The 57,671-nt window shown below is 48.0% G+C and carries 54 protein-coding genes (2 of these 54 cut by a window edge); 28 read left to right on the top strand and 26 right to left on the bottom strand.

Annotation, left to right across the window (positions count from 1 at the left end):
• A protein-coding gene (locus tag LJ740_RS16760; protein WP_229530277.1) for a hypothetical protein crosses the window boundary here: on the top strand, window positions 1-365 show its 3' portion. Its footprint begins 22 nt before the window's first position; 365 of the gene's 387 nt are visible here — the last part of the coding sequence; its start codon lies off the left edge, out of view; the stop codon is at window positions 363-365.
• A gap of 231 nt (window positions 366-596) precedes the next feature.
• Here LJ740_RS16760 and LJ740_RS16755 read toward each other — a convergent pair whose 3' ends face one another.
• The 5 genes from LJ740_RS16755 to LJ740_RS16735 form a co-directional block, all read right to left on the bottom strand.
• Window positions 597-878 carry a hypothetical protein gene (locus tag LJ740_RS16755; RefSeq protein ID WP_229530276.1) on the bottom strand — a complete coding sequence of 94 codons (282 nt, stop codon included), beginning with the start codon at window positions 876-878 and terminating at the stop codon, window positions 597-599.
• Between the two features lie 295 nt (window positions 879-1,173).
• Window positions 1,174-3,564 (bottom strand): efflux RND transporter permease subunit, encoded by a 2,391-nt coding sequence (locus tag LJ740_RS16750; protein ID WP_229530275.1) that lies wholly within the window; start codon window positions 3,562-3,564, stop codon window positions 1,174-1,176.
• 3 nt (window positions 3,565-3,567) lie between these two features.
• The gene (locus tag LJ740_RS16745) at window positions 3,568-4,428 is read right to left on the bottom strand and encodes an MlaA family lipoprotein (protein ID WP_229530274.1); all 861 of its coding nucleotides are present in this window, start codon (window positions 4,426-4,428) and stop codon (window positions 3,568-3,570) included.
• Window positions 4,429-4,476: 48 nt separating this feature from the next.
• Window positions 4,477-5,001: a CC0125/CC1285 family lipoprotein gene (locus tag LJ740_RS16740; protein WP_229530273.1), complete on the bottom strand. Its 525-nt coding sequence runs from the start codon at window positions 4,999-5,001 to the stop codon at window positions 4,477-4,479.
• A 290-nt stretch (window positions 5,002-5,291) separates the two neighbouring features.
• Window positions 5,292-7,286 (bottom strand): M3 family metallopeptidase, encoded by a 1,995-nt coding sequence (locus tag LJ740_RS16735; RefSeq protein ID WP_229530272.1) that lies wholly within the window; start codon window positions 7,284-7,286, stop codon window positions 5,292-5,294.
• Between the two features lie 105 nt (window positions 7,287-7,391).
• Here LJ740_RS16735 and LJ740_RS16730 point away from each other — a divergent pair, with 105 nt between their 5' ends.
• Complete coding sequence (locus LJ740_RS16730; protein ID WP_229530271.1) at window positions 7,392-8,429, top strand: phosphotransferase; 1,038 nt, start codon at window positions 7,392-7,394, stop codon at window positions 8,427-8,429.
• Here LJ740_RS16730 and LJ740_RS16725 read toward each other — a convergent pair.
• Window positions 8,426-8,668, bottom strand: a complete 243-nt coding sequence (locus LJ740_RS16725) for a hypothetical protein (RefSeq protein WP_229530270.1) — start codon at window positions 8,666-8,668, stop codon at window positions 8,426-8,428. The genes LJ740_RS16730 and LJ740_RS16725 overlap by 4 nt on opposite strands.
• A 129-nt stretch (window positions 8,669-8,797) precedes the next feature.
• A complete protein-coding gene (locus LJ740_RS16720; protein WP_229530269.1) occupies window positions 8,798-9,727 on the bottom strand; it encodes a M14 family metallopeptidase in 930 nt (309 codons plus the stop codon).
• 122 nt (window positions 9,728-9,849) lie between these two features.
• On the opposite strand from LJ740_RS16720, the gene LJ740_RS16715 reads away from it, so the two are divergent.
• From LJ740_RS16715 to LJ740_RS16705, 3 genes are all read left to right on the top strand, one after another.
• Complete coding sequence (locus LJ740_RS16715) at window positions 9,850-10,614, top strand: substrate-binding periplasmic protein (protein ID WP_229530268.1); 765 nt, start codon at window positions 9,850-9,852, stop codon at window positions 10,612-10,614.
• 60 nt (window positions 10,615-10,674) lie between these two features.
• On the top strand, window positions 10,675-11,139 hold the full coding sequence (locus LJ740_RS16710; protein ID WP_229530267.1) for a hotdog fold domain-containing protein: 465 nt from the start codon (window positions 10,675-10,677) through the stop codon (window positions 11,137-11,139).
• A gap of 63 nt (window positions 11,140-11,202) precedes the next feature.
• Window positions 11,203-12,180, top strand: coding sequence for a phytanoyl-CoA dioxygenase family protein (locus tag LJ740_RS16705; protein WP_229530266.1), 978 nt, complete (start codon window positions 11,203-11,205; stop codon window positions 12,178-12,180).
• On the opposite strand, the gene LJ740_RS16700 is transcribed toward LJ740_RS16705, so the two are convergent.
• Window positions 12,177-12,593: a VOC family protein gene (locus LJ740_RS16700; protein ID WP_229530265.1), complete on the bottom strand. Its 417-nt coding sequence runs from the start codon at window positions 12,591-12,593 to the stop codon at window positions 12,177-12,179. The genes LJ740_RS16705 and LJ740_RS16700 overlap by 4 nt on opposite strands.
• A 233-nt stretch (window positions 12,594-12,826) precedes the next feature.
• On the opposite strand from LJ740_RS16700, the gene soxR reads away from it, so the two are divergent.
• From soxR to LJ740_RS16630, 14 genes are all read left to right on the top strand, one after another.
• Complete coding sequence (gene soxR / locus LJ740_RS16695; RefSeq protein ID WP_229530264.1) at window positions 12,827-13,273, top strand: redox-sensitive transcriptional activator SoxR; 447 nt, start codon at window positions 12,827-12,829, stop codon at window positions 13,271-13,273.
• A gap of 126 nt (window positions 13,274-13,399) precedes the next feature.
• A complete protein-coding gene (locus LJ740_RS16690; RefSeq protein WP_229530263.1) occupies window positions 13,400-14,830 on the top strand; it encodes a tyrosinase family protein in 1,431 nt (476 codons plus the stop codon).
• Window positions 14,817-15,584: a copper chaperone gene (locus LJ740_RS16685; RefSeq protein ID WP_229530262.1), complete on the top strand. Its 768-nt coding sequence runs from the start codon at window positions 14,817-14,819 to the stop codon at window positions 15,582-15,584. Before LJ740_RS16690 ends, LJ740_RS16685 begins: the two co-directional genes overlap by 14 nt.
• 3 nt (window positions 15,585-15,587) lie before the next feature.
• Window positions 15,588-16,007 carry a hypothetical protein gene (locus LJ740_RS16680; RefSeq protein WP_229530261.1) on the top strand — a complete coding sequence of 140 codons (420 nt, stop codon included), beginning with the start codon at window positions 15,588-15,590 and terminating at the stop codon, window positions 16,005-16,007.
• Window positions 16,008-16,029: 22 nt separating this feature from the next.
• Window positions 16,030-17,001 (top strand): S41 family peptidase, encoded by a 972-nt coding sequence (locus LJ740_RS16675; RefSeq protein WP_229530260.1) that lies wholly within the window; start codon window positions 16,030-16,032, stop codon window positions 16,999-17,001.
• Window positions 17,002-17,147: 146 nt separating this feature from the next.
• Window positions 17,148-17,777 carry a hypothetical protein gene (locus tag LJ740_RS16670; protein ID WP_229530259.1) on the top strand — a complete coding sequence of 210 codons (630 nt, stop codon included), beginning with the start codon at window positions 17,148-17,150 and terminating at the stop codon, window positions 17,775-17,777.
• Window positions 17,778-18,017: 240 nt separating this feature from the next.
• Window positions 18,018-21,818, top strand: a complete 3,801-nt coding sequence (gene putA, locus LJ740_RS16665; RefSeq protein ID WP_229530258.1) for a bifunctional proline dehydrogenase/L-glutamate gamma-semialdehyde dehydrogenase PutA — start codon at window positions 18,018-18,020, stop codon at window positions 21,816-21,818.
• A gap of 174 nt (window positions 21,819-21,992) precedes the next feature.
• Window positions 21,993-22,889, top strand: a complete 897-nt coding sequence (locus LJ740_RS16660; protein ID WP_229530257.1) for a LysR family transcriptional regulator — start codon at window positions 21,993-21,995, stop codon at window positions 22,887-22,889.
• Between the two features lie 130 nt (window positions 22,890-23,019).
• Entirely contained in the window at window positions 23,020-23,946 is a 927-nt protein-coding gene (locus tag LJ740_RS16655; protein WP_229530256.1) for a MipA/OmpV family protein, read from the top strand.
• Window positions 23,947-23,956: 10 nt separating this feature from the next.
• Window positions 23,957-24,373, top strand: a complete 417-nt coding sequence (locus LJ740_RS16650; RefSeq protein ID WP_229530255.1) for a DUF3019 domain-containing protein — start codon at window positions 23,957-23,959, stop codon at window positions 24,371-24,373.
• Window positions 24,374-24,377: 4 nt separating this feature from the next.
• Entirely contained in the window at window positions 24,378-25,097 is a 720-nt protein-coding gene (locus LJ740_RS16645; protein ID WP_229530254.1) for a response regulator, read from the top strand.
• A complete protein-coding gene (locus LJ740_RS23345) occupies window positions 25,098-26,390 on the top strand; it encodes an ATP-binding protein (protein WP_229530253.1) in 1,293 nt (430 codons plus the stop codon).
• Window positions 26,391-26,548: 158 nt separating this feature from the next.
• Window positions 26,549-28,108 carry a serine hydrolase domain-containing protein gene (locus LJ740_RS16635; protein ID WP_229530252.1) on the top strand — a complete coding sequence of 520 codons (1,560 nt, stop codon included), beginning with the start codon at window positions 26,549-26,551 and terminating at the stop codon, window positions 28,106-28,108.
• Between the two features lie 307 nt (window positions 28,109-28,415).
• Window positions 28,416-29,246, top strand: a complete 831-nt coding sequence (locus LJ740_RS16630; protein ID WP_229530251.1) for a flagellin N-terminal helical domain-containing protein — start codon at window positions 28,416-28,418, stop codon at window positions 29,244-29,246.
• 197 nt (window positions 29,247-29,443) lie between these two features.
• Here the strand turns inward: LJ740_RS16630 and LJ740_RS16625 are convergent, their stop codons facing one another.
• The 8 genes from LJ740_RS16625 to LJ740_RS16590 all read right to left on the bottom strand — a co-directional run bounded on the left by LJ740_RS16625 (window position 29,444) and on the right by LJ740_RS16590 (window position 35,174).
• Window positions 29,444-29,980 carry a DUF3833 domain-containing protein gene (locus LJ740_RS16625; RefSeq protein ID WP_229530250.1) on the bottom strand — a complete coding sequence of 179 codons (537 nt, stop codon included), beginning with the start codon at window positions 29,978-29,980 and terminating at the stop codon, window positions 29,444-29,446.
• 23 nt (window positions 29,981-30,003) lie between these two features.
• Window positions 30,004-30,525: a chalcone isomerase family protein gene (locus LJ740_RS16620; RefSeq protein WP_229530249.1), complete on the bottom strand. Its 522-nt coding sequence runs from the start codon at window positions 30,523-30,525 to the stop codon at window positions 30,004-30,006.
• On the bottom strand, window positions 30,509-31,015 hold the full coding sequence (locus LJ740_RS16615) for a DUF2878 domain-containing protein (RefSeq protein ID WP_229530248.1): 507 nt from the start codon (window positions 31,013-31,015) through the stop codon (window positions 30,509-30,511). Before LJ740_RS16615 ends, LJ740_RS16620 begins: the two co-directional genes overlap by 17 nt.
• A 6-nt stretch (window positions 31,016-31,021) precedes the next feature.
• Window positions 31,022-32,245 carry a class I SAM-dependent methyltransferase gene (locus tag LJ740_RS16610; protein ID WP_377307113.1) on the bottom strand — a complete coding sequence of 408 codons (1,224 nt, stop codon included), beginning with the start codon at window positions 32,243-32,245 and terminating at the stop codon, window positions 31,022-31,024.
• Window positions 32,246-32,265: 20 nt separating this feature from the next.
• A complete protein-coding gene (locus tag LJ740_RS16605; protein WP_229530246.1) occupies window positions 32,266-33,009 on the bottom strand; it encodes an SDR family NAD(P)-dependent oxidoreductase in 744 nt (247 codons plus the stop codon).
• 77 nt (window positions 33,010-33,086) lie between these two features.
• Entirely contained in the window at window positions 33,087-34,037 is a 951-nt protein-coding gene (gene pip, locus LJ740_RS16600; RefSeq protein ID WP_229530245.1) for a prolyl aminopeptidase, read from the bottom strand.
• A 59-nt stretch (window positions 34,038-34,096) separates the two neighbouring features.
• A complete protein-coding gene (locus LJ740_RS16595) occupies window positions 34,097-34,744 on the bottom strand; it encodes a flavin reductase family protein (RefSeq protein ID WP_377307099.1) in 648 nt (215 codons plus the stop codon).
• A gap of 61 nt (window positions 34,745-34,805) precedes the next feature.
• On the bottom strand, window positions 34,806-35,174 hold the full coding sequence (locus LJ740_RS16590) for a hypothetical protein (protein ID WP_229530244.1): 369 nt from the start codon (window positions 35,172-35,174) through the stop codon (window positions 34,806-34,808).
• Window positions 35,175-35,366: 192 nt separating this feature from the next.
• Here LJ740_RS16590 and LJ740_RS16585 point away from each other — a divergent pair, with 192 nt between their 5' ends.
• The gene (locus LJ740_RS16585; protein ID WP_324255628.1) at window positions 35,367-35,738 is read left to right on the top strand and encodes a MerC domain-containing protein; all 372 of its coding nucleotides are present in this window, start codon (window positions 35,367-35,369) and stop codon (window positions 35,736-35,738) included.
• A 2-nt stretch (window positions 35,739-35,740) separates the two neighbouring features.
• Complete coding sequence (locus LJ740_RS16580; protein ID WP_229530242.1) at window positions 35,741-36,469, top strand: ZrgA family zinc uptake protein; 729 nt, start codon at window positions 35,741-35,743, stop codon at window positions 36,467-36,469.
• A 44-nt stretch (window positions 36,470-36,513) separates the two neighbouring features.
• On the opposite strand, the gene LJ740_RS16575 is transcribed toward LJ740_RS16580, so the two are convergent.
• Both LJ740_RS16575 and LJ740_RS16570 read right to left on the bottom strand, forming a co-directional pair.
• Window positions 36,514-37,605 carry a methyl-accepting chemotaxis protein gene (locus LJ740_RS16575; RefSeq protein WP_229530241.1) on the bottom strand — a complete coding sequence of 364 codons (1,092 nt, stop codon included), beginning with the start codon at window positions 37,603-37,605 and terminating at the stop codon, window positions 36,514-36,516.
• A gap of 120 nt (window positions 37,606-37,725) precedes the next feature.
• Window positions 37,726-40,926, bottom strand: coding sequence for a ligand-binding sensor domain-containing protein (locus tag LJ740_RS16570; protein ID WP_229530240.1), 3,201 nt, complete (start codon window positions 40,924-40,926; stop codon window positions 37,726-37,728).
• A gap of 135 nt (window positions 40,927-41,061) precedes the next feature.
• Between LJ740_RS16570 and yghU the strand changes: the two genes are divergently transcribed.
• Window positions 41,062-41,928, top strand: a complete 867-nt coding sequence (gene yghU / locus LJ740_RS16565) for a glutathione-dependent disulfide-bond oxidoreductase (protein ID WP_229530239.1) — start codon at window positions 41,062-41,064, stop codon at window positions 41,926-41,928.
• A 2-nt stretch (window positions 41,929-41,930) separates the two neighbouring features.
• Here the strand turns inward: yghU and LJ740_RS16560 are convergent, their stop codons facing one another.
• The 6 genes from LJ740_RS16560 to LJ740_RS16535 are packed head-to-tail and all read right to left on the bottom strand — an operon-like array spanning window position 41,931 to window position 47,579.
• Window positions 41,931-43,721 (bottom strand): tetratricopeptide repeat protein, encoded by a 1,791-nt coding sequence (locus tag LJ740_RS16560; protein WP_229530238.1) that lies wholly within the window; start codon window positions 43,719-43,721, stop codon window positions 41,931-41,933.
• Between the two features lie 6 nt (window positions 43,722-43,727).
• Window positions 43,728-44,423 (bottom strand): energy transducer TonB, encoded by a 696-nt coding sequence (locus LJ740_RS16555; RefSeq protein WP_229530237.1) that lies wholly within the window; start codon window positions 44,421-44,423, stop codon window positions 43,728-43,730.
• Window positions 44,423-44,833, bottom strand: a complete 411-nt coding sequence (locus LJ740_RS16550) for an ExbD/TolR family protein (protein ID WP_229530236.1) — start codon at window positions 44,831-44,833, stop codon at window positions 44,423-44,425. Before LJ740_RS16550 ends, LJ740_RS16555 begins: the two co-directional genes overlap by 1 nt.
• Window positions 44,834-44,847: 14 nt before the next feature.
• Complete coding sequence (locus LJ740_RS16545) at window positions 44,848-45,363, bottom strand: MotA/TolQ/ExbB proton channel family protein (protein ID WP_229530235.1); 516 nt, start codon at window positions 45,361-45,363, stop codon at window positions 44,848-44,850.
• 27 nt (window positions 45,364-45,390) lie between these two features.
• Entirely contained in the window at window positions 45,391-46,785 is a 1,395-nt protein-coding gene (locus LJ740_RS16540) for a MotA/TolQ/ExbB proton channel family protein (protein ID WP_229530234.1), read from the bottom strand.
• Window positions 46,785-47,579, bottom strand: a complete 795-nt coding sequence (locus LJ740_RS16535; RefSeq protein WP_229530233.1) for a DUF3450 domain-containing protein — start codon at window positions 47,577-47,579, stop codon at window positions 46,785-46,787. The genes LJ740_RS16540 and LJ740_RS16535 overlap by 1 nt, the downstream gene beginning before the upstream one ends.
• Before the next feature lie 279 nt (window positions 47,580-47,858).
• On the opposite strand from LJ740_RS16535, the gene LJ740_RS16530 reads away from it, so the two are divergent.
• The 5 genes from LJ740_RS16530 (at window position 47,859) to LJ740_RS16510 (ending at window position 56,015) form a co-directional block, all read left to right on the top strand.
• Complete coding sequence (locus LJ740_RS16530; protein ID WP_229530232.1) at window positions 47,859-51,608, top strand: ATP-binding protein; 3,750 nt, start codon at window positions 47,859-47,861, stop codon at window positions 51,606-51,608.
• The gene (locus LJ740_RS16525) at window positions 51,605-52,240 is read left to right on the top strand and encodes a hypothetical protein (protein WP_229530231.1); all 636 of its coding nucleotides are present in this window, start codon (window positions 51,605-51,607) and stop codon (window positions 52,238-52,240) included. The genes LJ740_RS16530 and LJ740_RS16525 overlap by 4 nt, the downstream gene beginning before the upstream one ends.
• Window positions 52,237-53,454, top strand: coding sequence for a phosphoenolpyruvate carboxylase (locus tag LJ740_RS16520; protein WP_229530230.1), 1,218 nt, complete (start codon window positions 52,237-52,239; stop codon window positions 53,452-53,454). Before LJ740_RS16525 ends, LJ740_RS16520 begins: the two co-directional genes overlap by 4 nt.
• Before the next feature lie 723 nt (window positions 53,455-54,177).
• Window positions 54,178-55,044 carry a hypothetical protein gene (locus LJ740_RS16515; protein WP_229530229.1) on the top strand — a complete coding sequence of 289 codons (867 nt, stop codon included), beginning with the start codon at window positions 54,178-54,180 and terminating at the stop codon, window positions 55,042-55,044.
• A 260-nt stretch (window positions 55,045-55,304) separates the two neighbouring features.
• A complete protein-coding gene (locus LJ740_RS16510; RefSeq protein WP_229530228.1) occupies window positions 55,305-56,015 on the top strand; it encodes a hypothetical protein in 711 nt (236 codons plus the stop codon).
• 195 nt (window positions 56,016-56,210) lie between these two features.
• Here the strand turns inward: LJ740_RS16510 and LJ740_RS16505 are convergent, their stop codons facing one another.
• Complete coding sequence (locus tag LJ740_RS16505) at window positions 56,211-56,480, bottom strand: type II toxin-antitoxin system RelE/ParE family toxin (RefSeq protein WP_229530227.1); 270 nt, start codon at window positions 56,478-56,480, stop codon at window positions 56,211-56,213.
• On the bottom strand, window positions 56,480-56,752 hold the full coding sequence (locus LJ740_RS16500) for a type II toxin-antitoxin system RelB/DinJ family antitoxin (protein ID WP_229530226.1): 273 nt from the start codon (window positions 56,750-56,752) through the stop codon (window positions 56,480-56,482). Before LJ740_RS16500 ends, LJ740_RS16505 begins: the two co-directional genes overlap by 1 nt.
• A 340-nt stretch (window positions 56,753-57,092) precedes the next feature.
• On the opposite strand from LJ740_RS16500, the gene LJ740_RS16495 reads away from it, so the two are divergent.
• Window positions 57,093-57,671, top strand: partial view of an alpha/beta hydrolase-fold protein gene (locus LJ740_RS16495; RefSeq protein WP_229530225.1) — the start only. 726 nt of this gene lie beyond the right edge of the window; the window shows 579 of its 1,305 coding nt (coding positions 1-579); its start codon is at window positions 57,093-57,095; its stop codon lies beyond the right edge, outside the window.

The raw sequence follows: 57,671 nt of genomic DNA, 5'->3' as shown, positions 1-57,671 counted from the left end.
CAAGCAGTTATGAAGTCAAAGAATGGGCATATACGATAGGCGCAATCGAACCATGCCAAGATTGGGATTTGAGCTTAGCTTGGGTAGGATTCGAAGACGATTTTATTGGCTATGCTTCAGATGCTAGTTGTCCAAATGCTGACTATTTTCTTCACATACTCTATTTCATGGTAGGTGATTCAGTTCGAAGTAAATTTAATTCCACACATGAGTCCTCTGTTAGAGAATTCATTAAATTAGGTTATGCTTCTAAAAACCATAAGGTTCGTTTGTGGGCACAAAGAGCGACAAATTTAATCAATCACCCAGAGGCTTTTGATTATGAAAGTTGGTGTGGTGGGCAATTGGCGAAAAGCGCAACCTAACAAAAAACTAAAGGCGCTCGCGCTGCTCGCTGGGACGCTAACACATGGGCTGCGTCACTTCGTTCCTAATTTTAGCCCATGTGTTATAACTAATCAAGACAGCCATCCTAAGGGTGGTGTGATCCAGTTTTCATGATTTTGTTTTTGGTTTTCTGAGAACCGAGCCGGACGGCTAAAAAATCAACTTTTTGAGTCGCGTATTGCTTTATGTTGGCATTAAGGGAGTGATTGTCAGCCAAATAATCGATTAGCGGTGTTTTTATCCCTGAGTCGTTTTAGTTTGTGTCGATGTCGATAGGCTTCAAGATAAGATTCACTGCCTGCAGCATGATGAAAACAGTCTTCAAATTGAGTGGTGAGTTCCTGCCATTGCTCAGGTTTGAGGTTAAGACGTTCCAATATCGCAGGCGTTGATTCTTCAATTGCGCCGCGTTTATTGGGTAAGATAGCTCTGCCCGTGATATCGACCAGTTCCATGTAGTCAGATAAATGAAAAGGTAAGGCATGGGGCATGTCCTCCACCGGACTCGCTAACGCTCTCTTTTTGCGGTGTCTATGTTCCTTACCGTACACATAATGAGAACTTATACGTTTACAACTTGTAGCTACAATTTAAGTGTTCCGGTATATCCGGCTAGAGAGACTACTGTAAAGGTAGCTGACCTAGGGTACGGCGATGACAAGCTTCCCAGGTCTTGGTCTGGTGAATCCAGCAAGTGTCAAGCTCACAAGCCCGGAGAACATTGTTCTTTGGGCTTTTTCTTATCCCGGAAAAAATTAATCACTTGATTGTTCAGCGACAGCCTGACTATTTCACAGTGACAAAGCGCTTCAGTAACACCGGTAGTAATGTCAGGTCGATAACAAAGGCCAGCAGCATGGCGACGGCGGTTAATAGCCCAAACAAGACGCTGGGGACAAAATCCGAAAAGCTCAACAGAGAAAATCCTGCTGCGATAACCACTGTGGTGCAAAACAGCGCAAAGCCGGTGCTGTGAAAGGTGTCTTTTAAAGCATCAGACGCCGAGTTTGCCTTTTGACCTTGCAGGTAGCGATGCACGAAATGGATGGTGTCGTCTACCGCGATCCCCATGGCAATGGCAGCAATAGTAATGGTCATGATATCCAGTGGAATGTTTAACCAGCCCATGACACCTAACACACCGGCGGTGGTTAAAATGTTAGGAATCACAGCAATCAGGGCAACCTTAATCGAACCAAACACCAGTAGCAATACCAGCGTCAGTGCCACAAAAACTAAACCCAGAGTCAGGATTTGTGACTGGTACAACTGCTTTAGAATATCCTGATATAAAACAAATAAGTTAGTAATGTAAAACTGCTGTTCATCAATGCCTTGCGCCTCAATATCTTGCTGCAACGAGGCCAGGAATTTTGTACGGGTGAAGTTTTCGGTTGTATCCTGAATGCGGGCACTGATCCGCAATTGCTGGTGTTCTTCAGAAAAGTAGCTCTGCACCAGTTTGTCTTTCAGGGAGTCATCCAGCAGCATATACAAAGCCGATAATTCGTATTCGGTCAGGGGTTTATTGTTGTTAATTTGTTTGGCTAATTGGGTAAAGTTCACCACCGATGAGGTGTTACCCATTGCGGGATATTGACGTAATACAGCCTGTATAACCTGCAAATTCTGGATATCCTTTGCGGTTAAAATCAGGTCCTTATTGGCATTCTCCGCTGGCTGGATCTGGTAAATTACATCCAGCGGAGTGGAACCGCCAAACTCTTTATCAATAAACGACAGTTCCTGGTGAACCCTGGTGGACTTGGCAAAATAATTGATAAAGCTGTTTTCGACGTTCAAACGCATAAAGCCACTGCCGGCAAACAGGGCTAACAGCAAGCCCGCCAGCAAAATGAGTTTGGGAAATCGCACTACGAAACCATAACAACCTTGCATCAGATTGCTGATAATCGTGTGTTCGGGTTGGCGTTTCGATACACCGAAGAGCATTAACAGGGCCGGAAACAGCAGCAAACTGACACAAATGGAAATACCCATCGCCACTATCATCATCCAGCCAAAACTGATCACCGGTTGAATTCCACTAAATATCAGCGAGCCAAAGCCGACAGAGGTGGTTAATCCGGCAAATAAACAGGGTTTGAACTTATTGCCAATGGTCTGACTGACCAGTTCACTGTGCTGTTCGGTTTTGTTGTCAGCGTTTAATTGCAAATATTCGACGCTCAGGTGGATCACGATAGCCAGGGTCAGGATTATTTGTAGTGCGATAAAATTAGCGGATATTACCGTGGTGCGTAAATCGAAAAAGCCGAACACGCCGATGGCCAACAGGACACTGATGCCACAGCACGCTACCGGCAGTGCAACCCAGCGCAGCTGGCGAAACAGAACTAACAACAAGGCGGCGATGGTGGCCGCGATAATACCACTAAATAACTGCAGATCCTGGCTGATGATTTCCACTAACTGTTGCCCTAATACATGAGAGCCACCAATGAAAAACTCTGCTTCGTGCTGATAGGAAGCCACTACATCGTACAGGCTTTGCAGTTCTGCCTGGCGTTGTTTATTCAGTTGTTGGGTTATGACATCTGCCTGCGCCTCTAATTGTGCGATTTGGGCATTTTCCTGGTCTGACAATGTCCGGGTTAACGCGTGTTTTTCAATGGCTAAAATTTCTGCGTCCAGTTTGGCCAGCGCCGGGTTATCCTGAAACACGATTTGAATAGCGGTGGCTGTTTGTGATTTGTTGACCAGCAAATCGGTGAACAAGGGATGATTATCAAAAATGGTGGCCATTTTTTCCGGGGCGTAACGCTGCTGTTGCCAGGTCCAGTCGTCGGGATTAATGTTGGCATTCAGCTCGGAAATTTGTGACAGCAGCGGCACATTCAAAATGGAGGTGGTGCTACTCACTCTGTCCATCTCAGCAAACTGCTGGCTGAGCTGGGTGATCAGATTAAAAGTGGGTTCGCTAAAAACCCCCTGCTCTTTAGGTTTTATGGCAACCAGAACAAATTCCACCGGGTTAAACCGGTTTGCCACTATTTTGGTCTGAATATAGTTTTTGTTGTTTTTCATCAGCAAGGTATTGGCTGACGCATCAATTTTGAATTGGGGCGCAAAATAGCCTGCTGCCAGCGCAGCCGCTAAAAACAGACTGATTATCAGCCAGGGTTTGGCAATGACAAAACGATTAAACTGGCGCATTGCTTAGTCCTTTTTGGGTTGTTTGGTGGCGTCATCACGCATCTGTGATTGCAGGTACAGCTCTCTGAAAAAGACATAAGGATCTTGCGCCTGTTCGGTGAGCTTCTGATAGGTTTCAGATTGCTGGCTAAAATCGTGGACGCCCTGCGTAATCAGCAAAAGCGTGGTTTCCGGATCGTCACTCACGTAGTGCAGGGGATTGGCCAAACCTTCAACTGCCACTGACACACCGTCGCGCACATCTGATGAGCCCAGCACAGGCAACACCAGATAACTTCCCGGTTCAGCACCATAAAAATCCAGGGTGTCGGCGAAGGTCTGTTTTTGCTGCGGCAGATCCAGCCAGTGGTTGGCGGGGTCAAACAAACCCAAAATACCCAGGGTGGAATTTACTGCAAAGCGGGCCAAAGTGGTTATGGCTGCTTCGCCGTCGCCTTGCAGACTGTGGTTGATCAGGTTTAGCGGCTCCCGGATATTACTGAAAAAGTTGCCCACTGAATTGCGCACGGGCTCGGGAAAAACTGCAACATAGCCATCAGCAACCGGGATCAGAACCCAACGGTACAGACTGTCGTTGAAGCTGAACATTGCACGGTTAAAGCCCTCAAACCGGTCTTCGTAATACAGGCAGGCCGGATCTGCCGATTCAGGCTCCCGGTATCCCACCACGGTGGGTTCTACTTCTGTGGTGCCCTGAGAGGTAGTCACCACAATGTTGTCGTCGTTTAGCTCACGCGGGGCAGGGTCCGGACAGTGCTGAGCCGTCGAAGGCTGGCTGGCACAGCCAGTCAACCCCGCCGTCAGGGTGAATAACAGCAGGACAATTGCCCTGAAATGGGTGGAACCTGAGAGTCCTTGTTTCATTGTTACCTGCCGTATTTACTGCGTGTTTAATTATTAGATCAAAACGCTTTAGATTGTCGAGCGAATGTTTTTTGCCAGTGCCTTGGCATCATAAACCCGGTTGGGGTCTGTGGGTTCACCTTTACCCATAGACACAGTCATTACGTTCACATGGTCTTTTGTGATCTCTTCCGATTCAATGATTGCGCCGGTGTAATGCGGGTGATGCACTGTGGTACAGCCCAGTAACCCACATCGCGTGCTGGTGGCGGTTGTGGTGGCACCCACATTGGTACCGGTTTGAACGCGTTTTTTATTGGTTTCCATATCTTGATTGTCGATGTAGAACCAGTCGTAACCCTGCTCCAGAGTCAGATCTGCGGCGTGCAGCAAGGTGTAATCTCTGATGGTTTCCTTGTCGGTAACGCGATTGCCGCGGAACGTGATCCGGTATTTGGTGTCAGTAAGCTTGGTGTGCGTGTAACCAAAGTCGCCTTTTTCGGGCGCCATCGTGTAGGGGGTTGGCTGCATTGAGGCACAAGAAGCCAGCAACAGAATGAGCGAACTAAAAAAGAGTGATTTAAATATCGTCATGGTTTTTCCTCCGGAAAAATAAGTATCACATCGGGAGACTGTTAAACTCCCGTTTCCGTTGATTGCAGATATCACACCAACTCAGGAAAAATCTTACAACTCCCAATAATTCAACGGTTTAACGGGATTTTTATTCCTTCGTTGAGTGTCTTGTAGACGTGGTTTTTGAAATATTTAACCTGGCTTGTGAAATTTTTTCACAGCAGTTATAGAGACTCAGCTAGGGAAAACGCGAAGAGATCGGTGTTCGACAAACAAAGCGGGTGAGCAGGGCGCTCACCCGGAATTATTTATAAGGATTGCAGCTTCTTGATGTAAGCATCGGGGCTGAATTCGCGGCCCAGGAAATCCGCCACGAAATCTGCAGCAGGTTTGCTTCCGGCTGCGCCTAACACCATGTTGCGATAGTCGGCAGCGACTTTTTTGTTGCGCATCCCTTCTTTTTCAAAGCGGGAGAACAAATCCGTGGCAATGGCCAGAGACCATTGATAAGTATAGTAGTTGGAGCTATACCCATTCAGATGACCAAAATTGGCGTAAAAATGCGTGCCTTCTACATACGGGTAGGCGGCAAATTTATTCTGAATATCTAACATCAGCGGATCTAACTCAAAAGAATCAGGCTCACGGTTATAGTAATTCAGCGACAAGTTAGCATAAAAGATTTGCGTGGCTGTGCCGGTTGCCAGACCAAAATCACGGGCGCGATTCATTTTCGCCACCAGTTCTTTAGGAATAGTTTCGCCTTTTTCGTTAGAAGCAAAGGTTTTCAGCGTATCGTAATCCCAAATCCACTCTTCCAGCATCTGTGATGGCGCTTCAACAAAGTCGCGTTCCATGCTCATACCTGTGATGGCGTACCAATTTTGCGTGCCGGAAAACATGTTGTGGATCAGGTGGCCAAATTCATGCAGAAAGGTTTCTACCTGGCCGTGCTCCATTAAGCCCCGCGGGAAGTTTTGCGCCAGGCCTGACAGGGGGATTTGCTTGTCTTTGATACCCGGGCGCAACGTCCAGTGGGCTGCGTGTTTGTATTTGTCGGCGCGAGGATGGTTATCCATGTAGAATCGTCCCAGCAATTTGCCATTTTCCATAATCTGGTAGGTTTCGACATCCTCATGCCAGGTGGCGGTTTCCCAGGGTTGAATATCCACACCAAACAAATCTTCAGTCAGACCGAAAATGCCGTCCCGTACTTTCTCATAATGAAAGTATTCCCGTACTTCTTTGGAGTCCAGGGCGTAATCTTCCTGACGGATCAGGTTCTGCAGATAACTGGCCTGCCAGACCTGAACCTCTTTAGCGTCGGGGTTAATCTTTTGCAGGCGCTTAAGTAACATCGCCAGTTCTTTTTCTACCGGCTCCTGCAGTGCGCCACCAACCCGGTTTAAAAAGGCCTGGGCATTCTCGGGGGTAGCAATCATTTTGTCGTCCATGGATTGCTCTGCGTGATTTTTAAAGCCCAGGATATTGGCCAGTTCGTGGCGTTTCTCAATGAGCTTTTTCAGCACCGCTTCATTTTGCGGATAACCTCTGGAACGGGCGGCCACTCTGAGTTTATGGCGCAATTCGTCGCTGGTGGAGTAAGTCATTACCGGGCTTAAATCCGGATAATCGGTGGAGATTTTGATGATGCCGTTTTCGTCGGCAGGATGGTTGTCGATGTAATCTTGCGGTAAGCCATCCAGTTGCTCTACTGTGGCTTCGACATAGCGCACATCACTGCGGATATTTTTGTTAAATTCGTTGCCGATTTCGGTAATTTCCTGCTGCAGGGCACGGATTTTATTGCGGGTGGCTTCGTCTTTATCCACCCCGGCACGCCTGAAATCGGAAAGTGCGGATTCCACCATAAAGCGCTCAGTGTTATCCAGTTTGCTTAAATCGATGGCCGCTACGCGGTCATAGTAGCCTTTGGATAATCCGGTTTGCGTGAAGAAGTCAGATTGCTTTTCGCTACAGGCATTGGCCGCATCGCGAATAGACTCCTCAGGGTGTACTGCGCGAATATGCCAAACGTGTCTCACCGGCATCATATTGTCGATGATCTGGTCGTAGGCACCCACCACGTTTTTCAGTGTCGCCGGGCCGCTGCTGTTTTCTAATGCCTGAAAACTGGTTTGGGCCTGAGCCAAAATGTCGTCACAGAGTTTAGTGATCTGTTCACTAGTGAGATTGGGATCGATGCCTTCAGTGAGCATTTTGTTTTGACTATGATGTTCAGCGTGGGCGGCAAAGCCCAGCAGTGAGCCGGCCACAGCCAATGATAAGAGTGCAGATTTCATTAAGGTGTTCCTTATTATCGTTGTAATCGAAAATTTAAGCACAATGGCTAAGGGCTGTCTAATTACACAGGTGCGGTTGTAACATTCTGAGACAAAAAGAGTACAATGAGCGCCACATCATCAGTCACAGTTACCATGGCAACATCAGATTTCCCCAACTCAAAGCCGCAGGTCGCGTCGCCTGCAAACCATCCGGTGGTCATTCAGGGAGTGGCATATCAATATTCAGAAACACTGCAGCCTTTGTGGAGTGGTTTTGGTGAGATCGCTCGTTATCGCAACTGTGACGGGCACAGCATTATCGTGAAAAGAGTTGCGCCACCTACAGTGATGCAACACCCGCGAGGCTGGAACAGCAGCCTGAGCGAGCAGCGAAAACTGCAGTCCTACCGGATTGAACAGCACTTCTATCAGCATTACGCCGCCTTGTGTGATGCACACTGCCGGGTGCCGCAATGGCGCCCGGCGGACCCTGAAACCGCGAGTGCAGCGACCATGATATTAGAAGATCTCGACGCTGCCGGGTATCCCCGCCGACACACTCAGGATGATGGTTCAGTACTGTATGCTTGTTTGCGCTGGCTGGCGTATTTTCATGCACGCTTTATGCAACATACCAGTAGCGATCTTTGGCCTGTCGGCGGCTACTGGCACCTGGGCACCCGGCCTGATGAGTTAGCTAACATGCAGGCAGGCTTGCTAAAAAGTCGTGCAAATGAAATTGATGCAAAGCTCAACAATGCCCGATTTACAACCCTGATCCATGGCGATGCCAAGCTGGCTAACTTTTGTTTTGGTGAACCCACTCGGGTGGCCGCACTGGATTTTCAGTACGTGGGAGGTGGTGTTGGGGTGAAAGATTTGGCACTGCTTTTGGCCAGCAGTCTGGACAACGAAGCACTGCAGCGACAGTCTAAAGAGTATGAAGATTTTTACTTTGAACAGCTGAAAGCAGCGTTAAATCACTATCAACAGTCAATTGATTTTACTGCTTTGGAGGCGGAATGGCGTCGCTTGTTGGCATTTGCCTGGGCTGACTATCAGCGATTTTTAATGGGCTGGAAACCGGACCATAGTCGCATAACCCGGTATATGTGCGCCAAATCCGAACAGGCTATGGCGCACTTAGAAAGGCTGGATTAGTCTTCTTTATTCTGAGCGATAAAGTCTTTTACCGCTTGTAGTGTAGGAAAAGAAGCATAACCAGAGGCGTCTAACTCTTCGTTAACGCAACCCAAAATGGTTTTGTCAGTTACTTCTTCACCTTCGTAATACTCGACGCAATAATCGAGTGTGTCTTGCAAAAAGCCAGCATCCGGCATCTCTTGAGCATTAACGCCAGCAGACAGAGTTGCAAGTAAGAACAACCATTTGAATTTCATTTCGTATCTCAGTTAACAGGTGTTTCAGACCATCTGAAACACTTTTAATGTGCGCAAAAAATTAACTGTTTATGGTCAAAATGAAAAACGAATATTTTTTATGCTGACGATAAAATTATCTGTTTGCCGCTAAAATGTATGATTCGCCAGTACGTAATCCAGGGCACCATTGACCGCAGCAGCCTGGGCTTCAATACAATTTTGCGGGTCGGTTTTCGGGCTGTCGGGATACACTTCGGTAATGGTGACATACGGCGCGTCTGTCATACCGGTGCTTAATCCGGCTTTCTTACATTGGTACTCAATTACCCCAAACTGAGTGATTTTCGCGCCAATAATGCAGCCATTTTTATCGGCAGGTGCGATATGGGTTACCTTAGCCACATTGTCGATAACGGCTTTTTGAAATGCGTTTTCCGGACGTTCTGTATCACCCACCAGGTAAAATCCATCAGGAATATCCCAGTTGTCATGTGTCACGCCATCTCTGGCTGCCAGTGCCGGGCGAAATTCAGAGTTGTCGGTATCTGTGGTTTCGTGTAAATCCACGTGAACCAAAGGTTTAATATTGTTTTTATTCAGGTAGTCCATGATGGCCTGAGTTTCTTCGGAAGGTGCGCCGGGGGTAAAAGAGCGATTGGGATCCACCGCGGCCGGGTTCCAGCGGTTGATGGTTTCATAACCCCAGGGACTGATACAGGGCGCGACAATCAGATTAAAACTGTCTGTGTAATTTTGAGCACAATGTTCCAGAAAATACAAAGCCCCGTGGACCCCGCTGGTTTCATAACCGTGGACTCCGCCGGTAACCAAAGCTGTCGGTTTGGATGCTTGCCACGACGCAGATGTCAGTACAAACAGCGGGTAGCGCGCCAGGTCGTAGCTCAACGCACCATATTGCTCCACATGCCATTGAGACGACAAAGACCTTATTTTATCCAGCACTTCTTGCTGGTAGCTGCGCTTTATATTTTGTAATGCCAGCCATTGTGCTTTTTCAGACTTTCCCCACGGGATTCCGGGGGTGCCGACAGGGTAAGTACTTGCTTTATTTGTCATATATGATTTCTACTCCATTATCCTTGTGCCAGGACAAGATTTAAGAGAGCAGTTTAAAGCAATTTTTGCGCAGTTTCTTCTCTGAATATTGCCCTTTAAGCAGAATCTATTACGCTTTACTAATGACCCGTATGATCCCGATAATACTCTGTCTGTCGTTACATTGGATTGCGCAATCCTTGCAGGCTGCGCAAGCGGAAAACTATTTGGTTTACGGTATCCCCAATTACCCGCCTTTTTCAGTTTATGAGGAGCAAGGCTTTAGTGGCCGCGACGTTGAACTGGTGCTGCATCTGGCAGATAAACTCAATTTGCAAATCCGTTTTTCACCTTGTGAGTGGATACGTTGTCTGGAGTTGGCCAGAGCCGGACGGGTGGATATTCTGACTTCGGTTAGCCATGCTCAGGAACGCGAGGCCTTTTTACACTTCATTCAACCCGCTTATAGCCGGAGTAACATCGCTTTTTGGGTTCGTTCCGGCGAAGCTGAACGCATTCGCACCTTTGCTGATCTGGACAATAAAATTGTCGGCAAAGAAAAAGGCGCCCGGCTATTTGCGCAAGTGGATAACGCGCTGAATATTCAGCGTTATGAATCTGCGCAATTTAATATACTGTTCAAAATGTTGGTGTCAGGCCGGCTGGATACCGTGATGGGGGGCGACCAGGCCATTGCTATCGCTGTCGAGCGCAGCGGTTATGCCGAACTGCTGGAGCCTGCGGTATATAAAGTTCAGGTGCCATCAGCGTTCCTGGCGATGGCCCGCCAATCTGCGAAAGCCACTGTATTCCTGATACCGTTTCAGGATGAAATGCAGCGCATGTATAACAGTGGGGAGCTCAACTATTACCTGGACTGGCAGGAACCCAAAAAGGACGATAACTAAGACTTCATTTAACTGGTCGGACGTGTTAATGTCGCAGCAATTAATCTGGAGATATTAGCCATGTCTGATAATTATTTAATGCGTTTGTATAAGCGTTTGCAAAAGTATCCCATGGGAAACCGGTTGTTTTCTTTTGTTGCCTGCCGCAAAGCGCCCTACTTTGCCACGATCAAACCGCTGATCACTCAACTGGCTCCCGGTGAATGTCATTGCTTTATTAAGAAGCGCCGTTCGGTGGAAAACCACATAAAAACCGTGCACGTTATCGCAATTTGTAATGGTCTGGAAATGGCGATGGGCTTCATGGCTGAAGCTTCAATACCCAAACACCTGCGCTGGATACCCAAAGGCATGACAGTAGACTATACTGCCAAAGCGGGTTCTGATATTCGCTGCGAAGCCGTTTTGCCCAACAACCACTGGCAGGTGGGAGATTTACCGGTAGCGGTAACGGCCTACGATGAAAATGATGTAGTGGTAGTCAAAGGCACAATTAACCTGTGGGTGTCAGAAAAGAAGAAGTAATGCCTGTTAAAGCCTCTGTTTAAATGGAGTTTAGTTGTGGATTTGGCGCATGGAAAAACTGAGATGATAGACGAACAGAAAGCGGTAGCTTTTCTGCAACGACAAATAGAGGTTTACTTCAACAAATCTAATGGTGATCTTCGGGACTGTTTATACTCACGTGCGCTTTCTGATGCTGTTGGCTTGGGAATGCAGGTTTATATGAACATGCTACATTCCTGTAACGCAAATGCGGAAAAGCTCTGGCGAGAACTCAAACAACAGAAAAGCTTTTCAGCAAACCGGTATTGTTCATTACTTGGCAGTTGGTTAGCGTCGTCAGAAAACCTGCAAAAGAACTCACACCAATCGCTTCCCGGACCTTTGTCTTCTTCTGATTTAGAACATTGGCAAGAGTATGGCTATGTCATTGTCAAAAATATTATAGCTCGGGAAACTGCGCTGGATATTGCAAATAGTCTCGCGCAACGCAAAGGATTCGCTTTAGACGATAGTGAATCCTGGCACAATCTTCCTAAGGGGCCCATCTGGCAAAGACAATTTGATTTGCCTGAGCTGGAAATCGCTCGACAATCGAAAATCGCCTTAAACGCATTCCAACAGGTTTGGCAATGTCAGGATCTGGTGATTACCCGAGACCAATACAGTATTAATTTTCCGGAAAGCCACAAACACTGCTTTCAAGGACCGAAGCTGCATCTGGATGTCGACTTTAACTTCCCTATGCACTTTAAAACACAGGGGATCGTTTATCTCAACGACGTAGCTGCAGATCAAGGTGCGTTTACTGTATGCCCCGGGTTTCATCTTAACTATCAAAATTGGATCAACAGTTTGCCTTCTGGCACAGATCCAAATGAGGTGGACTTTTACCAATTTCCCCATAAGTCGATTGCGGCCGAAGCGGGGGACTTGATTATCTGGCACCATTGGTTACCCCATGGTGCATCACCAAATCACCATCAATCTCCGAGAGTGGCACAATACCTGGATATGTATTCGTTGACCCCACGGTATGTTGCTCCCGGAAATGCGTTCTAACTATAATCATTGCGCTGCGCCATCAGGTCGCTGTGATATTCTACAAACTCAATCTCGAAGCCGTCCGGGTCCCTGAAATACAGGTTGCTGCGATGCTCTGTAGGGTTACCTGGATTGCTGACTTCAAATCCTGCCTCAACCAGCCTTTTACGCACGGCATCGATATTACTGACGACAAAAGCAAAATGTGACAATCCGGGCTGCGCCCCCTGATGCTTCCGAATCTGACCTTCCCCGTGGTCAGATAAGGCAAGGTATTGTTTATCATCGCCAAAATGCAACCAGTTGCGGGGTTTGCCATACCAGTCATCTGAACCGCCGCCTCGTACCTTCCACTCCGGAAAGGCTGCGCGGTAAAAGTTTAAGCTTTGCTGCATGTCGGTCACTACCATATTTAAATGCTCTAAATACATTGTCCTTCTCCTTTCTGATGAAAATTATTTGCGCGCTGACACCTGGTGAAATGTAGGATTCTGCCAGGCCAACAGCAATGACTGGATTAAAACGCTTGCGGCAAGTCGCCAGACGGGCTTTTTACTGTTCATTTTTAGGTTCCTCGTGTTAAGTTGGGTGTCATGCTAAAACCTCAAGTTAAGTTGAGGTAAAGGTTTTTTTTAATTTTTTTAACTTTTCTGAGGACAAGCCAATGGCGGAAGTTTTGTTAGTGCCAGGAAAAGTGGCCAAGCGCTGTGGCGTTGCGGTATCTGCTTTGCACTTTTACGAACAAAAAGGACTGATCCACAGTTCCCGCAATGCCGGCAATCAACGTCGCTATCACAAAGATGTAATGCGTCGAATCGCGTTAATTAAAGCAGCGCAAAATCTGGGAATTAGTCTGGAAGAAATAAAACAAACCCTGGCAACCTTACCGGATATGCGTACGCCCACGCAGGAAGACTGGCAACAGCTGGCTCAACAGTGGCGGGAGAGATTGGATCAACGCATCAGAGCCATGACAGCCCTTCGGGATTCACTCACCGGTTGTATCGGTTGCGGCTGTTTATCCATGAAAAACTGCCCTATGTACAACAAAGACGATGAACTGGCCGCTGCGGGACCAGGGGCCGTGCTGCTGAATCGAAGAATGACGTGATCAGGGGGCTGAGTACCTTAAATGCCTTCAGTCTGAAAAAGGAAATTAATCTTGCTTTTTGGGTAATTTAAACTACCTTTGTGTTTTTGCTGATTCACATTTTGGCATATTCAAAAGGAGAAAAGGATGAAAGTCAGAAAGAATGTGTATGAGTTATCTGCATCGGATATGACGCTGCATTGGTATTCCAAAGCCGTAGAGGTGATGAAGCAGCGCAGTATTAACGATCCAACCAGTTGGTGGTATTGGGGGGCTGTCCACGGCTATGTAATAAACACCAGTACCAAACAATTTTGGGAAGTGGCTACAGACTACCCACCTAAACAATCCACTATCGACAGCGGCTTTTGGAATAATTGCCAGCACGGCACCTGGTTTTTCTTACCCTGGCACCGCATGTATCTGTACTACTTTGAAGCTACGGTGGCAAAAGCGGTAGTGGAAGCCGGTGGTCCTGTCGGATGGACGCTTCCCTTCTGGAATTATTGTGAAGCGTTCAGGCCCGGGATCAGCATAGCTGAACAACAACAGGCGATGACCATACCTCCTGCGTTTGGTGACAGCCAGGGCAAAAACGCCGATTATCCGGGGTTGTGGCTGGAGGGTCGGGTAAACTATGTATTGCAAAAAAGGTACGTAAACCCCTGGCCAGCCCTTGATGAAACCGTATTTACCAATACTTCTGAAGATGTAAATTTTGGCGGAGGTATTACCGGGTTTGCCGTCTCAGGCGGTAAAAAAGGCCAGTTGGAGCAGTTACCACACGACGTTGTGCACGGTTATATCAACGGGGCAATGGGCAATACCAAAACAGCAGCGCTGGATCCCATATTTTGGTTACATCATGCCAATATCGACAGAATGTGGCAGGTGTGGGTGGAGTCGGCGGGGCACAGCAACCCGGCAAGTTCAGATTGGCTGAACTTTGAATTTGATTTTCATGATGAAAATGGTGAGGTGCAGACTTTAAAAGTCAAAGATGTGCGCACCACAGAGCAGCTCAATTACACCTACAGCCCTGGCTACCCGGAGATGGATGCCGAGAGTCCAAACCCACCGGGCCGGGCTGCTGAAAATGTGATGGATGTGGTTGGAGCCAGCAACATCAACACCGATCTGAGTCATGATTTATCTGCTCTGGCATTGAATATGGTGCCACAGGGGCGACGCAAATCCAGGGTTTCCATGGCGGCAAGAGCCTCTGTTAATCAAAGTAAAACACCAAAACGAGTACTGCATGTCAACAACGTCACCGGAACCGGTAACCCCTGCCCGGTTGATATCTTTATCAGTGGTGACGGAAGTGCCGCGCTGGATGATGAACACTTTGTGGGCAGTCTCGGGTTGTTTGGTCTTGAAGACGCATCAACACCCGGTTTGGATCATGATGGTAGCGGCTTGAGTTTCGCCTTTGATGTGACTCAGGTCATCGAGCGGCTCAGCAAGCAAAAGGGCTGGAGTGAAGACAAGATATCGTTTCAGTTTAAACCACAACTGCCGCGTCAGGGTGAGAAAGTGAAAGTCGGGCGGGTGAGTCTGCACAGTGAACTACGCTAAAACACAAAGGCAAGTACCGGGAGCCGGCTTAAGTGGTGTATATACCCTTAAGCCCCACTGGTATTTGCTCGCTGTGTCTATATTGTGTTGGTTGTATTACTTCTATGTCTGGTTGCAGCCCATGGATAGTCATCACCATCATCACCATGCTCATCAGGTCAGTTTTACTGAACAGCAAATTACCTGGTTGATGATGGTGTATGCCATGATGTTGCCCATGCTTAGCGGTGCTGTTAACTTTATCAGGGAAATGCTGCCGCGATATGTGCATCCTTATGCCTGGCTGGCGGTTTTTATCGGCTATTCCGCGCTTTGGTGGTTGGTTGGAGCACTATTGATTGCGGTTGGTGTCCTGCTGTCATCGGCGGTGTGGATTGCAGAATACTGGCCAGCCTGGATAAAAGAAACCACTCCTTTTTCGGGTTTGATCTGGCTGGGGGCGGCACTGTATTGTCAGTCGGGAATGCGTAAGTCGGCGGTATATGCCTGTACCGCAGGACAACCACTGGCGATAGACTTTTGGGGTGCAATGCGGGGATCGGTTAAATTTGGCTGGTATAAAGCGCAGCGCTGTTTCGCAAGTTGTGGGGTTATTATGCTGGCTATGATGCTGACCGGACATAGTTTGGGGTTAATGCTGGCAGTTACCTGTTTATTGTTGTATGAACGCATTAAACTGCCCAAACGCACCTCTCTGGTAAGCGCAATGTGCTATACTCTGGCCCTGTTCTATACCGGAATGTGGCTCATTTAAGTAATGTCAGATACTGTTAAAGACACCTGGATTGCCAGTTCGTCTCAGCCACTCATTCTTCGGGGGAAAGACACTCTTTTCCCTGTCAGCTTACAATTACAGCAACCGCTTGCAGCAGCAATTCCAAAATACGTGTGTTTGCAAGGATTACACAATGTTGAACAACTCGGTGTGCTGGACATTCATATCAGTCCGTTGGACTCGGTTTTGTCCGAGCAAAGCTATCTGGCGACAGCCGCCTTTTATGGCATGGATACCCAATCTGATACAGGACAAGAATTGCATGTGAAACTGGCTCAGCAGGAGCAGCAGACTTTGCAAACACATCTCAAAAATAAACAATTCATCACCCTGGTAGTTGCCCTGCAACCCAGGCTAAGTTTGCCTGAGCCAGTCACCATAGAACGAATCGTTTTGTTGTAAAATATCAAGGAGTAAACCGGAGGTGCATATTAGAGTTCCAATTTTTCTCGCCTTGTCGGTGCTTTTCCTGGCTCAAACAGTGGTTGCATTGGCTCGCGCACAATCAACAACACCTCCACAAGACTATGTTAATGAAATCATGGGCTTACTGCGCCAACATGCGATAACCAGAGAGCGTGTAGATTGGTCGGAACTCAGGCAGAAAGTCGATAGTTTGGCCAAAGACGCGCATACCATTGAAGCAACCTATCCCGCAATTAAGCGGGCTTTCGAGCTTTTAGATACAAACCATACCTCCTTGCGAACGGCAAAAGGACAGTTGGTTGCTTATCATAGTGATTTGCAATGTGGCGAACACATCGACAGAACAATCCCAAAGTTGGAAAAGGTGGGCTATATCAGAGTAAATGGCTTTACTTCCCCTGATCCATGGGAAAAGGAACTATTTGCCTTCGCTTTGCAAAGGAAGATATCCGAGCAAGATAGTGCTGATCTGCATGGATGGATTATTGATTTAAGGTGGAATACTGGAGGCAATATGTGGCCAATGATCGCGGGAATAGGCCCACTGCTTGGCAATGGAGATTACGGATACTTTATCAACAAACATGAAAGTCGTTGGGGTTATCTGGATGGCGCATCGGTTTTAAATGGCAAGCCCATAGTAACGGTGGCATCGCCATATAAATTAGCTTATGCCACGCCCAAAATTGCCGTTTTGAGCAGCAATAATACAGCCAGTTCCGGAGAAGCTACTCTCATTTCCTTTAAACAACGTGATAATGTCAGAGTTTTTGGCAAAAATTCCTGTGGTCAGGCAACTGCAAACAGAACATTTAGACTCAGCAACGGCAGTCAGTTGCATTTAACTGTCTCTGAAATGGCAGACAAGGATAAAAACACCTACAGCCATGGCGTAAACGTGGATGAGGAAGTCCCGCAGGACAAAATTATTGCAGTGGCAGTACAGTGGCTTAAACAATCAGGTGAATAGTTCAAGGGAGACAGAGGTGAGCAAACGTGTAAACCCGTAGTGTCAGGTTCTGCTCCTGTATTCCCGATCCAGTGATCCCCTGATACATTGCAGTTCGCTACTACCGGGTATATGCTCATATTGAACAACAATAACTGAACTATTTGATGCCTGTATTTAAACCTCTGCACTTTACTCAGACTTTGCCTTTTTCCCGCACCATGCGTATTGAGGTGGAAGGGAACCGCGATGTGCACATGCACTACAAGAGTTTGTTTAAAAGTCAGTCGCAAACTTTTCCGTTGGATCTAATCAATCCCCGACCAGGGCTTAATAAGAGCATTAATCTGGCGGCGGGTATCGCCGCGCTCTTTCTGTTGTTGATTATTGGCTTTTGTTTGCTGGGTTATGCCCAAAACCCGGCGCGTTTCAGTCAACCGCTAATGGTACTGACTATTCTGTTTTTACCGCCGGCGCTGGTGGCTCTGTGGTTTTTTAATGCCAGCTTTACGCCTTCTGTGGTGTTTTTCCGGGTGGATGACGGCGATGAAATGTTTAAGATCCCGCAATACCCGCACAATAAGTCCCAACTGGAACAGTTTGCCAAAGACCTGAGCGAGCGCATCGAATCTATTCGTTATCCGGGCAACTTATCCCACGCAGAACAAGTGGAGCTGTATCAAAAACATCTGGATTTCTTGCTCAATGAGCAGGTGTTAAGTCAGGCCGAGTATGATGCCGCTTTGCAACGACTGGAAAAGCGAGGCGGTAGCGGTAATGTCTTTAAATTAATCTGAGCAGCATTAAAATTCGGCTTCATTAATCCAAAACAGGTGACTTGCGTAGCATTATATTTACGCTGATGTTTAAATGGGTATTCAAAAACTATTTTGGGTTTTAGCCAGTTGCCGCTATGCTCCCCCCGCTTTGCAATCCCGCCCTAAAATAGGGATTGAAAAGCAGTTGGATTCAGGAGAATTTCGGTAACGCCTTTCTCCCGCGTCACGGTTAAATGCAACGCAATTTTTGGGGGTATAATGTTAGTCAAAGACGATCTCACGACAAGCTGTCAGCTCAGACAAACCATCAGAGATTTTTACCGTATCGATGAAGAGCAGGTCATCGAACATATATTACCATTGGCCGAAGTAGGTGTGACTGCGCGAAGTCGCGCCTGGGAACGCGCCCGTCAGATGGTATTAAATATTCGTAAAGCAGAAGATGGTAAAGGCGGTGTCGATGCGTTGCTGAATGAATACTCCCTGTCTTCTGAAGAAGGTGTGGTACTGATGTGTCTGGCCGAAGCGCTGCTGCGTGTACCAGACCGCAAAACCCAGGACTCGCTTATCCGTGACAAGCTGTCTAAAGGGGAATGGAGTCAGCATCTGGGCAACAGTGATTCACTATTCGTGAATGCCTCCAGTTGGGGATTGTTAGTCACCGGCAAAATGGTGAACTACTCTGACAAAACGAAAACCCAGCAATTTGGCGTATTAAAGCGCACTATTGGCCGTTTAGGTGAGCCGGTTATTCGCTCTTCTGTACATTACGCCATGAAAATCATGGGTAAGCAGTTTGTCATGGGCACCAATATTGATGAAGCCATTGAGCGCGCCAAAGATACCGAAACCAAAGGCTATGTGTATTCCTACGATATGCTGGGTGAAGGTGCCCGCACCATGGCCGATGCTCAACGTTACTATGATGCTTATCTCAAGGCCATACACGCGTTAGGTAAAGCCGCGCAGGGTAAAGGCCCGGTGAAAAGTGCTGGTATCTCGGTAAAATTATCCGCTATTCATCCCCGCTATGAGTTTACCCACAGCGAGCGGGTTAAATCTGAACTGGTACCGCGCCTGAAAGCCCTGGCGCTGGCAGCGAAAGAATACGATATCGGTTTTACTGTGGATGCCGAAGAAGCCGACCGTCTGGATATTTCACTGGATATTATAGAAACCGTATTTTCCGCCCCGGAACTGGGTGACTGGCAGGGTTTTGGTCTGGCTGTTCAGGCTTATCAAAAACGCGCGATATTCGTCATCGAATGGCTGGAAGCACTGGCCCGCCGCGTAGGCCGCAAGATGATGGTGCGCCTGGTCAAAGGGGCTTACTGGGATACCGAAATTAAAACTACCCAGGTAGATGGACTGGACGATTTTCCGGTGTTTACCCGTAAAGCCACGACAGACGTGTGTTACAAGGCCTGTGCTATCAAATTGATGGCCGCCAGAGATGTGATTTTCCCGCAGTTTGCTACGCATAACGCCTATACCGTGGCGACGATTTTAGAACTAGCTAAAGAAAACAATCAGGGCTATGAATTCCAGCGCCTGCACGGCATGGGCGAGTCTTTGTACGACCAGGTAGTGTTGAACGACAAGGTACAGTGTCGGGTATATGCGCCGGTAGGGCAGCACGAAGATCTGCTGGCCTATCTGGTACGTCGCTTATTGGAAAACGGTGCTAATTCCTCGTTCGTTAATGCCATTGTTGATGACACCAAACCGGTGGAAGAATTACTGCCGGACCCGGTGGAAAAATTGCAGGACCTGCGCAACAAGCGAAACATGAATATCACCATGCCTATCGCCATTTATGGTGAAGAACGCGAGAACTCCAAAGGCATGGATCTCACCGACATCAATCATCTGATGCCGCTGAAAGAAAACCTGGATGCCTGGGTAAAAGACAACATCAAGAGCGCCAACGCGGCACAGGCGGAATTAGTGGCAGTGCTGAACCCGGTAAATCACAGTGAGTTGGTGGGTCACCTTAAATATCACAGCGCAGAGGATATGAAAGACATTGTCAGCCGCGCTGAAATGGCGTTTGCCGACTGGTCTGAAACGCCGGTGACTGAGCGGGCGAATTTACTGCGCAGAACCGCTGATATTTTAGAACGTCACCGCGACGAATTGATCGCTATCTGTATTAAAGAGGCCGGTAAACTGACTCAGGACAGTATCGACGAAGTGCGCGAAGCCGTTGACTTCTGTCGTTATTACGCGGCCCGTGCCGAAGAACTGGCAAAAGATGAGCGTATGGAGCCTCGTGGCCCCATCCTGTGTATCAGTCCCTGGAACTTCCCGTTAGCCATCTTCCTGGGCCAGGTGGCCGCAGCGATTGTGACCGGCAATACGGTGGTAGCAAAACCGGCTGAGCAAACCAGTCTGATTGCGCTGCGAACCATCGAACTGATGAAGATAGTGGGCATGCCGGATGATGTGGTGCAGTTGCTGATTGCCCAGGGTAAAGAAGTGGGTGAAAACGTGGTAAATGACGAACGCATTCAGGCGGTCATGTTTACCGGTTCGACCGCCACTGGCACCCTGATCTCAAAAATTCTGGCGGAGCGCGGTGGTCAACAGGTACCGCTAATTGCCGAAACCGGTGGCCAAAACTGTATGGTGGTAGATTCCACTGCCTTGCCAGAGCGGGTGTGCGACGATGTTATTAAGTCGGGTTTTCAAAGCGCCGGTCAGCGCTGTTCAGCGTTGCGGGTGTTGTTCTTACAGGAAGACATTGCCGATACCGTACTGAAAATGATCACCGGTGCCATGAAAGAGCTGACGGTAGGTGATCCTCAGTATCTGTGCACCGATGTTGGGCCTGTCATTGATGCCAAAGCCTTAAAAGCCCTGAACGATCATGTGGAATACATGAAAGATAAAGGCCAGCTGTTGTATGAATGTCCGTTGCCGGAAATGGCACATGGCAACAATTTGTTTGCACCGCGTCTGTATCAGATAGACAACCTGTCAGTACTGAAAAAAGAAGTATTTGGGCCGGTTGTGCACGTGATCCGCTTTAAAGAGTCACAACTGGATGAGGTGATTGAGCAAATCAATACCACCGGCTTTGGTTTAACTATGGGAATTCACACCCGTATTGAAGATCGCGCTGAAGATTTGGCGGCCCGGGTACGTGCCGGAAACATTTATGTTAACCGCAACATGATTGGTGCCATCGTTGGCGTACAACCATTCGGTGGACGCGGCCTGTCTGGTACTGGTCCTAAAGCGGGTGGCCCTAACTATCTGACGCGTCTGGTAAGAGAAAAGCACACGCCTGACGAAGAGGATATGAACTACGAAACCAAGGCCAATATTGACATGGTGGAACTGGGCGCAGCCCAGGAACACGTTGACAACATTATGGAACTGGCCCTGAAAGCGGAACGTATCTGGCGTACCACAGCTCTGAATGACCGTATTTCGGTGATGCGTCAGTTGCTGGCCAAAATCGCCACGGTAGATATCGTCGAGGAGCTGGCTGACGACCTGGCGAAATCCCTGTCGGATTCCCGCTCGCAGTTAACCCGCATCGAGAAAATGCTGAAAAAGCCCAAGGTTTTACCTGGCCCAACAGGCGAATCCAACCTGTTATATCTGGAGCCTCGTGGTTGCGTGGTGTGTTACGCCGATAAAGACACGGTATTCAGCTTCTGGTTGATGTCTATCGTGTCAGCACTGGCGGTAGGTAATACGGTAATCACGGCAGTATCAGACTTGTTTTTTGAAGAGGCCAAAGCCATTCAGGACAAACTGATACAGTGCGGTGGTGCCGAAGGCGTGTTGCAGGTGGTTAAACACGATAAGCTGAATGCGCTGTTGCATCATGCAGATATCGCAGGTGCTGTGGTTGACAGTAACAGTGCCCGAATGGGGTATTTCAGCAAGCAGCTGGCAGAGCGTGAAGGCGCGATTTTACCGGTGATCAGTGCCGAGTATAACGATACCCTGATCCAACGTCTGGTGACTGAAAAAACCATCAGTATCGATACCACGGCATCGGGTGGTAACACCTCACTGATGACCTTAGCCGAAGATGACGAGTAAAATCGTCAGGTTTTAATCACTTTGATTCAAAAGGCCCGTCAGGGCCTTTTTGCTGTTCCCCAAAGAGCCAGGGCAAAGTGTCGCACTGTTAGTTTGAGATGCTTTAAATTTGTCCGGGGATTATGTGAATAAAAGTGGTATATTTTCTCTAAACCATTAATCCTGTTCATGTTTATGTTAGAGCGCAGCGACCTGATGCTGATCGACGCCATTGATCGCCTGGGGACAGTAACCAAAGCGGCCGACGAGTTGTATTTGTCGCAGTCGGCCATCAGTCACGCCATCAAAAGACTGGAAACCACCATGGGAGTGAAATTCTGGAAAAAGTCCGGACGCAACCTGGTGCTGACACCGGCAGGCAAACGCCTGCTGACTCATGCCCGGCGGTTACTGCCACAGTTTGAGCACATTGAGCAGGAAATCAGTGGTTTTAAATCCGGTGTGCAGGGTAAGTTGCGCATTGGCATGGAGTGTTACCCCTGTTTTCAATGGCTGTTAAAAATCGTGGCCCCGTTTTTAAAGGCTTATCCGCAGGTGGATGTGGATGTCTTAAAAGAATTCCAGTTTGCGGGCCTGGCGGGGTTATTCAATTATGATATTGATATTTTGGTGACCCCTGACCCGGTGTTTCGCCCTGGCCTGGAATTCATTCCGGTGTTTGCTTATGAGCAGGTACTGGTGGTGAACTCGCAACATGCACTGTTGCAAAAGCCGTTTGCCGAACCGCGGGATTTATTACAGGAAACCTTGCTCAGCTATCCCATTGAAGACAGCCGCCTGGATATTTATACGCAGTTTCTGTTGCCGGTGGGTGGCAGCGTGCGCAAACACAAAAAAATAGAGAATACCGAGATTATTTTACAGATGGTGGCGGCCAACCGTGGCGTAACCGTATTACCTCGCTGGTTGATAGAGGAACATCGCGAACAGTTCGACATCAGTGCTTTACCTTTGGGCAATACCGGTATTCACAAACAAATCTATCTGGGCGTGCGGGAAGATAGCGACCCGCCAAAATTTCAGCGGGACTTCGTGTCGCTTGCGCTGGAAGGCAAGTTACTGCAGCCCTGATTTTTAGCGATGCCGGTTAACCGGTATGGCCATCAGATACACACTGATACATTCAGACACCAGCCGTTACGACCCGGCCGGACAAATTTACGTAAGATTGACCCACTTTAAAATAACTTGTGAATAACACATGGACTACAAACACACATTTAATCTATTGATATTGGGGCTGCTATTGCTGCTGCCTGCCTCGTTACTCCAGGCTGACGAAGTCAGCGAAAGCGGTGATAGTGAACTGGAAAGCTTTTTCGCTATCAGTTTGATTGGCGGAGTCAGTGAAACCAATCAACTGGATCAGAACTTTAACCGGGTTAATACCACCGAGAGTTTTTTAGCGGTTAACCTGGAAATGCAGCTGCGCTGGAAAGGCTTTTTTTACGAAAACCCAGGTAACAGCCAGGAAAATGTTGACGGCCTGTTTTCCGGCGATGCCATTGGTTACAACTTTTACAACACCCGCAACTGGGCAGTGGATCTCTACGCGGTACATGCACATGGCGGCGGTGAATTCGTCTTTGATGGCATCGAGCAGTTGTACGATGAAGAGGGTGAGCCGGCGGGCATAAATGTACACAGGTTAACACTGCCACGCGACAGCAATTATCGCCTGGGTGTGCGAGCTACGGGTTATTTCTCCGATTATCTGATGCAGTTTATTGCTACGCCTGTCAGTTTCGAGGATGAAATTGGTGGCTTTGGATTGTCTGCATCAATACGCCGCACCTGGCTGTATAAAAACTGGAATTTCTATGGCACGGTGGGGCTGAATTATCAAAGCAGCGACATTATTGATTATTACTGGGGGTTATCAGATAGCGAGTCGGCGCAAATCGAAGACCACATGCGCAGAACGGATACGCCATATAAACCCTACGAAGCTGACGGCGGTGTGATGGCTGTAGGACAAGTCGGCTTTGAATACCCGCTTACTGAACACCTGGTGTTTGGTGGTTTTATTACCAGTGTTTTGCGACCCGACGCAGTCACAGACAGTCCCCTCAGTTCTGAAGGGCGCTTAGTCTCTACTGCTGGTTTGTCTGTGACTTATGTGTTTTAAGGAGCAGAGCATGAACCAGAAATTCCTTAAAACCGATAATTTCAGTTACCTTGTTGGCTTATGTCTGAGTCTGTTTCTGGGCTTATTGCCATGGCAAAGTCAGGCACAACAGGAGGCACTGTACACACTGACATTAAGCCCTGAAAAGTGTGTGGCATTGCGGCAGGGGCAAACCTGCTATGTGGACATTAGCTTAAACTGGAAAGCGCAGGAAAAAGCCAACTATTGCCTGTTTGCTGCCAGCCAGGAGACACCGTTACAGTGCTGGCAGGAAGCCGCCGAAGGTGAGCTCAACATGGAGTTTTCCAGTAGCGAAAACACCTGGTTTTACCTGAAACGTCAACAGGCAGTGCTGGCGCAGGTGGAATTGAAAATGGCCTGGGTGTATAAAAGCAAACGATCTTCAGTGACCTGGCGAGTGTTTTAATCCTGTGAGCGCAAGTGTACAAAATACCATTTTACTGGTGGAAGACGATGAAGAACTGGCCCACTGGACTCAGGAATACCTGAGTAACAAGGGGTTCAATGTGCAGGTGACGGCCTCCGGTGTGGATGCCGTTGCCAGAATAAACAGCAGTCCACCGGACCTGGTATTGCTCGATGGAATGTTGCCGGATCTGGATGGGTTGGATGTGTGCCGACAGGTACGCCCTACGTTTGCTAATCCCATCATTATGCTAACCGCCAGAGATGAGGAAATTGACGAGGTCCTCGGTCTGGAGGTGGGAGCCGATGATTACATTACCAAACCGGTGCGGGCCAGAGCTTTGCTGGCGCGTATACGGGGTCATCTCAGGCGCAATCAAAGCCAGGTACAGCACAATCAGCAAGCCGGGCCTGTTTCACAAATCCGGTTAAATGAACTGCTGATTGATAAGCAAAACCTCTCGGTGACATTGCGCGGGCAGGCGGTTTCCATTACCTCTGCGGAATTTGATGTTCTCTGGTTACTGGCTGAAAAGGCCGGTGAGGTGGTATCACGACAGGAGCTGGTGAATCAGTTGCGGGGTTTTGATTATGATGGATTCGATCGATCTATTGACCTGCGCGTTTCCCGCATCAGAAAAAAGCTGGGGGATGATCCCAATGAGCCTTATCTGATCAAAACCATTTGGGGCAAAGGTTACCTGTTTGCCAGGGAAAGCTGGTAAGTGCGCTGGCTCAGTATCTCATTGGTGACCATGGTGTTGGTGGCCACCATTGGCCTGGGGTGGGTTTTCGATTTGGCCTATCAGCATTATGCGGACACGGACGCCGATGAGTCACAGGAGGAAATTCAACAGGCTGAGACCCTGACCCGGCAATTGGCACACACCCTGTCCCGCACCGGGGATATCGCCGGATTTATTGCGCACTGGCAATCCGATGAGGGTTATCAGTTGCGCCATGTTTCGCTGCAGGAATTGGTGTTACCCGAATCTCTTGAGCATTATCTGCAAACCGGAAACTCTCTGAACCTGGAATCTGATACGGATATCAGCATTCACTACCTTATCCCGCACTCTGACCAGGTTTTAATATTGCAATTACCTGTTGTGGAGAACCCGGTTAGTCACCTGTCAGGCCGGTATTGGTTTACTTCGGTTTTTTATCTGTTGCTGATTGCCCTGTTTCTGCTTTGGGCAAAGCCGCTGGTGGATCGGCTGCTGCAATTGCGTAAAACTGCCCGGGCCTTTGGCAAAGGTGAACTGAGCCAGCGAATCGACGTAGGTAAGGTGTCTTATATCAGTGATCTGGAAATCGAGTTCAATCACATGGCACAACGCATCGAAGACCTGGTATCGGATGTAAAACTCCTGAGCTCAGCGGTATCACATGATTTGCGAACACCGCTGGCGCGCATTCGCATGGGGCTGGACACCTTGAGCGAAGAATCCGATCCGCTGAAGCGTCAGCAATATGAAGAGCGCATTAACGAACACATTGACGATATGGTGGAGTTGATTGAAACTTTGCTGGGCTACGCCAGGCTCGATCAGGCCATGCTACATCTGGAAAAGCGGGAAGTCGATCTGGCAGCGTTGCTGGAAAAATCATTGGCTAAAAAAGCGCAACCCCGCAAATCTCTGACACTACAGATTGCAGAAACTACCGGTTCAATGGGAGTTGATGGCGACCCTACCTATCTGAAAATGCTGTTGACGAACCTGTTGCAAAATGCCGCTCAACACGCCACTGAACAGGTTTTGGTGCAGCTGGCGCGTGACACCAGCCAGGTTACCTTGCGTATCAGTGACGACGGGCCGGGGATACCACCAGAGCTGCGCAGCGATATCTTTAAACCCTTTGTACGTAGTCGCCACAACACCCATAAAGGTCACGGTGTAGGTTTAGCCATTTGTAAAAGAGTGGTGGACTGGCATCAGGGCAGTATTGAGGTACAGCAAAGCGAATCCCTTCAGGGGGCCGAGTTTGTGGTGAAATTACCCGCGAACCGTCAGTAAACTAAGTGCCACTCACGGCACAACCGAACCGACTCTGCTAGTTGTATCTCATCGATACATTTTGAAAAAGTCCGGTACAAGCCCATACAGCATTCCGGGTTCGGCGCTTTTACACTGTGTGCAGTTAAAAGATTTAACACTACACAGGAAGCAATATAATGTTAAAACGTATTTCTCTTATTTCATTGGCGGTGCTGGGTTTAGCCGCTTGTGGTGGCTCTTCAGGCTCCAATGTAACACCTGTTACACCGACACCCTCACCTACGCCTGATCCCGACCCGGTTTTTGCAGCGGTAACCAGTGCCGCTCAAGCCGAGATGCAAAGCAATGAATCTGCAGCGGTTTCTGTTGCCATCTACAAAGACGGTGAAGTGGTTTATGCCGAAGCTTTTGGTAACAATCAATGGAACAATGGCCAGCCGGTGTCCAAAGACACATTGTTCCAGCTGGGATCTACCACCAAGATGTTTACCAGTCTGGCGACGATGCAAATGGTGGAGCAGGGGGTTTTTACCACGCAGGATACCTTGACCAGCACTCTGCCTGGTATTCAGTATGCCCCTGAGCAAACGCTGGGTTGGAACGATATCAACATCGCTCATCTGATGAGCCACATGGGCGGATTTTCTGATGATTATCAGGCCATGACAGACAACAGCGAATTACTGAGCTACATGCTTGAGCAATATGCTGAGGCCAATCCGCAAATGGTGGAACCGGGGCAGTTTTTTAATTACAACAATCCGGGCTACTCCTACCTGGGTGCCATTCTGGAGTATGTTAGTCAGCAGGATTTTCGCGATCTGATGGCACAATCTGTTTTTGAGCCTCTGGGCATGAACCGCACCACCATGCACAAATCAGAGGTGATCAGTGATGGCAATTTTGCGTTGGGGGTTTATCAAAACAACGCCGGCAATGCCCAGGGGTACAGCAGCCTGAATCAGTTGCAGGACTGGCTGCCGGTAATTCCTGCAGGCGTTTACAGCTGGTCTACACCCAGCGAGTTGTTAAAAATGGCTGAATTTTTGATGTCGGGGAACAGCGATGTGTTGGCCGATGAATACCGACAGGAAATGACGAAAGCGCAGGTACCCATGGAGCAAGCCGGGCTACCACTCAGTTATGGCTACGGCATTTTTGTAGACCAGGGATTTGCTTACAACAATCGCTGGTATCCCGCCACCGTCTGGCAACATGGCGGTAATACTAGGGGTTACACCTCAATGTTTTGGATGTTGCCGGAAGAGAATATCGCAGTGTCCATCATGAGTAGTGGTGACAGTGATTATTATATCGAAACCATGATCGCCGCGCTTAAGAGTGTTATGACACTTCCGGAATCACAGCCCATGCCCTACGGAGAGGTGGATGCCAGTACTTTTGATCGTCATGTAGGTACCTATGATGCCGGAGTCGTCACTATTAAGATCAGTAACAACAACGGCGTTTTACGGGTCAACGTACCTGAAATGGATGCTGAAGGCATTAATTACAGCCCAATATTGCAGGCAATTGGTGAAAATACCTTTTTGGCTAATGCCGATGGCGAAATGATGGATCTCACTTTCTTTCCCGCAACGCCAGACGGAGAATCTGTTTATATCCGCAATCGCAGTTTTGTGGCGATACGGGTGGGTAGCGAGCTATCCGAACGCCCGGCGCAAGCTCGCCAGTTAAAAACCAGCTCACCGGCCAGTAAAATCATCTTGGACTAGGGGCATTCAATAATACCCGGTCGGACTCAGGTTCGACCGGATTGCTAAAATTTTTCTGTGATATTCAATTTAACTGAAAACTACAACCTTCTGTTTTATCTACATTTCTCAAAAAAGTACAAAAAACCTTCAAGGAAATTTTTGCCGGTACGATAACCCTAAGTGAGAGAGCCAGTGACAATCACTTAATAAAACCAATAAACGGGTGATTGTTGAATATTAACGATTTGACTGTACGACGACAGTCACCGGTAAAGCCCAAATACCTCACAAGCTGATCCGGATCGAGAGTGTAGGAGAGAGACAAATGTCTTTATTTGTAAATACTAACGTATCTTCATTGAACGCCCAGCGTCAATTATTCGATTCAGGCAACGCCCTTTCAACTTCGTTTGAGCGTTTGTCTTCCGGTTTCCGTATCAATCGCGCTGCAGACGATGCCGCCGGTTTACAGATCACCGACCGTTTTACCTCACAAATTCAGGGCCTTGACCAGTCAGTGCGTAACGCCAATGATGCGATTTCAATGGTGCAAACGGCGGAAGGTGCTTTGCAGGAAACCACCACGGCATTGCAACGTATTCGTACTTTGGCTATTCAGTCTCAAAACGGTATCAATTCATCTGCTGACAGAACCGCTTTACAACAGGAAGTTACCGCATTAGTTGCAGAATTATCAAGAATTGGTACAGATACCCAATTTGCCGGTAATGCCATCTTAAGCGGTAGTTTCTCCGCAGCGTTCCAGGTGGGTGCCAATGCTGGTCAAACGATTTCTGTTAACTTGTCGTCTTCAAACGGTGCCAGCTTTGGTGCATCAGGCTTAGGTGTCGGCACAGTTGATATCTCAACAGCTACGGGTGCTTCAGGTGCATTGACTGCGATTGATACTGCCATTTCATCCATTGGTGCTCAACGGGCTGAGCTGGGTGCTTTGCAAAACCGTTTCCAGTCTACAATCCGTAACCTGAGCAACGTATCAGAGAACCTGTCCGGTGCCCGTTCACGTATCAAAGATACGGACTTCGCCACTGAAACAGCGAACCTGACGCGTAATCAGATTATCCAGCAGGCCAGTACCACGGTACTTGCACAGGCTAATCAGCGTCCGCAATCAGCGCTGTCACTGTTGGGTTAATCATCCTGGGTGGGGTAAAGGCCCCACCAATAATTCTATTTTTAATCAGTGTGTCGGACAAACATCCGGCCCGTGGGAAATGTTAACCGCCAGGAGGTAGTGTGAGAACCCTTTAAGGCAGGAGAACATTTCCGAGAGTTTCGCTCACTCTCTCCTAACGTCGGAGCGTTTAGCCGGAATAGTGTATTCCGGCTTTTTTAGTTTCGCTTTTCGATGATCAGGGTGATTTCCCCCACCTCTATGCCAAACTTGTTGATGCTGGTACGATTGAGCAACCGGTCTTCGCTGATCAAATAGAGCCAGTCATCCAGGTGTACGTTTAAGGTGTCGCCGTCGTAGGGGATAGTCAGCTCGTATTGCCAGCGAAAAACGGCTCCACGGGTTTGCCCTTGCGCCACACCCACCACATCACCGGCCGTACCTGTATAGCGCCCATTGCCTAGATCGTTCAGGGTCCAGATGCGGGTTTGTTGTTCGCCATCATCAAAGTAAAACACTTCGTCAAGGGTACCGGTATTACCTTGCCAGGAGGCTTTAATGTCGGCGCTGAAGCGACGGGTCATCTTGCCGGACATATCCTGCACCATTCCGTAGACTTTCAAATCGCCATTGAAAAACGTCTTCAGATCCAGTCGGGGTTCCGTAGCGGCATAGTCGCTAACGTCAACTGCACTGCAGGCAGATAAAATCAATGACAAACCGAGTATGAAATACCTGAATAGTTTATTTTGCATAGGAGACTCCTGTTTTGGGAGGATTAGTTTTGGCCAATGAGTTGTTTTCTGACATCCGGCGCGCTGGTGTTGGGGGATAACCAGATAGCCAGAAATGCCCGGGCAAACTGTTGATCACTCAGTGTCCCCAGTTGTTCATCATTGAAATAAAAGTAGCTGATTTGTGCTTCGTCTATGTACAGGGTTAACGATTGTTGACGTTTGACATCCGGCCAGAGCTGTTGCAGTTCTGCAGTCCAGGCAAGGACTTTTTGTTCATCATAAAAGCCCAGTTTCTGCCACTGTTTTACGGTTTCTTCGATCAGTTGTTGTTTTGAAAAGTCCCTGAGATAGGTGAGCTTCAAAGCCACCGGAAACTGATCCGACTGATAGATACCATTAGCAGAATACAATCGGGCTTCGTAAATATCCCAAAACAGCACACTTAATTTTCCCTCACCCACCAGTTGCATTGAAGGCCAGGGCGGGGACTGCGGTGACGCCGCCAGATGGCCGCTGATTAAAAACATTCCGGCAGCTAACAACAGACTACGCCAGGTTTTCATGCCCTGTGCCTCTTTCGACCAGTTTGTAAAAAACCGGCAGCAGGGTCCCCCACGCCAGTACCAGTATCAGGACCGTAATCCAAAGACCCTGGGCCAGTTCAACAGCGCCAAAGCGTGATCCTGATAAATAACTGAGCGTACCGCCGATGGCACCCAGTGGCACCTGCCAATACAGGGGTTTGTTTGCCAGCCATGCCATGCTGTAGCGCAGTGTCAGAACAAAGCCTATCCAGAGGCAGATCAACCAGAAGGGAAATTGGTTTTCGTCAAAGACATAAATGCCTGCCTGCATCAGGGTGAAGTCCAAAGCGATCCCCGCCAGAATCGCTTTATAGGTATGTGATAAATCGGTTTTGCGGTTGGGGCTGAGAATAAAATGCAACAGTAACAGGCAGGCACACACCCAGTTGTTCTGGAATATGACCGCGGCTATCCACAACAACTGGAACAGCACAAAGTTGGCAATGTTAAACTGTTTTGCCGAAAGCATTGGCAACTACCCTGAAAACTGAGGTTTGCGGCTTACCAGATGCACTGTGCTGATGGCTCTTTGCAAAAAGCCTCCTTCGCAATAACACAGGTAATAGGTCCAGAGTCGCTTAAACTGCTGATCAAACCCTTCCTGGGCCAGTTGTGGCCAGGCGGCAAGGAACTTCTCCCGCCAGTCGGCAAGGGTCCTCGCATAGTGCAGCCCGATATCGTGCAATTCGTGGATCACCATGTCGGTGTTGTTGGTTAAACACTGGCTCATACGTTGCACTGAGGGCAGACACCCCCCGGGAAAAATGTAAGTCTGAATAAAATCCACTTCTTTGCGATAGTGTTCGTAGCGTTGGTCGGCGATGGTGATGGCCTGAATTAACAGCAACCCCTCTGGCTTTAACAGATCGCTGCACTGTTTGAAAAAGCCATCCAGGTATTCGTGACCCACAGCTTCAATCATCTCAATACTCACCAGTTTGTCGAACTGCCCGGATAACTTGCGGTAGTCCTGTTTCAGCAGGGTAATTTTGTCCTGTAAACCGGCTTTTGCAATGCGTTGCTGCGCGTAGTCGTGCTGCGCATCAGAAATGGTGGTAGTGGTCACATTCACAGCGTAATGCTTTGCCATATATACCGCCAGTCCGCCCCAACCGGTGCCGATTTCCAGTACGGATTCGCCAGGTTGCAATTGCAGCCGCTGACAGATGGTTTCCATTTTGTGGATTTGAGCACTTTCCAGATCTGTCATAGTTTCCGGGTAGATGGCACTGGAATACTGCATTTGGCTATCTAAAAAGCGTTTATAGAGATGATTACCCAGATCGTAATGGGCAAGAATATTCTTTTTTGCCTGGGTCTCATTATTGCGATTTTTGAACTTCTTCAGGAAGTAACCAAGCCGTACCAGCGCACCGAATTTCTTTTCCACTGCATCCAGGGCGTTTTGGTTGGCCACAAAAAATTCAATGACCCGGGTCAGGTCAGGAGAGTTCCACTTTCCGGCGACATAATCTTCGGCAATACCAATGCTGCCTTTGAACATCAGTGTCTTGAATATCTGGCGGTCATAAACCTGTACTTCAGCTTTGAGCTGTGCGTCTTTATCGCCAAACTGAAAAACTTCTTCACCCAGCTTCATGGTTAGCAGCCCGGCTGTGGCTCTGGCCAGTAGTTTAAAGACCATGTTCTGGAAAAAATCACTACTGCGAGTGGCGGTCAGACGTGTTTTTGTTTGAATTTGTTGCACAGGATTCTCCGTTAAGGCTGAGACTGAGTACTGGTCTGCATTTTTTGCGCTATCGCTCGCCAGATTGGAGCGGGTAATGCAGCCAGTAGTTTTAAAATCATAGTAAAGAAATAGGGAAAATGGATTTCACTCCGCCGTTTTGCCAACCCTGCTATGATGGCGTTAGAGGCATATTCAGTGCTGACCTGCATCGGCATGTCAAAGTCATTTTTGTCGGTCAGCGGGGTTTTCACAAAACCCGGGCTGATCAAACTCACCGCAATATTGTGAGGCTTGAGTTCGATGGCAAGGGTTTTGGCCAGGTAGCTTACCCCGGCTTTAGCTGAACCATAGGCAGTGGCTCTGGGAAAGGGTAAATAAGCGGCGCTGGAGCTGACGATGCCGAGTTGGCCACCCGATTTGATTTTGGGTAACAGGGCTTCAAGGCAATAACCAATGGCAACCAGGTTAACTTTGATGATGCGCTCAAACAGCGCTGCGTCGAATTGCATCGGGTTATCAATGTATTCGCAGTTACCGGCGTTTAACAACAGCAGATCCAGTTGTCCTGTTATCTCGCTTGCTGCCTGATGCACCTGTTGAGTGTCAGTGACATCAAAAACCAGTGGCACAATATTATCCTGTGCTTTGTGCAATGCCTGCAGTTTGTCGCTATTGCGGCCACAGGCATAAACTTGCCAACCTTGTCTGGCGTAGTCACCAGCCAGTTGTTCACCAATGCCTGAAGAAGCCCCTGTAATCAGTACCTGTTTCATATCCGAACAATAGAATTGCGAATTTGATAAGGTTTACGCTGCAGGGGTTCAAATGGGTCACTTTCGCCTGAAAATTTTTAACGTGCTTTTAACTGTTCTGTGATGGCGACCAGTTTGTCCACCATGCCAGGTTCTGTGGGGATATGGGCGCCACCCTCCACTATGTGCAGCTGGCTATCTGGCATACTTTGATGGATATCCCAGGCGCTGCGCAGGGGGCAAATCACATCGTAGCGCCCATGTACTATGTGAGTAGGGATATGACTAATTTTGTCTGCGTTTTGCAACACATAGTTATCATCTTCCAGAAAGAATTTGTGGTGGGCAAAATGACATTCAGTGCGGGCCAGCGACAGCATCTTATCGCTGGCGGTAATATCACGACTGGACTCAGAACCGGGTATCAAAGTCATGGTATTTGCACCGTAACTTGCCCAGGTCAATGCAGCTGCACGGGCAATCTGAGGGTCCTGATGGGTAAGCAATTGGTAGTAGGCGGCAACAATTTCAGCATCATCATTACCGTTCACCGGGGCTTTAAATTCCGCCCACTTATCGGGAAATAGTTGCGCTGTGCCGGTACCACCATAAACCCAGTCCAAATCTGTTTGGCGACCTAGAAATACCCCTCTGAGTACCAGTGACGACACGGAATCTGGGTATTTTATCGCGTAACACAGAGCCAATAAGCTACCCCAACTGCCACCCATTACCAGCCATTTGTCGATCGCCAGATGTTTGCGTAGCTTTTCCAGATCTTCGACAATTTGCCTGGTATCGTTCTCTTTGAGTTCCGCATAGGGCTTACTGCGCCCAGCGCCGCGTTGGTCAGGCAACACTATCCGGTAGTGGGAAGCATCAAAAAAGTGACGGTAAATGGGCAGTATGCCGAGTCCTGGACCACCGTGCAGAAACAGCGCTGCCTGGCCCTCGGGATTACCGACCTGTTCATAGTGGATTTCATGTAAATCGGAGACCTGAAGTTTACCTTCACTGTATGGCTCAATAGCAGGAAAAAGGGTTTTCAAAATGACTATCTCGTGAAATCAAAAAACAAGATAGTAACCTATTTTTACCTGTTGCTTATCTAATCTTTGCTAAAGGTGAGTTCTTCCGGCCAGCTATCGGGCTTGGCATAGGTTAGTCGGGTTAGCTTTTTTGTGGTGTGGTAACGATCCAACCCGGAAATGGCGACACTACCTAACTTCTCAATATCGATACTGCCATCGGGCTCTATGGCCATTTCGTCGGTTTGAACTAACACCACTTTACCGATAATCAGTTCGGTTTGGTTGATTTCCAGCAACTGGATTTCCTCTACCTGTAATCCTATTTTCAGGCAACTCTGTGCCACAAATGGGGCACTGAAGCCGCTTACATAGCTGGGAGTCAGCCCGGTTTCCGCGAATTCACTAACTTCGGCATCATAACGGGCTGAGCACTGGTGAGCGGCATGTACCATCTGTTCAGAAACCTGATTGAGGGTGTAAAATCCTGAATGCTTAATATTGTTCACCGTGTCTCTGCGCACTGTTTGGGGCCGGGTGATCATGCCCATCAATGCCGGATCGGCGCCAATGTGAAACACCGAACTCACAATGGCTAAGTTTTCCACACCGTCTGAGTTTACTGTGCCCACCAGGTTGGCGCTTTTAAAGCCTGATAAGGAGTTGATGAACATAGCGCGGTAGCGTTGCTGCATGGACTGTATGTCCGCATGGTGCCAGGTTTTCAAGATTTTGCCCTTTGGTTGGATAGGGATAGTGGCATTGTAAACGCGCGGACTCGCGCTAAGATCAGTCTAAAAGAAAATTCATCGCAGTGCTGCAGTCTGCAAAGATTTCCGCCTGCCAGTCTGAGCCGGTCAGGCCTTCGATATAAATTCTGGAAAATCGGATGATGTTTTCGTCTTCTACGACAATCGCGATTTTCAAAGGCCCCTGAATAAATGACTCGTTTTTATCCAGCAGGGCGATTCTTCTGATTTCTTCTTCACTGAAGGAAGCACTCTGCACATCCAGGTAATTGTACAAATGACCAATACAGTTTAGGTCGGTCCATTGCTCATAGATCTCTTTGTCCAGTGCAACCAGGTCTTCAGTCCCGATATGGCCATTAAACACAACGTTGATGACCTGATTTTCCAGAGACAATTGATAGGGCATGTACGCTCTGCATTATTTTTTCGTCAAACTATACACAAAGAGTAGTATGAATTGATCGCCTTGTAATCAATTAAATTTAACGATTAGTTAACAATGTCATTCAGGAAAGCCCGGAAAAAACTGGAAATTTAGGTTGCGAATTCTCTGAAATGTTATATTATCACCCACCCAGATTAATCAGGTTGAACATCCGTGCGCGATATTATTGGTACAGTTTTGTCAAGTTTATGCATTGTACATTGTGTGTTAAGCGCAGTGTTATTAGTGCTTGGTGGAACCGGTGTCATTTCTGCCACCTGGCATACGTCTGAGATCCATTTGGTCTTTTTCCTGCCGGTATTGTTGTTCGCAACCCTGAGTTTCCCGCACGCCCGTCGTCAACATGGCGATAAGCAACCGCTGCTTTTAGGTGTGATTGGGTTAGTGTTATTAACCATTTCCTTGATGCTGGAAATGATCTGGCACCTGCACGTTTTAGAAACCATCTTGACGGTTATCGGCGGTGGCATTTTGATCTATGCCCATCAGATGAATCGTCGCCTGTCGGCACTGCAACCCTCCTGATAATGACAACAAAAGCGAGTCGTACTATGCGTACCGCACTGATTTGCACTCTATTTGCGTTGAATACAATGGCAGCCCATGGTCAGTCTGCTCATACCCATGGCGAAGTTGAACTTCAGATTGTTGGTGAAAACCATCAGGTATCTGTTTCACTCAGTAGTCCATTAGCTAATATCGTGGGGTTTGAATACCGCCCGGAAATGCCGGAAGATAAATGGCTGCTCAATAGTGCTGTTGCAGACCTGAAAGGAGCTGAGTGGATGGTGTTAAGCGGTACAGAGTGTGCGTTAACCTCTACAGAAGTGCGATACTCATGGCAGGATAGTGAGGCTGAGCATGGCCATCCGCCAAAGCACGAGCACCACGATAAGCACGAGCACCATGATAAGCACGAGCACCATGATAAGCACGAGCACCATGATAAGCACGAGCACCATGATAAGCACGAGCACCATGATAAGCATGAGCATCATGATAAGCACGAACATCACGATAAGCACGAGCATCATGATAAGCACGAGCATCATGATGAGCATGAACACCCTGAAGACGAACATGCGGAAATCACCGTTAACTACTTATATCAATGTGCGTCCCAGTCACCTGAATCTGTGCAGGTAACGCTTCAGACGCTGTTTCCGGGGATTGAGCAGGTACGTTTACAATGGATTACTGAGGCCGGCCAGGGGGCAGCCGTCATTAATTCTGCACAACAGGTTATTGAATTTTAGTGACGTTGGGACCCGAAGGTCCCGATTTTGTCACTGTGACAAGGCTAATCTTTCCAGTCGCGGCCCAGTTGATCCAGGATGGACAATACTTTCTCGCTGGCACTTTCCATTTTGATTAAATATTTGATGGCGGCATCCTGATTGCCATTTTGCGCTTCTTTCATGGCTGCGACACCACTGCGATGCACTTCCGCGTGAGGCGCGTCGAGGTCGCTGAAAGCTTTGTTGCGACTAAATATTTCTCTGCCAGATCCCTGATACCATTGGCCTAGACGGCAACTGCTGTGATCGGAAAAGTCATTGATGTCCTTGCTACTTTGTCCCTGCAACACGGCATAAACATCAGCCTTCCAGACAATGTGATCCAGTTTTACCGTCTGAATAAAAGTGCGATGTGTGGTATCGGAAATCGCCTCTTTCATTGAGCTGCAGCAATCCACAATAGCGGAGTAATGCTCATTAAGCTGACCGACCCCGTCGGACAGGCTTTCGTTGTTGCCTTTAAGCTCATCAACGGCACTGACGGCGTATTTGGTGGAACTGATAATATTTGTGACCAGGTCGGCTACTTCACTGGCGGACTTGTTTGTTTCCGTCGCCAGGCTTCGGACCTCATCGGCAACCACGCTGAACCCTCGCCCAGCGTCACCGGCTCGCGCGGCTTCGATGGCGGCGTTGAGGGCCAGTAAGTTGGTTTGATCAGAAATACTGGTGATAGTGGAGACAAATTTGTTGATGCTGTCGGCTTTTTCCGACAACCCGTTGATACTGCTGGTCATGCCGCCCATCTTGTTCCCCATCTCTTCCATAGAGGCAACAATGCTGGCTAATGAGCTGGAGGAAGTATCGAATAATTCGGCTACCTGACGCACCGACTGCGATTCTTCGTCAATGCGCTGAAAAGAGCTGAGTACCGTTTCGCGAACGCCTTCTACCTGGCGCAGCGAGCCTGACATACATTTAACTAACTCCGTTTCATAGTCATTGCTGATTTCTTTTTTGGCGTACAGTTCTTCTTTCAGGGCGCGGTTTTCTTTTTCCAGATGAGCTAACGAATCTTCCAGCTCTCGTAACTGAGAGCGCAGGCTCGCGCTTTCATCAAGCGCACTTTGGTGGGTTGTGGCAAGTACAAACATAGGTGCTCTAAACTTTATTGCTTTAATAGTCTATCCAATCTAACGGATTGCGGAGCGAATGCAATGCAATTAGGTCATTTTCATCCGGTTTCATACCAAAGTTGGATGGTGATGTGGGCCTCAGGCGTCGGTGGCGGGTAACTCAATGAAAAATTGCGAGCCTTGCCCTTCTTTTGATTCAAACCAAACCCGTCCCCGGTGTTGCTCCACCAGCTTTTTCACAATGTACAGCCCCAGTCCGGTAGATTTTTCATTGTGTGTACCGCTGCGGCCACTGTTGGTAAAGGCGGAAAACAATTGTGTGCTGATATCCTCGGGTATCCCTATGCCCTGGTCTGCAACGGTGATCCTGACCTTACCGCTTGCGCTAGTCACCGTCACCGATACTCGCTGTTGTTCCGAAGAAAACTTGATGGCGTTGCTCAGTAAGTTTTCAATAATTCTGGCAAACTTAGCCTGGTGTATATCGCAGAAGATCACGTCTTTCTGGAATTCAAAAAGCAACGGGATTTTTTTAGCCAATGCTTTGGGCTGGTGGGCTTCTACCAGTCTTGCCAATATTTTAACCACGTTATTGGTTTTCAGGGTGACTTCGTTACTTTCGTTGCTGAGTTTGCCGTAGTCCCGCAACTCTTCCACCAACTCAGAACAGCTTTTTCCGGCGTTAATGGCCTGATCAAGATAGTTGTGTAGCTCCGATGTTGGGCTCACCTGTTTGGTTAGTTTAATTAAATCCAGATAACCCAGACCGATTGAGATCTTATTGTTAATGTCATGGGCAAGAATCGACATAATGCGATCTTTGTCATTGTTCACCTGAATTAGTTCCTGGGTTTTTTGGTAAATCTGCTGATCCAGTTTTTTCTTCTGCCGCACCAGATGATGTGTGCGTATCACAAACAAATACCAGATGCCGGTTAACAGCCCCAGCAATACGGCCAGGTAAAACCACCAGGTCTCGTACCAGGCGGGTAAGCTCAGCAACTCGATTGCAATCTGGTTAGACATCCAGGTACCGGCGCTGTTGGTGCTTTCCACTTCCAGGCGATATTTGCCCGGAGACAAATTCGTGTAAGTTGCCCGGCGATTATCGGCATTGCCGTATTGCCATTGTTCATTAAATCCGGATAGCCGCCATCGGTACAATATCTTTTGCGGCCCGGTATAGTCCAGCGCCGAAAACTCAAATGAAATCCCTTTTGTATCGGGTGCTAAAGGAACCGGCTGATTCAGATCAAGCTGAACAGGCTGACCGTTAATTTCCGCTGAACTGATCACCAGCGGCGGGTTGTACCACCAGTTGCCAAATTTTTCTGGGGCAACCAGCAACAACCCTTCATTGCCACCGAACAGAATAATCCCATCCTGAGTAACAACCTGAGAGCCCAACCAGATGGTGCCAATATCCCATTTGTTATTGTGGCTTAAATCAATGGATTGCTGATTTTCAATGTCGTACACGCCTTTGTAATGCCATATGCGACCCAGGTGATCAGATAGAATATTGGCAGTGTAGGTTTGTTCGATTTGCAACTGTTGATTTACAGAAACAAAGGTAGCGGTTTTGCCGTCCCAACTGTCCAGTTTGTCCAGGCCACTCTCTGTTGCAACCCAAAGTTGGTTGTTTCTGTCTACGTGCAAACTGTTTATGGCATTGTCTGACAACTCGCCCGGCAGTTCTGTCGAGCTGTTGATTTCGGTGACATGCTGCGTGTCGGAGTCAATGTGAAATAGTCCATCGTCTGTACCTACCCAGAGACTGGCGGGAGGTTGCCATGCCAGGGCATAGGTGATTCTTCCCCGAATGGGTTCGTAATGGGCATAATCATCTAACAGCCTGAAAGACTGGTCGCTTAGGTCAATATAGGCCACGCCTTTGGTGGAACCCAGCCAAACCCGTTGCTTGTTATCCGCCACCATGGTGGTAATGGTGTTAAATCCCTGCTGCGCGGCTACCGGGTAGGCCTGAAAAACTTGCTGTTGCGGGTTGTAACTGAATAGCCCTTTGCGTCGGGTTCCTACCCAAATTTCACCGTTTTGGGTATGCAACAACGACAAAATATCATTTTCCGGCAACGTTGCCGACGCATTGCCGGATTCATCAAAATGTTGAATTGTGCCGAGCTGGTTGTCGATTCGGGTTAACCCGGCCTGACTATAGCCGAGCCAGATATCACCCTTGTCGGTTTCCGCAATAGCCCGAATTCTTGCGTTTTTGATGCTGTCCGGGCGATAGGGGCTGTGCCTTAGTGTTCTGATGCTGTCATTGTGGGGCGCAAACAGGTTTAATCCGGCACCCCAGGTACCAATCCACATCAGTCCGGCATTGTCCCTGAATATCGCGCCAATATTATTCTGATTGATACTGCTGTTTATACTGCGGTCGTGCCTGATTTGTTTGACGATCTGCAACGAGTCGATATCAATGATACTAATACCGCCGTCCAGGGTGCCAATCCAGGCCTGTCCTGGTTCTGATTCAACAATGGAGACCACCCAGGGATGCCCCAGTTTGTCCGGACCACTGTCTAACCAGCTTAGTTCCAGCGTTTTAGGATCGAATTTAGCCAATCCCTGTTGTAAGGTGCCAACCAGCATCAGACCTGAGTGGGACTGAGTCAGGGTGTGTATCTGAATACCATCAAATGCCGCAAAACTGCGACCAGACAATACATTTCCATTGAAACTTTGAGAGGGTAAATTAATGCGGCATAGCCCGTTCTGAGTGCCCAACCATAATCCCTGGCTGGTATCCATAAACAGACTGCGCGGTCCTTTGTCCTGATACACAGTTTCGCAGCCGTTAATGGCTGTTATAGCGACGGTTTCTTTGCTGTAAGGATTGAGATAATTCAGCCCCTGATTCGTGGCAACCCAGACCCGCTGACTGGCTTCTCCCACGATGGCCCGGATAGAATTACCGTTGCGGCTATCACTGTCCTGACTCAGGTCGAAATGCTCGAAACGGTTAGTGGCGGGGTTGAGTACAGAAATGCCGTCACTGAAGGTGCCAAACCAGATTTTTCCGTCAGGTGCGTTCCAGATGGTTCTGATGTAATTACCGGCCAACGAATTGCGGTCGCCGGGTGTGTGTCTGAAGGGGGTAAACTGATAGCCGTCGTAACGCACTGCGCCTTGTTGGGTGCCTATCCAGATGAAACCCTGGCTATCCTGGACCAGTGAAGTAACGATGCCATCGGGGATGTCGCGGTGATCTGCCACCGATTCAAAATACAAATCACCCTGTGCAAAAATGCTGGCAGCAATCGCGTGTTTTCCCATTGCCAACAGGGCGATTATCAGAATCACAAGGGTGCGCATCCTAAGCTATTTCCTCCAATTTGATTCGCTCTTCTATACTTTATTCTTTTTTATTGGAAATTTCTTGATTTTAAAACCTGTCATTCATATAAAGTTTTATACTGAACAGTATTTTATCATCCCGGAGAACATTTTATGACCAACACCTATCAACCGCCACAGATTTGGCAATGGCAACCAGGCAACGGTGGCGCCTTTGCCAATATCAATCGCCCTGTGTCTGGAGCTACCCATGAAAAAGACCTGCCACAAGGCAAACACCCTTTGCAATTGTATTCGTTGGCGACTCCAAATGGCGCCAAAGTCACCATCATGCTGGAAGAACTACTGGCCCTGGGACACGCCGGAGCCGAATATGATGCCTGGCTGATTAATATTGGTGAGGGCGATCAGTTTAGCAGTGGCTTTGTCGACATTAACCCTAACTCAAAAATTCCGGCGTTACTGGACCTGTCCTCTGACCATCCTCTTCGGGTGTTTGAATCGGGTGCCATTTTATTACATCTGGCGGAAAAGTTTGGCGAGTTTTTGCCTTCGGGGGCAGCCCGTACAGAAACCCTGAATTGGTTGTTCTGGCAGATGGGTAGCGCACCCAGCGTCGGTGGTGGCTTTGGTCACTTTTACAATTATGCCCCGGAAAAATTTGAATATCCTATCAATCGCTTTTCCATGGAAACTAAGCGTTTACTGGATGTACTGGACAAGCAACTGGCCAACAACACCTATGTCGCCGGTGAAACCTACAGTATTGCTGATATCGCCATCTGGCCCTGGATGGGCAATCTGGTACTGGGCCGCTTGTACAACGCTGCTGAGTTTCTGCAGGTGCAGGAATACCAACATGTTATGCGCTGGGCGCATTTGCTGGATGAACGACCTGCAGTGCAACGTGGCCGAATGGTAAATCGCTCCTGGGGGGAACTGCACGAGCAATTGCATGAGCGCCACGACGCCGACGACTTTCAACACAAAACGCAGGATAAGCTGGAAACATCCTCCTGATCTCAGGGGAAATGCAACAATAGTTGCAATTCCACATCCAGCAAGTCAGTGCCACTGGTGTCGGATAAAAATACCATTCTGGCGCGGCCATTGAGCTGGTGTTGTTCTGCAATGGCCTGCTGGATAAATTGCGCCCATTGTTGATTGATATCCACCGCCGGGCCATTGTATTTCCAGCTAAGGGCCTGATGCTCTGGTTCAGGCACAATGCGGTTAACACCGCGATTTGCAGGCGCGCCAGAAAAGGGAAAAGCAATGGTTAAGGTCAGAGAGGATTCGGTGGGAATATCATCCAGTAACAGGTGCATATTACCGGCAATGCCACCGCCGGATTTCATCAGGCTTTTGATCAGGGCAAAGGTGCGTCTTTTAATGGTTTGAGGTAGCTCTTGCGGGGTCGTAGTGACCCGGGTGCCATAAAATCGCGTGGCCGGTAATGTTTTTATTTCCAGCGGCGGCGCGTCATTTTTTGAAGTCGGTTTTGTTTTGTCAGTTTCCGCACTTGCTCGTGGTTTATCAGTGCGGGAGGATTCCGGCAGTTTAATACGGGTTTCCTCCGGCAAACAAAGTCCTTTTAATTCTGACATTTCTGCTTCGTTGGCGGGGGAGGCTTCAATAAACGCCAACCACTCTCTGGCTTTGGCTTTTTCACCACTGACTAATGAGGCGTTAATAAAGGCCCGGCGGGCTTCATCCGCTTGCCCCAGTTTGTGATAAGCAATCCCCAACAACAGGTTGGCTTTGCCAGTAAAACGATCTGGCAACACTTGCTGGCAAGTGAAGGTCAGGGTGTCCAACAGGTTTTGCCATTGTTCTGCTTTGTGCTGCAAGTCAGCTAACAATAGCCCTTGCTGGATATCTGAAGAGAGCCGCAGGCTGTTGTTCAGACTGGTCATCGCGGCGTCAGTTTCCCTGGCCTGATACCAGAGTTCAAATAATCTGTACCAATGACGGACCGTTGCGTTAACTGTGCTGCTTTGTAAAGCGTTATCCAAAATTCGGGCGGCTTTATCCGGCATAGTTTGCCGTTGATAAAGCTCCACCAATAACAACCAGTCTTGCTCATCCACAAAGCGACTTTGATTGCTGGCTAATGACCACAAATCCAGTGCAGCATTGAATTTTTGCGTCTTGATATACAAACCTGTGAGTTGCCGGATCAGTGTCATATCCTCAGGATGGCGCAAAAGCAATGCCTTGATAGCGTCTATCGCCATTGCAAAGGCACTGGCCTGATAGGCCAATTCTGCAACCTGTTGCAATTGCTCATCCGGCAGCGCTGCACTGTTTTCAGTGATCTGGGTGAGAATTGCCACTACCTCGTGGAAACGCTGTAAGCCCAGCGCAGCTCTGGCCACTAATAGTCGTTCCTCATTATCCATGGATGAGTGGGAGAACAAAGGGCCAACCTGAGCAAAGCGCTTTAATTGCAGTAGTACATAGGCCAATTCTTTGGTCATTACTCGGGCCACCGGTTCTGCCAGCACATTGGTGCTCAGCGCTTTTTGATAGGCCTGCGCGGCTTTTTCAAATTGCCCGTTTTGTGCGTACTGACGCGCCAGATGTTGACCATTAACCGCAATTTCCCAAGGATCGGTAGCTGTTGCCAGACGCGCCTCCAGGCTACTGAGTGCCTGACTTTCCGCCGCTCCCAGGTTGTGGTCACTGTTGTTAAACAGTTTGCTTTTGTACTGCCTTGCCTCAGTTTGTGTTGCGAACACAGTCAGCAGTAACGCCAAACCAAAGGCTTTTACTGGTGTCACAGAGATTAAACTGGCAGGCCGACGGTACAAGCTCAATTACTCCGGGTAGGGTGAGTTTTGGGGATAATGCTGCCATTGCAGCGCTATTTTTTGGGTCAGCACTACGTCCTGACCGTCTTTTACAATGTCACTGACATCGTAGCGCCATAATTTAATGGCCCGAATCACTTCGGCTTCAAACACGCCTTTGGGATGAGCGTCCAGTACCCGAATGTGGCGGGTCTGGCCCTGTGGTGACACATTAAACGCCACCAACACCCAGCCATTGAGTTGGTGTCGCCAAGCCAGTTCCGGGATATTGGGGCGACGCGTGGCAAAGGGGGTAATTTCGATAAAGCCTTCCCGCGTATCCTCACCAAACTGCGATAAAAGTTCTCCGGCAGTCTGGATAGCTTCTGAGGCCGAGCCAAGGCCGAACTTCAAGCCAGGAGTAACAGGGCCTGGCAGAAAGTCCTCAGATATTGGCAGCGATGAATCTGTGGCCGGACTGAGATTTAATGCTGTCTCGGCCATTTGTGGCTCGGTGTTTTGTTGCGGGGGAGGCGGTGGTTCACTGTCGGGCGGTTGCTCCTGTTCCTGAATTTGAAACAGCGCCACCATACCGGAAAACTGGATATCCGGTAGTGCCGGCAAAGGTTGATTCACCAAACGCTGCATAAATAAGAACAGCGCCATAGTAACCACCAGAGCGGCCAGTAAACTGCCAGAATATTTGAGCAATGGATTGAGCATTATTGGGTCGCAGTAATATCAGCGGCAATGGCGACTTTCTCGACGCCTGCCAGTCGCACCTGATCCATCACGCCTATTAACTCTTTAGTGCGGGTTTGCTGATCCGACTGGATCACCACTGTACTTTCAGGGCTTTCAGCGTGGAGCCTGGCTACAATGCTGCGCACCGAGCGGATATCCACCAAACGATTGTCTATCCAGATATCCCCTTCTGCGGTAATGGCGACAAAAATATTGGCGTTTTGTGGTTGTGCTGATTGGGCCTGAGGAGCGTTGACATCCACGCCAGACTCTTTCACAAAAGAGGTGGTAACAATAAAAAAGATCAGCATGATAAAAACGATATCCAGCATGGGCGTCATGTCCAGTTCGGCCTGCTGGGTTTGTCGATTGTGGCGGTGATAACTCATAGCCGTTTATCCTCTTAAGCGTTGCCAGAAAGTTGTTCGGTCAGCAGCAATTCCAGGCGTTGCGCTTTTTGAGCAAAGCGCATTGCAAAATAATATCCGGAAAGGCCGGTCACCAGACCTGCCAGGGTGGGTAAAATGGCCCGATAAATCCCCGATGAAATGGCCTTGATATCGCCGTTGCCGCTAAAGGCGATAACGTCGAACAGGTGGATCATGCCGGTAACTGTGCCCAGCAAACCCATCAGGGGGCAAATCATGATCATGGCGGCAATAAACTTCAGGCGGGCGTTCAGCAAAATCGACAGCTCTGAAATCAACAATCGCCTGAAGGCCCGCAATTCACTGCTGCCTTGCGGAGTTCTGTGTTGCCAGCGGCTCAGAGTCCGGCGACGCAGCGCGGGAAACTCAAAGCGATAAAAATAACTGCGTTCAAAAATCAGCAGCCACAACAATAAACTGGTGGCAAACACCGCCCACAGCACAGGGCCGCCCTGAGACATAAACGCCAGTAAGCTGTTTAACAGTGTCACGCCTTTCTCCGGCTTTTATTTGGAGCTTTATTTTGAACCAGATTGAACACCGCTTTTTCCGCTATTCAGATATTGAGTTAGCAATCCTGCGCTTTGTTCGTCGAGGCGGCGGATCAGGTTATCCGCCAGACTGCTGACAAAACTATGGCCGAATAACAGCGGGATGGCCACAAGCAGGCCCAACACGGTAGTGACCAATGCCTGTGATATGCCGCTGGCCATCAATTTGGGATCGCCGCTGCCAAAAAAGCTGATACTTTGGAAAGTCACAATCATGCCGGTAACTGTGCCCAATAAGCCCAGCAGTGGTGCAGTGGCGGCTAACAGTTTGATCAGATTGTGGCCTTTTTCCAGTTGGTTGACTTCCGTCAGCACCGCTTCGTCCAGATGCACCTGAGCCATGCCCAATATGTCATTATTATCAGTGGTGCTTGCTTTCGGTAGCTCAGCCACTCGCAGGATAACCCGACCCAGCGCGTTATCCGGTCTGGCCGGGCTTAATGACTGACACTGTCGTTTCAGTGTGTGTTGTTGCCACAGTAAGGCAATAGCGCGCCAGCACACCAGCAGCAAACCCAAAGCGCCTAAAGCTAAAATGATTTTGCCAATCACGCCGCCTTGTTCAATGCGTTGTCGCCAGTCTGGCGTCCAGGCCATGATAGCGAGCAAAGTGCCGTCGGTTGGGTCCAGATAAAGGGTGTCCAGGGCATTATCTGCCGCAAACCAACGCTGGTTTTGCTGGGTTTCTGCTGATTGTTGCGTAGTGAGCAGGTATTCCTGGGTTTCAGGAATAAAACGCAGGAACTGACCATCCACATAGCTGGAGAAATTGCCTGCTCGGGTAACGGTTTGCGTGATTATCTGGCCATCCGGTTGGATCACCGGGGCGCTAAAACTGGCAATCTCACCGCTTAAGGTGATCTCTTCCTGCATCAGTAGCCATAAAGCTTCCATCTGTTCGATATTAGCGGTTCGTTCACCCTGCAACAGCGCGTTAAGCTGCTCCTGTCGTGTCGGTAACTGCATGCTGATGGATGAGGCGGTTAAACGCTCTGCTAATTCCTGTGACATTTGTCGAAAAACGCTATCCAGATCGCCGGTTTCATCCTTGCGTTTTTGGATTTGTGCCTGCAGTTCTTCGATGCGTTCCTGATTGCGCAATGTTTCTTGTTTTAACGGGTTGTTTTGCCGCTGAAAGCGCTCAAAATCAGCCTTAGCCTGTGCCAGCAAGTTGGCTTGTTGTTCTTTGGCGGACAGAAAGCGGGCTTCCCGTTCCTGAATGCGCTGTCTTTCCTGAGCGCGCTCGTGTTTAACCTTTTCTAATAAAGATTGGGTTTCAGAGGGCGTATTGGCCTGAGCCGTCATTGCAAAGAGCGCTACCAGCAAACAGCAAAGGCGAGCATTGAAAGATAATGGCTTCATTATTCAGCACCTCCGGTGGGCAGAGGCAGTGCCAGTAACTCCGGTGCGATGCGCTCCGATGCAACCCGCATGGCATGCTGAATTGATTGACTGAATTGTTGCGGTAGCCTCTGCCAGGATTTTGTTTCGTTGTCCCAACGACCTTGCTGTTTCGAGTCGGGCGTCTGGTAATAAAGAGCGATACGACCAATGCGCAAAAAATCTACAGCTAATGGATTCTGGTTTTCGTCTTCCAGTACACCGCGCCAGGTTTCTATACTGCGGCCATAGTCCTGCTCTATTTGCCAGGCTTCCATCATCAGGCGATATTTATCCGGTAATGTCTGCTGTGTGGAATTAATGCGCTGTCGCAAGCGCTGCAGCCCATCGAGGCGTTCCTGCTGTTTGAAGGGCAGATCCAGTGCGATAAACTCTTCTAAGGCCAGCAACATACTTTGCATTAAGGGCATCAGCGCCAGTTCTATATAGGCCAGTTCCTGCAGTTGGCTTTCCAGTCGGGCTATGTCAGCACTTTGTTCCTGCTTAAGTTGTTGTAACTGAAACTGATAATACTGCTGATAATCTTTGCGCTGCATAATGTCCTGATATTCCTGCAGCATTTTGCGGGTGGCATTATCCAGTTGTTCCACTTGTTGTTGCGACTGGCTGATTTGCGCATGGGTGTCCTGAACGATTTCCAGTTCCTGCGATTGGGCCAGCCCCTGACTAACCGGCAGTAAGCTGAAAATAGCTGAAGCCACCAAAGCCTTTATGGGCAAGGGGATGAAGAGTTTAGCGAAGTTCCTGGCTATCATTATTGTTCTTGTGCGTGCTGTGGGTACTTTAAATGTTGGCCAATTGTTAAACAAATTGCACCGGGATTACCAGTAAAATTTAGGGATCTTGTCCGACCAGATATCGGGGCAGTATTTTGCTGTTGATACGATGAGTAAAGCGGTTCCTCGTTGAAATTGCTATTATCCGGTCAAAACGGCACTTCAGCAGGCTTGAAACTCATTAAAAAGATCACCATTTATGGCTGATCAGCGTTTCACAGAAAGCGCCTTTTCTGCCTATCTTTTCTTAGGATGTCTATGCCAGGTTTACAACGAATTATTCTGATCGATACCCACCTTCCTGGTCGGGTAGAACTCAAACTCCAGGGCCACACCAATATCTGTGGTACCAATGCCTCTGGAAAAACCACGCTGCAGCGGTTGATTCCGGTATTTTACGGAGAATCTCCCAGTCGGGTGGTGCCCGCCACGCGAGACAGCTTCGAGCGCTGGTATTTGCCTCGTGAATCCAGCTTTATCATTTACGAATATGTACAGCACGAAGACAATGTCTGCCAGTTGGTGCTCTCTTCCAATGGCACCGGTGTGCAATATCGACTGGTGGCGAAACCTTTTGTGCTGGAAGACTATGTGTTTGAAAGCAAGCCGGGTGAGTTCACCTCATTAACCATGTCAGAACTGGGCAGGCAGTTTAAAAAGCAAAATATCCTGGTATCTAATCTGATGAATAACAAGGCGTTCCGCGGCGTGATTCAAAACGATCGCACCCTGATGAACAGCTGTCCTGATTCTCGCGATTTAATTGGCTATGCCCGCATGTTTAGCCTGTGTGCCTCCAGCCAGCATATGCGTCATATCGAAAAGCTGGCGCGCGCCGTACACTCCAAAGAAGGCAAAATGGAAACCATCAAAACCATGATTGGGGCCATTTTGGAAGAAGACGGTGTACAACCCCCGGTATCCAGCCTGAAACCCGGCCATGTGGAAAACTGGATCCGTGAGTGTCGTCTGATTCAGGAATTTGATGCTATTCGTCCGGAGTTCGGCAAATTACAGGAAACCGAGCAGCAGTTACAGCAAACCGAGTTGCGACTTGGGGCCATTCAGGTGCAAATCGATCAGGACGTGGCCATTCTGGCTGCCAATCTGGTGAAACTCAAAGATAAGCTGGAAGGCCTTATCGCCGAAAATAAAGTGGCAGATGCTCAATGGCAACAGTTGCGGGATGAGCTGAATCAGCAATTATCCGAAGCCAAAGCCGATACCCAAAAGTTTGAGCGGGATCTGCAACAAATCGAAGACGAATACGATAACTGGCAAGAGCAGGACATTGAAACCCTGCAACAAAACTTGCAACAGCTTCCGCAATGGTTGGACGAACAATCTACCTTAAGTGGGCGTTATGCACTGTTGACGGAAAAGCACCAGGATATTGAAGCCACCTATAATCGTCGCATCGCCGAAATGAGCGAAAAGCTCAGTGCGCAACTGGATGAGCTGGGCGAAGCACAACTTGTGCAAAGTGAGCATAAAGCGCAGTTAAAATCCGATCAGCAATTGGCGTTGCAAAATATTCAGTCCCAGTGTCGCGATGAAATTCACGACCTGAAAGACAGCTACGCTGCGCAAAAAGCCATCCTGAAAATTCAGGAAACCGAGGCCAATACCCGTCTGCAAAGTGCTGGTTTTAGTGAGTTTGAACAAAACCAACTGGAATTGCAGGACGCGGCGATTAAAGAAGCCTCAGAGGCAGAAGATACGGTCCGACATAAACTGTCGGGTATCGAGCAACAACTGGAAAGCCAGCAAAAATCCCGCAATTCGATTGATGCTGAGTTGCAGGAAGTACGCAAGCAATATCAAAACAAAGAGCAGGAGCTGAAGCGCATCGAAGGCTTGCTCTATCCGGGTAATCACTCCCTGTTGGAATACCTGCGCGCAGAAATGCCCGATTGGCAGGAAAAGCTGGGTAAGGTGATCCAGCCGGAATTATTAAACCGCACCGATCTGAAGCCCCACTTCAGTCAAAGCAGTGATGAATTGTTCGGACTTAAGCTGGATTTGAGCAGCCTGGCATTACCGGAATACGCACAATCAGAAGTGGCCTTAAGAGAAACTCTGGAAACCATTCAGTCTGCCTTGTCACAATTGTCTGAACAGCAAAGTGAAGTGGAGCAGCGCCTGTCAAAAGCCAGCGAAGCGATCCGCGAACTGGAACTGGACAAAGCCAAACTCAAAGCACAGCTCAATACTGCCCAATCCAATCGGCAACGAGCCCAGCAGGATAAAGAACACCTGTTAGCGGAGTATCGCCAGGCCTTGTCTGAGCGCAAGCTCAACAGTAAAAAGGCCCTGAAGCAGGTACAGGACAAGCTCAATAAACTGAATCAGGCTGAAGCCGAAGCCATTGATGAGTTAAAAGAGCGTCAGGCACAGCAGGAGTTGGAGCACAAATTCCACTGGCAGCAACTGATTGATGCCAGTGAAGAAAAAATTCAGCAACTGAAGCAACAAATGGCTTCAGCCAAGCGCCAGGCAGAAGAAGATAAAAAAGCCTGTCAGCAGTTTCTGGAAGACGAAATGGCGAAGCGCGGGGTGGATGTGGATGAAATCGGCAGTCTGAAGAAGCAACTGGAACAACTGAAAAAGGATATTCAGCACACCCAAAATAACAAACACAAAATCGAAGAATATCAGCGCTGGTACAAAAACGTCTTTACCGGCCAAAAGGTACAGTGGCAGCAGAAACTGACTCAGGCGAAAAAACAACAGGCCGATGCGCAACGCCACCTGGAGCAGGAACAACAAAGCTATCAGGCCGCCCGTCAGGCCCGCAAAGAAAGCCAGACAGATACCGAACAGCAATTGCGTACTCAGCAAGAACAACACGACAACGCCAAACGGATCCACAAAGCACTGGTGAAGCTGCCGTTACCAAAAGTTAACGACAGCGAAGCACTGGGCATGGCGGGTAGCGTGGCGCAGCGCATCAGCGAAAGCGATGAGTTGTTGGCGGCTTTCAGCAGTTTGTCGGATGCGGTGAAACACCATGTTGAGCACTTCGATCACCTGATTGCTGCCCAGTCTGGCACCGGATTGTCGGATATCTGGGAACATGCCCGCGAAGCCTGTACTTATCGGGCTGAGCAGGGCGCACCTGTGGTGGAATATCGCAAGCTGGTCACTCATCTGGATCAGCTGTTAAACGAAGTGGTGCCGCAAAAGCTCAATGGTCTGAAAGAGCAGGGCCGTATCTTTGGGGCCGATCTGACACAGTACTTCCATGTATTAGCGGATATCGATAAACGCATTTTGGGCCAGAGCAAGCGTATCAGCCGCGAAGTGGATGAAGAGCTGTTCCTGGATGGGGTTTCTGATTCTGCGGTGAAGATCCGCTCCCGTATTACCGAACTGGAATTCTGGCCAGAGCTGACCCGTTTCAACGAGTTACATCAGCAATGGATGAGCACCGGTGCCGACAAATTACCTGACGAAGTGTATGGTGCCAGTATGCGTCAGGTTCTGGATATTCTGGGTCGCGCGGCGTTGTCCGGAGGGATCAGTCGTCTGTTGGATATTGAATTGCGGCTGCGGGAAGGCAACAGCGACCTGGTGATCCGCACCGATCGCCAGCTAAACGAATCTTCCAGTCACGGTATGGCTTACCTGATCTTGTGTAAGTTCCTGCTGGCCTTTACCCGATTATTGCGGGGTCATTCGCAGGCCACAGTGCATTGGCCCATTGATGAATTGGGTACATTGCATCACAACAACGTGAAGAAGATCTTTGATGCCTGTGAGAAAAACAACATTCACGTATTGGGCGCCTTCCCTAATCCAGATTCAGATGTGTTGGCGCTGTTTGAAAATCGCTACATTATCGATAAGGCTAAGCGCCGCTTGCAGGTTGTACAACCGAAGGTCAGCGCTATCAGTCAGAAATTGCATGAAAAAGCGAAAAACGCACTGCGCATGACTGAGCAGACTATGGCAGGTACAGATAATCAGACTAATGCGGGGCAAGCTACTGAGGAGACACAGGCATGATGACACAACAAGGTTTGGTATTAGAGCAATTGTTATCCGGTCAGTTTATCTGTGAAGTCAGTGACGAAGAGGCTTGGCGCTACTTGCAAGGCGAAAGCAACGCACAAAAAATTGAAACGCAACTGAACCTGCTCAACCGCACTCTGGCCACTGCTGCCGAAGGTGAAGTCTTTTATGCCGCTTATCAGGATCTGGCGGACAAAGAACGCAAGGTGCTCACCAGTCAGTTTCAGGACATTGCCAATAACCTGTTGCCGCTGGTGGAGTGGTTATTACTGGTGCAGGAAGCGGCAGGCAGTGACATGCCGGTGAGCCGCGGTTTGCCCATTCGCCTCAATGAATTACAAACTGTGATCGAAGATACCCCGGCCTTTGCTGAACAAATCGAAAAAATCTCTCGTTACCGCCTGTTTGGCTCCACCAGTACCACGTTGGACGGCCAGATAAAACAGGTCTTTAAGCGTCTGGTGGATTTGGGGTATCTGTTAAAGCCCAACCCGGAAAAGCAGTTGTTTATCGCCACCGGCAAAATCGATTATCTGTTCGAAGTGCTGCGCTTTATTGACGACGCTGAAAACTTGTCTCTGTCGCAGCAAGCGGAAATGGCCGCGAAGCAGGAGAGCTTACTGTGAGTCGCAATCTGCAACAGGCGGGCGTCAGGCTGCTCAACGCCTTGAGCCGTCACTCTGATATTATTATGCAGGCCTATCTCACCGGTGGCGTGGATGAGTCACAGGTGTCGCCGAAGGTGCTGGAGCAGCTGAAAAACCTGAACATTCTGTGGCGGCCGGAGCCAGATTCGGATCTGCGCTTAAAAAGTGCCGTGCGCAACTTACTGGAAGCTGGCCTTAATGATGAGCGCAACCGCCATATCAACGCCAATATTGGCAGTGCTATTGCCGCCCTCACTACCTTGTCGCAACACTATAAAGAAGCCCTGTACAATCAGCGCTTTGAACAGGCACAGGCCCATCTGAACAACCTTACTGAACAGGTGTATGTGCTCACTGACATGCTCAGTAACGGCGTGCGCGCCTTGTTCGGGCGAATCAATAATGAGTTTGGTTATGTAGATAGCCTGGATGCAAAAATTCGCGAAAACGAACTGGCCCAATCCCAGGTAAGTGACCTGCTTAATCAGCTGGAAATGATCCGCTTTGATGAGCTGGTACAAGTGGCTGGTAGTGATAGGGATTTGCGTCATTTACTGGTGGTGGTGCTGCAAAACAGCTTTGCCCGCTGTACCCAGGAATTAGCCATAGTGCAGGCCAAATTGCTGGAGTTGCTGGGTCGCTTCCGGGAATACCGGGGCCGTACCCGTTTGCTGAAAGGCTTTTTGTTGCACAACGAACAACAACCGGATTTTGTGCCATCTGACTACACCAAGATGAGCAACGTACCTCTGCTGTTTAATGTGGCACCGGGTTTACTGCAACCGGCAGCAGTGGATGTACAAAACAGTGAGCACGAGCTGGACCTGCAAGCGATTGTCAGCAGCATCCGGGATTTCCGCCACCTCAAAAAAGCGCAACCGGAACGCTCGGCTCGCAATATTCAAATCGAAGAGCAACAGGAAGTGGCACTGGAAGATGATCAACTCAGCCAGGCCGTAGATAATTATTTCTGCGAAGTGATAGAAAGCGGCGCATACATCACCGCACTGGATTATCACCACAAGCAGCAACTGGAATTCGACCCGGAAGCCTGGCTTTATCAGGTGATTGGCGGCTACGAAGGCCTGCCAGAAGAAGAACAGCGCTATTTCGCCATCGACGCCTTAGGTGAACCTCACCCCATATACAACGGCAACTATGTGATTTCCGATGTGGTGTTGGGATTGAGGTAACAGTGCGAGGCTTAGTTTGTGGCTAAGCTTTGCCTTTTCCTTCAGGACTTTTATATTGCTTTTTCTTAGGGGCACTCCTTAAAAGCCACTTTCTGCCCTTTCGCATGATCTCGCGAAAGGGCCAGATCCAAACGAACTTCGAACCAAGCTGCAACGGGTTGTATAACACAATTAAAGTGGGTTTCATGTTTAGATTGATGTTTAGATTGGGGTGTCATGTTTAGATTATTGGCACCGCCTTGTCTGAGTGGTCATTTTTTATGGGCTTAGTGAGTAACAATTTGTTAAAGCGCTCAGCTTTCAAAGCGTCTGAGCCATTAAAGTTCTGCTGCTTTTTCTTAGGGGCGCTCCCCTAAAACCCCCTTTTAGCCCTGGCGCGAGACAACATAAGTCACAAGGACAGAACCAGAAGACCGTCGATGATAGTGCGTCCCTGCACTTCCATCGACTTGGGCAACATCCGTGTTGCCAATCTTCAGGTTTTTTCTGCCCTTTCGCCTTATCTCGCGAAAGGGCCTGATAGGAACGGACTTCGAACCCAGCGACAATGCCCCTTAAAAGACTATCAAAATGTGATTCTCGCATGTGAAATAGCTGGCATTATAAGGGTGATTTTACTATCAATCCGAATTGGAGTGGAATAGAGTCAATGCTGGGGCGAAAAGTGGTCCGTCGAGTCGATATTGAATTGTTATGTAGCTGAGAATCAGTAGGTCATGAGTGATGAAAGAAGAATCAAAAACTAAAAGAAAGCTGAAGGCTGAACTGATCAAAAAACTTCCCTTTTTCCCTGATGATCGAGATACCTTACAACAGCTCGAGAGCGAGAGACTAGGTAACGTCATGTTCTATTATTTGCATTGGTCGACTCGGCAAGTACCGAGGAGGATTAGAAAAGTACAAATATACCCGGAGCTGACAGCAGACAAGAGATATAAATCGTTAAAAGAGCAAATTAAATTGTTTAGAGATAAAGTTTCAAATGGTGACGACCTATCTCCGTACTTATCGCTTAGGGCTCACAAAAAAGGATATACACCAAGACAAAGAATAGTTAATGGTGAGGTGGATTCATGGGAAGACAAAGATCAAATCCTAAATACAAAGGGCTTTCACCATTTTCATTTAGATATGACAGTTCAACATACCGGTTTATCCGTTCGTACAAATGAAGTCTTATTTGCAAAGATCACTCGAACAGAGTTTCATGCGGTAGCCATTTTTGATCATTCGGTATTCGAGCCGATGGATGGAAATGGAAAGTTTGAGCTTGAAAGAAAGCGATTGTGGGCTTTACATGAAAAATATACCACTATGGGCATGGCTCCTGGCACAGTTTATATGACTAGCCCGATTGCTAGCTCAGGTCACCCTGTCGGCTTAAGGCTAATGGCCGATCACTATATGCATATAGTAAAACAATATGATCCAAAGCTATCCGATCGAACTTTTGTAAATCAGTTATACCAAGAAGGAAATTTGCCACCACCAGCACGACATAAATTAGAGTGGCGAATAGACGCATTGGATTTAGTCATATTCGACAAAAAGAACAATGTTAAATTTACCGTTTTTCAGGGGGATTTGTAGTGAAAATGTTGCCCATCTTCAGCTTTCATCCACTCTTGCGGCTTATCTCGCGAAAAGGCCAGATATGGACGGACTGCGAAAATGAGATCCGTTGCCCTTGTAGGTTCATCAAAATGTGTACCTCTTATTTGTAATGACTAGTATTGTTTAGGTAAATTTGTTATTAATTATATCTTATTTGAAAGAGACGTTTAGGTTGGAATGAAGGCGACCATTTTGGCCCGCATAGTATTGCTATAATTTTTTAAGAGATTTTCAATATGGAAAATAATGAGACGGAAAATCCAAAAGAAATAATTAAGATTTTAACTGAAGACATTCAAAGTCATAGAGAGTATATCCATCGACTTTATCGTTCAGCATTTGCGGTAGGTGCTGTCTTAGTTACTATTGGTATTGGTTTAGGGTATTGGATTCTCGGCAAGCAACTTGACGCAAAGGTCTTTGAATATAGGATTGTTGAGTCTTTGAAACAAAGAGCAAATGACATATCAAAAGAAATAATCGAAGATTCAAAGAGGGAAGCGCAAGGTCAAGTTTCTGATTTTATAGATGAAAATATAGAAAAAGAGGCTAATAAAATATTGAGGCAAAAATTATCCGAATTAAATTTAAATAGCGCTGAAGAGGTTTATTCAAAACTTATAGTGCCATCAGGTGCTGTTATATCATTTGATACAAATACTGGTTGTCCAAAAGGTTGGGAGGAATATTCACCTGCTTATGGGAGGTTCATCAGAGGCATAGATAAATCTGAACAGAATATAGATCCGGATGGTGAGAGAAACTCAGGAAATCTGCAATCATATCAATTAGGTCAACATCGACATATAGCTTCACAAGGGAATGGGATGACTGTTAGCCCACACAATATTAATTTTCTACATGACTCAGTAGGTGAGGTAACAGATATATCAACTGAGAGTAGGCCTGTGAATGTTGCTTTGCTTTTTTGTAAAAAAATACACTAAGGTATTTCTAAACAGTACATCCACCTTAAGTATGGTGTGCTCCGGTATTCGTGATTTTGTTTTTGGTTTGCTGAGAACTGAGCCAAACGGCTAAAAAATTATCTTTTGAGACGGGTATTGCGTTTGATGAAGGGATTTTAATATTCTGGAAGAGCAGACCATTAGGGCTAGCAATTGTTGCTGAATGGCACACCTCTAGAAAAGTTCGCTGTGTGTTCCGATCCTTGCCAATTGAAGCAGACCGTCTTGAACACGATAAATTAAAACCAAATCTGGCTTTATGTGGCAATCTCGAAATCCGTTCCAATTGCCTGCTAAAGGGTGATCTACATACTTGGCATCTGGCAAATCACCTTGCTGAATAGTTGAGATGACTTTCCCCACTTCCACAATATCTGGAATAGGTAATTTGGTAATTTTTTTGAAGTCCTTCTTAAACTGGGAGGAGTATTCGAGTGTGAGCATTAGGAATGCTTGCCCTCGGATAATTCACTAATGAGATCAGTGACATTGTTTGCCTTTGTACCCAATCCATTTTGCAATTCTTGCATTGCGGCCTCAGTCGCTTTATTTGGCTGCTTAACTCTTAACTCAAATGGAATACCACCGTGGTTGATTACAGCGCGAGCGAAGAGTTTAATTGCCTGGGAAGGACTTAGCCCTACTTCATCACAAATTTGAGTGAAGGCTAACTTGGTATCATGATCGATACGCGTTGAAAGCATTTCAGTTTTCATAATCACACCTTTTGCTGCATTTGTAATACATAGTATAGCAATTGCTTGTCATTGCATATAATGAAAAAGGTTATGAAAGGCACTCACTTTAAATTTTTTCAGTTTCCTTTTCCTATATTTGGGCATGTTCACTCTTCCTGAGTCTGCAGAATTGCGTATTGATTTTTGGATTAATAATTTAATAACAGGCCAGCTGTACGCATATAAATACAGGTTTGAAGCAAGTAAAAATGCCAAATTTTTAATCCATTGGAGTGTTTGCCTGATTGGTGTTATTTTTAACCTGAAATGACCTTTAAACAATTGATGGAACAGCTTAATAACTATCAGGAGATCAGCATTGAATTATAACATCGTTAAAGATTCTAAGAAGTTGACCGTAGCGCGTTTGCTTACACTGTGCCTGCTATTGTTTATGCCTCTGGCATCGGTTACAGCCAATGAATCTCATGATATTTTCATGCCTGTCAGCGAAAATGCCTTTAGCAATGTGTTTCGTCATTCCATTGATTCGAAAAACCTGAATGCGAAAAGAACCGTTGATGTATCGCTACCTGTCAACTATGCAGAAACCGCAGAAAATATTACCTACCCTCTGATAGTCGTACTTGATGGTGAATTGTTATTCAATAGCGCCGCCAGTTTTGCACAACTACAGGCGATGAACAGCCAAATGCCTGAAGCCATTGTCGTCGGTATTCCAAACGCTCCTGATGCCAGAAGGGATATGACGCCAAAACCTCTGGGTAAAAATGGCGAGCCTCTTTGGTTTGGCGGGCAAGAAGACAGCTATTTGTCATTTATTCAGCATGAAGTTTTGCCCCTGATTGAGAAAAACTATCGAGTAGCGAACTTTAAAATACTCATCGGATTGTCACCATCAGCTAACTTTAGTTTGCATAGCTTCTGGAAGCAGCCC

The sequence above is a fragment of the Planctobacterium marinum genome (genome assembly GCF_020687805.1).
GTDB lineage: Bacteria > Pseudomonadota > Gammaproteobacteria > Enterobacterales > Alteromonadaceae > Planctobacterium > Planctobacterium marinum.
The sequence above is the reverse complement of the archived record's forward strand: the minus strand, read 5'-3'. Positions and strand labels throughout refer to the sequence as shown.

Excerpts from the sequence above, each read along its gene's own strand:
- LJ740_RS16755 (WP_229530276.1), bottom strand. The coding sequence starts at position 878 with ATGCCCCATGCCTTACCTTTTCATTTATCTGACTACATGGAACTGGTC.
- LJ740_RS16750 (WP_229530275.1), bottom strand. The coding sequence starts at position 3,564 with ATGCGCCAGTTTAATCGTTTTGTCATTGCCAAACCCTGGCTGATAATC.
- LJ740_RS16745 (WP_229530274.1), bottom strand. The coding sequence starts at position 4,428 with ATGAAACAAGGACTCTCAGGTTCCACCCATTTCAGGGCAATTGTCCTG.
- LJ740_RS16740 (WP_229530273.1), bottom strand. The coding sequence starts at position 5,001 with ATGACGATATTTAAATCACTCTTTTTTAGTTCGCTCATTCTGTTGCTG.
- LJ740_RS16735 (WP_229530272.1), bottom strand. The coding sequence starts at position 7,286 with ATGAAATCTGCACTCTTATCATTGGCTGTGGCCGGCTCACTGCTGGGC.
- LJ740_RS16730 (WP_229530271.1), top strand. The coding sequence starts at position 7,392 with ATGAGCGCCACATCATCAGTCACAGTTACCATGGCAACATCAGATTTC.
- LJ740_RS16725 (WP_229530270.1), bottom strand. The coding sequence starts at position 8,668 with ATGAAATTCAAATGGTTGTTCTTACTTGCAACTCTGTCTGCTGGCGTT.
- LJ740_RS16720 (WP_229530269.1), bottom strand. The coding sequence starts at position 9,727 with ATGACAAATAAAGCAAGTACTTACCCTGTCGGCACCCCCGGAATCCCG.
- LJ740_RS16715 (WP_229530268.1), top strand. The coding sequence starts at position 9,850 with ATGACCCGTATGATCCCGATAATACTCTGTCTGTCGTTACATTGGATT.
- LJ740_RS16710 (WP_229530267.1), top strand. The coding sequence starts at position 10,675 with ATGTCTGATAATTATTTAATGCGTTTGTATAAGCGTTTGCAAAAGTAT.
- LJ740_RS16705 (WP_229530266.1), top strand. The coding sequence starts at position 11,203 with ATGATAGACGAACAGAAAGCGGTAGCTTTTCTGCAACGACAAATAGAG.
- LJ740_RS16700 (WP_229530265.1), bottom strand. The coding sequence starts at position 12,593 with ATGTATTTAGAGCATTTAAATATGGTAGTGACCGACATGCAGCAAAGC.
- soxR (WP_229530264.1), top strand. The coding sequence starts at position 12,827 with ATGGCGGAAGTTTTGTTAGTGCCAGGAAAAGTGGCCAAGCGCTGTGGC.
- LJ740_RS16690 (WP_229530263.1), top strand. The coding sequence starts at position 13,400 with ATGAAAGTCAGAAAGAATGTGTATGAGTTATCTGCATCGGATATGACG.
- LJ740_RS16680 (WP_229530261.1), top strand. The coding sequence starts at position 15,588 with ATGTCAGATACTGTTAAAGACACCTGGATTGCCAGTTCGTCTCAGCCA.
- LJ740_RS16670 (WP_229530259.1), top strand. The coding sequence starts at position 17,148 with ATGCCTGTATTTAAACCTCTGCACTTTACTCAGACTTTGCCTTTTTCC.
- putA (WP_229530258.1), top strand. The coding sequence starts at position 18,018 with ATGTTAGTCAAAGACGATCTCACGACAAGCTGTCAGCTCAGACAAACC.
- LJ740_RS16660 (WP_229530257.1), top strand. The coding sequence starts at position 21,993 with ATGTTAGAGCGCAGCGACCTGATGCTGATCGACGCCATTGATCGCCTG.
- LJ740_RS16655 (WP_229530256.1), top strand. The coding sequence starts at position 23,020 with ATGGACTACAAACACACATTTAATCTATTGATATTGGGGCTGCTATTG.
- LJ740_RS16650 (WP_229530255.1), top strand. The coding sequence starts at position 23,957 with ATGAACCAGAAATTCCTTAAAACCGATAATTTCAGTTACCTTGTTGGC.
- LJ740_RS16635 (WP_229530252.1), top strand. The coding sequence starts at position 26,549 with ATGTTAAAACGTATTTCTCTTATTTCATTGGCGGTGCTGGGTTTAGCC.
- LJ740_RS16630 (WP_229530251.1), top strand. The coding sequence starts at position 28,416 with ATGTCTTTATTTGTAAATACTAACGTATCTTCATTGAACGCCCAGCGT.
- LJ740_RS16625 (WP_229530250.1), bottom strand. The coding sequence starts at position 29,980 with ATGCAAAATAAACTATTCAGGTATTTCATACTCGGTTTGTCATTGATT.
- LJ740_RS16620 (WP_229530249.1), bottom strand. The coding sequence starts at position 30,525 with ATGAAAACCTGGCGTAGTCTGTTGTTAGCTGCCGGAATGTTTTTAATC.
- LJ740_RS16615 (WP_229530248.1), bottom strand. The coding sequence starts at position 31,015 with ATGCTTTCGGCAAAACAGTTTAACATTGCCAACTTTGTGCTGTTCCAG.
- LJ740_RS16605 (WP_229530246.1), bottom strand. The coding sequence starts at position 33,009 with ATGAAACAGGTACTGATTACAGGGGCTTCTTCAGGCATTGGTGAACAA.
- LJ740_RS16590 (WP_229530244.1), bottom strand. The coding sequence starts at position 35,174 with ATGCCCTATCAATTGTCTCTGGAAAATCAGGTCATCAACGTTGTGTTT.
- LJ740_RS16580 (WP_229530242.1), top strand. The coding sequence starts at position 35,741 with ATGACAACAAAAGCGAGTCGTACTATGCGTACCGCACTGATTTGCACT.
- LJ740_RS16575 (WP_229530241.1), bottom strand. The coding sequence starts at position 37,605 with ATGTTTGTACTTGCCACAACCCACCAAAGTGCGCTTGATGAAAGCGCG.
- LJ740_RS16570 (WP_229530240.1), bottom strand. The coding sequence starts at position 40,926 with ATGCGCACCCTTGTGATTCTGATAATCGCCCTGTTGGCAATGGGAAAA.
- yghU (WP_229530239.1), top strand. The coding sequence starts at position 41,062 with ATGACCAACACCTATCAACCGCCACAGATTTGGCAATGGCAACCAGGC.
- LJ740_RS16555 (WP_229530237.1), bottom strand. The coding sequence starts at position 44,423 with ATGCTCAATCCATTGCTCAAATATTCTGGCAGTTTACTGGCCGCTCTG.
- LJ740_RS16550 (WP_229530236.1), bottom strand. The coding sequence starts at position 44,833 with ATGAGTTATCACCGCCACAATCGACAAACCCAGCAGGCCGAACTGGAC.
- LJ740_RS16540 (WP_229530234.1), bottom strand. The coding sequence starts at position 46,785 with ATGAAGCCATTATCTTTCAATGCTCGCCTTTGCTGTTTGCTGGTAGCG.
- LJ740_RS16535 (WP_229530233.1), bottom strand. The coding sequence starts at position 47,579 with ATGATAGCCAGGAACTTCGCTAAACTCTTCATCCCCTTGCCCATAAAG.
- LJ740_RS16530 (WP_229530232.1), top strand. The coding sequence starts at position 47,859 with ATGCCAGGTTTACAACGAATTATTCTGATCGATACCCACCTTCCTGGT.
- LJ740_RS16525 (WP_229530231.1), top strand. The coding sequence starts at position 51,605 with ATGATGACACAACAAGGTTTGGTATTAGAGCAATTGTTATCCGGTCAG.
- LJ740_RS16515 (WP_229530229.1), top strand. The coding sequence starts at position 54,178 with ATGAAAGAAGAATCAAAAACTAAAAGAAAGCTGAAGGCTGAACTGATC.
- LJ740_RS16510 (WP_229530228.1), top strand. The coding sequence starts at position 55,305 with ATGGAAAATAATGAGACGGAAAATCCAAAAGAAATAATTAAGATTTTA.
- LJ740_RS16505 (WP_229530227.1), bottom strand. The coding sequence starts at position 56,480 with ATGCTCACACTCGAATACTCCTCCCAGTTTAAGAAGGACTTCAAAAAA.
- LJ740_RS16500 (WP_229530226.1), bottom strand. The coding sequence starts at position 56,752 with ATGAAAACTGAAATGCTTTCAACGCGTATCGATCATGATACCAAGTTA.